Origin of the sequence: Caulobacter segnis (genome assembly GCF_031454995.1) — a bacterium.
Classification (GTDB): Bacteria; Pseudomonadota; Alphaproteobacteria; order Caulobacterales; family Caulobacteraceae; genus Caulobacter; species Caulobacter segnis_E.
Window position 1 is genome coordinate 1 of record NZ_JAVDRV010000008.1, and the last position, 54,857, is coordinate 54,857.

A 54,857-nucleotide genomic window follows, 5' to 3' on the forward strand; every position below is an offset into this window, starting at 1 on the left:
CACAAAACACCCTGACGCGGGGTGGAGCAGCCCGGTAGCTCGTCAGGCTCATAACCTGAAGGTCACAGGTTCAAATCCTGTCCCCGCACCCAAGGGTCTAGATCGATAAGAAGCCGCCTTCGGGCGGCTTTTTTCGTTTCTGAGCCTCTTCACCAGAAGGTCTTGGCGTCGATCAGGTCCTTCAAGGCCTGGCGCGCGGCGTCAAGCAGCTCTTGCTCCTCGTCGCCGAGCACCATCCGGTGGGCCGCTCGGGCGAGGTCGGAGTCGCCGTGGGCGGCGAGGTTGACGAGGCTTTCGCGCACCGAGCGGTCGTTCAGCGCCCCCAACGTATCCTGCGCCGCCTTGGCGACCTTCACGAAGCGGTCGGCGCGGTCGGCGTGCTCGGGAAACAGCGGCGCGAGGTCCTCGACGGCGTAGCGCAGGGTCTTGCCCTTCAGGCGCAGCCGATGCCGGGCCTCCGCGTCGAGGTCGTCGAAGTGTTTGGCGCGCTTCTTCACCGCCTTGCGGCGATCGTGGAGCACCTCGGCGGCGTAGGCCTTGGCGGCGCCGTCGCGGATCTCGGCGAGTTCGGGCGCGGTCGTCCAGTCGCCGGCCTCGAGCCAGGCGGCCGCCTCCAGCAGCACGGCGCGGGCGCGGGGGCTTTCGAGGGCGGCCTCCATGCGCAGATAGGCGTTGGCGTGGACGGCCTGGAGCCCGCGCTCGAAGGCGTCCTTGCCGGTGAATTCGGCGCCGGCGGCGGCGTCGCGCCAGACCTCCCCGACGAAGACGTCGAGATCACGGGCCGCGTCGAACTCGCCCGCCAGCCACGACAGCGCCTCGTCCAGGCTCCGGGCGGCCTCGTCCTTCGCCAGCGGCTTGAAAATCTTCAAAAGGGCGCGCAGCCGGCGGGTGGCGACACGGGCCTGATGCACGGCGTCGGCCTCGGGCCGCTCGCGCAGGGCCTCCAGGGCCGCGCAGAGATGGCCAAGGTCCGCGCGGCCTTGGGCCTGCAGCGCCTCGCCCACGGTCGCCTTGGGGCTCAAGCCGGCCGCGTGGCGTCGCGGCGGCGGTCCGTCCTGCCCAGCCGCGAGGTCGTAGCCGCGCTCGGCCTTGCTGACCAAGGAGAGCCGAAGCGGAACCCGCGCCGCCAGGGTGCGGGCCAGGTCGAAGAGGGCGCGGGGCGGTCCCGCCTTCAGCTCCAGCTCCAGCTCGCAGACCGGCGCGCGGCGATCGGCGGCGCTGAGCTCGCCGCGGTCCAGCGCGGCCTCGATCGCCGCCTCGCCGGCGTGGATCAGCCGCACGACGCGTTCGACGTGGGTGGTGAAGACCGGCGCCAGCGGCTGGTCCTCCAACATCGCCGCCGCCGGCGTCAGGGCCAGGGCGTCGCGATCGGGCCCCGGGCCCTCGACCACGGTCTCCCATTCGCCGCGCGAGAACACGCCGCCAGCCGAGGCCGATTTCAGGGTCTGCTTGCGCCCGCCCTCGCCGTCGCGCACCCGAAGGCCGTAGCCGGCCCGGCGCAGAGCGTGGTCGGGGGTGTCGAAATAGGTGGCGTCCAGCTGACGTACCGCGCCTTCTCCCGCCTGGACGGTTTCCAGCTCGGCCAGGGCCTGGCCCGCGGCCTCGGGCGGCAGCAGGAACTTCAGCTCGATCTCGCGATCCATGACCTGATCCACTCCCACGCGGACTTTAACGACGCCAAGCCCCGACAGCGCTATGACCGCGAACGCCAGTCTTGCCAAGACCTCGTCCAAGGTCTTGCAAACACCCTGGCGCCGGTCCAAACGTGCGCGCCATGAGCAAGATCAACGCGTTCGAGCCCCGTCACGACTGGACCCTGGCCGAGGTCGAGGCCCTTTTCGACCTCCCCTTCATGGACCTGGTCCACCGGGCCGCCAACGTCCACCGCGCGTATTTCGATCCCTCCGAAATTCAGCTCTCGCAGCTTCTGTCGGTCAAGACCGGCGGCTGCGCGGAGAACTGCGGCTATTGCAGCCAATCCGCCCACTTCAAGACCGGCCTCAAGGCCGAGAAGCTGATGGAGGCCGACGACGTCGTGGCCAAGGCCCGCGCCGCCCGCGACGGCGGCGCCCAGCGCTTCTGCATGGGCGCGGCCTGGCGCGAGCTGAAGGACCGCGATCTGCCCAAGCTGGCCACCATGATCGCCGAGGTGAAGGCCCTGGGCATGGAGACCTGCGCCACCCTGGGCATGCTGACCGCCGACCAGGCCAAGGCCCTGAAGGCCGCCGGCCTGGACTACTACAACCACAACCTCGACACCGGTCCGGACTATTACAAGGACGTGGTGACCACCCGCACCTATCAGGAGCGGCTCGACACCCTGAGCCACGTCCGCGACGCGGGCATGAGCACCTGCTGCGGCGGCATCGTCGGCATGGGCGAGACGCGCCGCGACCGCGCCGGCCTGCTGCACCAGCTGGCGACCCTGCCGGCCCATCCCGACAGCCTGCCGATCAACGGCCTGGTCCCGGTCAGCGGCACGCCGCTGGGCGACAAGGTCCTGGCCGAAGGCAAGGCGATCGACTCGATCGAGTTCGTCCGCACCATCGCCGTCGCCCGCATCGTCTGCCCGAAGTCGATGGTCCGCCTGTCGGCCGGCCGCGAGGGCATGAGCCGCGAGCTGCAGGCCCTGTGCTTCATGGCCGGCGCCAATTCGATCTTCGTCGGCGGCAAGCTTCTGACCACCCCGCTGCCCGACATGGACGAGGACAGCCGCCTGTTCCAGGACCTGGACCTGAAGCCCATGGGCTCGGTGCGGGCCGAGTTCGTCGCGGCGGAGTAGGGCGGGGCTCTACCGGCTCGCCCGGCGCTCGCGCCGCCGCATCTCGCCGACCAGGCGATCCAGCACCGGCGTTCGGCTGGGAGCGAGCATGTCGGCCCGCGCCTCGGCGAAAATGCGCCGGTTCTCGGCGCAGGTCGCTCGCATCCGCGCGAGCTCCTCGGGCGGCACGCGATCGGCCAGGGCCTCGGCCTCGCGCTCGGCCCGGTCGGTGATCCGCTCCAGACGATCGAAGAAGTCGACCAGCCCGCGCTCGTGGCTGTTCACATGGCGCGGGCGCTTGCGGCGGGGCGGCTTGGACTTGGGCATGGGGTTCTCCTTGGGCTGGGTAAGCGCTCTCCCTTCCCCTTGATGGGGAAGGGCCGGGGATGGGGTGACTGGTGAGGTGGCGGTGGCGCGCGGCGTCGACCGCCCGGCCACCCCACCCCTGCCCCTCCCCATCAAGGGGAGGGGGCGTGACTGAGCGATCTCGCGCCGTGCGGCCGCGAGTTTGCTGGGGAGGCGACGGAGCGGCCGGGCGAACCCGGAGACCGTATGGTTTGATTGCGTTTCGGCTCGAACGTCCGCTCCGCCAGGCTGTTCTTGCCCGTGAGGATGGGAGGCGTGAGCGTGTTTCAGCTCGGGTTCCCACTAGCCCCCGGACGGGCGCGGACCTGCTGGTGCGGCTACATCCGTCTCCAGCCCGACGATCCACGATAGGCGGCTTTATCGATCACCGCCCTGTCGCTCCGCTTTCGGCCTTGTTCCCGAACCGTCCCGTCACCCGCGCGCGCTCCTAAAGAGTAAGCCACGCGACCTGTCGAAACGGACGGGGACCAGAAAGCGGCCCCGCTCAACCTATCCCCATCGCCGCTTTGGGCCGGATCCAAGCGCCCTCCCCCGCGACGGGGACGGGTTTGAGTATGGGGGTGGTTCCAGAGGGGGAGGACAGATTGGCGTGTAAAATCGACAAGCGATTGATTTCGCTCGCTTCGATTTCGCTTACGCCGAGCGTTCAGCGCATCTGGACCCCTTCTCCCCTCGCGGGAGAAGAGCTTGCCCCGGACTTGATCCGGGGTGTCGGCGAAGCCGACGGATGAGGGGTTGATCGCCCGTCCGGCCGCCGTGAGACCCCTCACCCGGCCCTGACGGGACACCCTCTCCCGCGAGGAGAGAGGGGCGACGCCGTTTGACAGATCGGCAAGTCGGCTGTTCGCTTCCCCCTGGGGATACGATGGCGAACGACACACCATGTTGAAACCGGGCGATGGAAGCGTGAACTGGTCCGCCCTGATCGGCCTGCTCGTCGTGCTCGCCATGCTGGCGACCATGATCTGGCGCGCCGAGATGGGCGAGGAGGTCACGCTGAACGTCAGGGGCGCGGGCCAGGCCCCGGTGGTCGCCGAGGGGGCGTCTCGGTAGGGGGGGGCTCGGTCAGGAGGCGCTAGGGCCATGGCGCAATTGCGGAGACGAAGCTCCCGATATTTCAAAGGCTAAAGCTCTCGTCATCCCGGAAGCCTCGCAGAGGCTGTCCGGGACCCAGGGGCCGGCGCATCGCGGTCGCCCCTGGGTCCCGGCGCTCCAGCCCGCTACGCGGTCTTCCGGCCGGGATGACGAGAGAAATTGATCTCAGCGGATTGTCCTGACCGGCTATGCGCGGCCGGCCTGCTGTGTCGTCCCCCGTCCCAGCGACGGGAGCCATCCTTACATCCCGCGGCGAGACGATCGCGGGGCTGAGCGGGTTGCTCTTGGCTTGCCCTCGGGCCGGCGAAGCCGGTCCCGGGGGACGACGCACCGCGTCGCCGCGCGGCGGCCGGCCAGAGGCCGGTCCTTGACCAACCCGCTCAGCCCCGCACGCTCCAGCCTCCAAGAGATGTAAGGAGGGCGCCGACCTGGAGAGGTCGGGTGATAAATGTCCGAGCCTGGCGCGTCGTCGCCATCATCCAAGCTCGGAAACGCGCACTTGGTTCGCCAGCTGCCAACTCCGAGGCGCCATGCCCGTCGCGCGTTTGAAGGTTCTGGTCAGGTGGCTCTGATCGGCGAATCCGCAGGCCAGAGCGATGTGCGCCAACGGCAGCGAAGCGGCGAGTAGGGCCTTGGCGCGTTCGACCCGCCTCGCGATGACCCAGCCATAGGGCGTCGCTCCAGTAGAGGCTCGAAAAGCCCGCGAGAAGCGGCTGACGCCGAGCCCACAGGCTTGAGCCAGTTCAGACAAGGTCGTGCCAATTGGCAAAGTGGCTTCGATCCAGTCCTTGGCCACCCGTTCCTGCCAAGCCGCGAGACCGCCGGTGACATGGCGCTGATCCCGCAAACCGCCATACCGTCGCATCACATAGACGCCGAATGCCCACATGAAACTGTCCGCCGAGAGAGGATCGAGGACAGTCGGATCGTCAAGGTATGGACGGACGAGCGCGGCCATTCTCGGGATCACGGGGTCGGACCTGATGAAGCAGGCCTTCCCGAGCTCGATCGGACCCGAGGCATCCAGGTCTTCGGCCACCTCGTGCATGAAGGCGCAAGGAAGAAGTAGCTCCAGTGTGTGGCTGGGACTGTTTAGCTCGACGTAGTCGACGCCGGAAACATAGAGAAAGTGGGTGTGACCAGCCGGCGAACCATAGTCGAACACCTCGTTATGCACTGACGTCCGACTCTCCTCGGCGCGGTAACGCAAGCCCACAAGGTAGGTGTCCTCGAGCCGGGGGAAATTGGCATTGTCGCCTCCGCCGTGGTCGCCGTAGTCGACCTCGATGATCTGAAGCTTGGATCTCCGTAGGGACCGGGTCCGCATAGTGAGCGCGCGGCCGCCGGCGAAGTCGATGGGGACGGTATCCAGCGCGGAATGGCGAAGGGCGGCGGGCATATGTTTCTCGTCAGGACGAATATCCGCTTGCGGACGCTAGCCTCGCAAGCGGATCTTCTTGCCTATCGTGTCGGCGTCGCGGCTGGAGCGCTCCGCGCGGCCTTCTCGATCAAGGCCGCGACGGGAGCCGGGTTGGCCACATAGACGGCATGGCTGCCGGGAACTTCTTCCTTGGTCGCTCCCGCGCGCTCGGCCATGGCCCGTTGAGCGGGCGGCGGGATCATCCGGTCGTCCGTCGCCACAAGGTACCAGCTTGGCTTCTTGCGCCAGGCGGGACTCGTAACCGCGCCTTCCAGAGCGGCGACGCCCCAAGGGACCTGAGAATCCGCCATGAAGCGCGCGGCTTGCGGCGCGACATCAGCCGCGAACGCATTAGCGAACTTCGCCCTATCCAAGAACAGGTAGCCGTCCACTGGGGGGAGGATGGGCGGGACCGCCGCGCCGGGCGGCGGGTTGGCGATCAGCGAGGACACCGACTCCCCCTTATCGGGAGCGAAGGCGGCGATGTAGACGAGCGCCGTCACCTTCGGATCCGAGCCCGCTTCGGAGATGACGACCCCGCCATAGGAGTGCCCGACGAGCACGACATCGCCCGGCGCGGAAGCGATCGCGCGTTTGGTGACGGCGACATCGTCCGTCAGAGACGTCGTCGGGTTCTGAACGACCACGACGTTGTAGCCGTCCCGAACTAGAATGCGGTGAACACCCTCCCATCCCGAGCCATCGACGAAGCCGCCGTGAACAAGCACCACCGTCTTGTCCGCATGCGGCGCTTTCGGCGCGGCGGCGGCTGTGGAGGCAAGCGCTAGCGCCGCAACGCCAGCTACCGTCTTGAGTGCCCTAGCCATGAAAACTCTCCCGTTCAGCAAGCCGTCCGTGCGGCGAGCAGCGACCGTTAGAGCGTGAGGCGGAGCGAGCTATTGAACGATCTTGCAGCGGCCGCCGCAGATCGAGATCTGTCGCGCCAGGCCGACATGTCCGCTTACCGCGGGGGGCTGAAGGGCCGCTTCTGGCGCCTAGCGTCCAAGGGCGGCTTCGCCCCTACCGCTCCTCGTCGAACCGGTTCGCCACCAGCTCGCACAGCGCCTCCAGCGCGGCCTCCGCCTCCGGCCCCTCGGCGCTGATGTCGATGGTCGAGCCGATGCCGGCGGCCAGCATCATCAGGCCCATGATCGAGCGGGCGTCGACGCTGGCGCCGTCGCGGCTGACGGTCACCTCGGCGTCGAAGCTGGACGCCATCTTCACGAACTTGGCCGAGGCCCGGGCGTGCAATCCCCGCTCGTTGACGATCTCGACCGTTCTGGAATTCATTCCGCTCACTTTTCTCCGGCGAGCACGTAGGAGGCCACGGAGATGTATTTGCGTCCAGCTTCCTGGGCGTGGGCGACGCAGGCCTGCAGGCTCTCGCGCTGGCGCACGCTGGCCAGCTTGATCAGCATGGGCAGGTTCAGGCCGGCGATGACCTCGGCCTTGGTCTGCTCCATCACCGAGATGGCCAGGTTGCTGGGCGTGCCGCCGAACATGTCGGTCAGCAGGATGACGCCGTGACCGTCCTGATCGACGTCGGCGCAGGCCTTGAGGATGTCGGAGCGGCGACGCTCCATGTCGTCCTCGGGGCCGATACAGATCGCCTTCACGGCGGTCTGCGGACCGACCACATGCTCCATGGCGGAGACAAACTCTTCCGCCAGACGCCCGTGCGTCACGATCACGAGCCCGATCATGCCAGATATCTCAAACGGGATCCCCATTCCCCGCGCGCCCTCGAGAAACGCCGCGCGGGCGGCCTTGATACGCCCGTTAGAAGGGGACTCCAAGAGACTGCATGATGCGAGCGATTTTCAGCGGCGCGGCGGGTTCTCGCGGCCACAGGTCGAAGAGGGGGAGGCTTATGCCCGCGACGGTCTCGGCGCGGGGCTCGGGCAGGCGCTCGACGGCCTCGGGAGCTTCGACGCAGCGGATGAGGACGACGATCTCGCAGACGGGTAGGGGCGAGGCGGCGGCGATGACGCCCAGGCCGCGGACCTCGATCAGGCCGGCCAGGGGCTCGGGCGCCTTGCCGTGGAGACGGCCGCCGGCGGTGAAGACGATGACCCGGTCGTCGGCGACCAGGCGAAAGCCGTGCTCCAGGGCGCGCAAGGCCAGGTCGCTCTTGCCGACGCCCGACGGCCCCTCGATCAGGGCGCCGCGCCAGAAGCCGTTCTGGCGGCGGGCGATCAGGCCGGCGTGGCGGGTCGCTGGGAGGCTCACGCCCGCGCCTCCGGCAGGTCGACGACGAAGCGCGCGCCGATGACCGCGCCGGCGGCGTCGTGGCGGTTCTCGGCGTGGATGTGGCCGCCGTGGGCCTCGACGATCTGGCGGGCGATGGACAGGCCCAGGCCCGAATTGCCGCCGAACGCTCGGCCCTTGGGGCGCGAGGTGTAGAAGCGCTCGAAGATGGTCTCCAGATTGTCGGGCGGCATGCCGGGGCCGTCGTCCTCGACCGCGGCGATCAGGCGGCCGCGGGCGCGGGTCAGGCTGACCCGGACCTCGCCGTCGGCGGGGCTGAACGAGCGGGCGTTGTCGATCAGGTTACGGAACACCTGGCCGATCGGGGTCTCGCGCGCCAGGATCGAGGCCGGATGGGCCGGATCGGCGAGGGATAGGCGCACGCGCACGCTGCCGGGCGCCTCGCCGGGGCGCAGCTGGGCCTCGTAGAGGCTGGCGACCTCGGTCAGCAGGCGGTTGAGGTCCAGGGCCTTGGGCGATTCGCGCGACAGCTCGGCGTCCAGGCGCGAGGCGTTGGAGATGTCGGTGACCAGCCGGTCCAGGCGGTTGACGTCGCTTTGCAGGATGGCCAGCAGCCGGGCGCGGGCGGCCGGGTCGGTGACCAGGTCCAGGGTCTCGATGGCCGAGCGGATCGAGGTCAGGGGGTTCTTGATCTCGTGGGCCACGTCGGCGGCGAAGCGCTCGATGGCGTCCATGCGCTCGGACAGCGAATGGGTCATCTCCTCCAGCGAGCGCGACAGGTCGCCCAACTCGTCGTGCCGGCGCGACAGGTCGGGCAGGGAGATGGCCCGCGCGCCCTGCAGGCGGACGTGGTCGGCGGCGCGCGCCAGGCGCAGCACGGGCATGGCGATCAGGCGGTGCAGCAGCACGCTGGAGACCAGGATCGCGATCATGGCCACGACGATGAACGGCAGCAGGGCCTTGCGCTCGGCGGCGATGATCTGGTCGACGTCGCCGGCCTCCAGGGTCAGGACGCCGAGGATGGCGCGCACGTGCTGGATCGGGATCGACACCGACACGACCCGCTCGCCGTTCTCGGAGATGCGGGTGCCCGCGACGGTGCGGCCCTTCATGGCCTGGGCGATCTCGTCGGCCAGGGCCTTCTGGGCGCGCTGGGCCTTGGCCTCCTCGGCGGGGGTCTTGGGCGGACCCTCGGGGGTCTGGCCGGGCTTGCGGGCGGGGGGCAGGACCTTCCAGTCGACGCGGTCGGCGACCACGAACGAGTCGGCCAGCACCTTGCCCTGGGCGTCGAACAGGCGCGCCCGCTGCGAGCGCGGGATGAACAGCAGCTGGAAGATGGCGCTGGCGGTGTAGGGGTCGAGCGCCGGCTCGGGCTCGCCCACCGTCGCCGACTGGTCGATGACGTTGGCGATCAGCTCGCCCTGGGTGCTGAGGCTGTCGATCCGCGCGTTGACGAGGCCGCTGCGCAGCTCGTTCAGCACCAGCGCCCCGACCACCACGATCACCAGGGCCAGGACGTTCAGCGTGATGATCAGCCGGCCCAGCCGCGAGCCGCGCGGCCAGGCCAGGCGCCGCCTGGGCCGGGGCGGGTCGCCGCCCGCCGCCTCAGGCTTCGCGGTAACGATAGCCAACGCCGTACAGGGTCTCGATGGAGTCGAATTCTGGATCGACCTGGCGGAACTTCTTGCGCATGCGCTTGATGTGGCTGTCGATCGTGCGGTCGTCGACATAGACCTGATCGTCGTAGGCCGCGTCCATCAGGTTGTCGCGGCTCTTCACGAAGCCGGGACGCTGGGCCAGGGCCTGCAGCAGCAGGAATTCGGTGACCGTCAGGCGGACGGGCTTGCCGTCCCAGAGGCTGTCGTGGCGGGCGGGATCGAGCGTGAGCTTGCCGCGCTTCATGACCTTGGAGCCGGCCGCGTTCGGATCGGCCGGGGTCGCCTCGCCGTCGGGCCGGGCGCGGCGCAGCACCGCCTTGACCCGCTCGACCAGCAGGCGCTGGCTGAACGGCTTGTGCATGTAGTCGTCGGCGCCGAGGTTGAAGCCCAGGACCTCGTCGATCTCCTCGTCCTTGGAGGTCAGCATGATCACCGGGATCTCGGAGTGTTGGCGTAGGCGGCGCAGCACTTCCATGCCGTCCATGCGGGGCATCTTGACGTCCAGGATGACGAGGTCCGGCGGATTGGCCTCGACGCCTTCCAGCCCGGACACCCCGTCATGGAAGTGGCTCACGGTGTGGCCATGCGCCTGCAGCGTCATCGCGATCGAGGCGACGATGTTCTCGTCGTCGTCAATGAGGGTGATGGTGGCCATCGATCCGGTCTTATCCTTCGCCTTCCGCGCTCGGCCGATCCTATCGATCGAGCGTCCCAGCTTCAACGCGCGTCGCGGCAAAGCTTTCCCGGCCCTAAGTCTTCACCCATTGCGGCCCCAGCATGGCGCGATTGCGGCGCCGCCCCACGCGGGTTTCCTTCAACTTCACCTTAAGGTCTCGCAAGCCATAGTCGCGGCTCGGGAGCGATCGCTGAATGAGCCAGATCCATTACGAACTTTTTGTCCGCCGGAAGGTCGGCGCGCAGTGGACGCTCGAGATCGCCACCGAGAACCGCGCGCACGCCATCCAGACGGCCGAGGACGTCCTGGAGCAGAGCCGCGCCGTGGCCGTTCGGGTCAGCAAGGAGACGCTGAACCCCTCGACCGGCGAATACAAGTCGATCGCCATCTTCACCAAGGGCCTCGTCGACGGCGGCAAGCCGAAGAAGGAAGAGGAAGAGCGCGATCCGCTCTGCGTCCAGCCCGCCGACCTCTACACCGCCCACGCTCGCGACCGGATCGGCCGCCTGCTGGAAGGCTGGCTGACCCGCCACAAGGCCACGCCGTTCGAGCTGCTGCACCGTCCCGACCTGGTCGAGAAGCTCGAGGCGTCCGGCACCGACCTGCAGCACGCCCTGCAGAAGATCGCCATTCCCGAGGCCGAGGCGCGGGGCGTCTCGGTCCACGAAATCATCCGCCACTTCCAGGGCCTAGTCGAACGCACGATCGGCAATCTGAGCAAGGCGTTCAAGAAGGGCGCGCTGCCCGACCTCGACAAGGAAGGCTTCGCCAAGGCCGCCGAGCGCCTGGTCGCCGATCCCGATCGCGCCTTCCTGCTGGGCGCCGGCGTCGCCGCCTCGATCGCGCCCGCCGTCAACTGGTCGGAGAAGATCGCCCGCCTGCTGGACCTGGCCGACGCCGCCCCGTCCGAGCCGCGCGCCCGGGCCGCGGCCCTGAGCGCCATCGAGCAGCCCCTGGCCGAGATCATCGGCTCGCGGGCCGGCATGGCCGACCTGCTGGACACCACCAAGGGCGATCTCGGCCAGACCCTGGCCGCCATGACCCGCCTGACCGGCGGCGCGGCGGTCGAGGCCCTGATCCGCATCGAATCCAGCGTCCGCGCCTGCATGCCCGAGCTCTCCGGCACGGCCAGGCGCCTCAGCGACTGGCTGTCGGGCGACGACTTCCCGACCGTCCGCAAGGCCATCGCCGAGCGCGTGCTGACCGAACTGAACGGCGTGCGTCGCCTCAAGCCCGGCGACGCCGAGTCCGAGATCGAATATCTGCGCGCCCTGGCCATGAGCCTGACCGCCGCCGCCGGCCGCATCCTGCAGGCCGAGGACATCCAGGCCGCCTTCACCACCCGCTCGAAGACCCTGCTGAACGGCGAGTTCATCGACAGCCTGTTGGGCCGCGACCGCTCGTCCTACGAAGAGATCAAGATCCTGATCCGCCTCGCCGAGAACGTCATGGGCGCGGTCAACAAGCGCAACGCCGCCCGCTGGCTGAACGGCAATATCAGCGCCATGCGGTTCGAGAAGGAGATGCGCCAGGGACCCGACTCCCCGGTCGCCAAGCTCGGCCAACTGGCGGGCCTGCAGCGACAGCTGACCCGCTCGGGCCTGGTGCGCGAGGACTACGAGCCGCTGTGCGCCAAGCTCGGCGAAATCGGCGCCCAGATCGAGGGCGACACGCGCTTGCTGACCATGCTGGTCCGCGCCCCCGCGCCCCTGCCGCACCGCCTGACCCTGCTGGCCAAGCTGGCCATGGGCGAGTCAGGCCCCACCGGTCCGGTCGCCGACAAGGCCCGCTTCGAGGCCCTCAAGCTTGCCCGCGGTCCCGGCGCCCGCGAGGAGCTCGCGGACTCGCCCCAGACCATGGACCTGATCAAGAGCCTGGTGGGCAAGGCGGCTTAGCGGCCCGGATATCCAGCCCAGCCTCGCCATCAGCCGAACAGTCTAACGTCGGCTTTGGCTGGTTAGGGGACCCTCGTGCTGCCAAGGTCGCAGTATGCGAAAGACTTTAATCGCCCTCGCCGCCTTTCTCGGGGTGCCGTTGCTCTTTACGATACTTGGAAGCGGCGTTTGATCGCCAAGCCAAACAGGAAGAGCAATGTCAGCGAGAGGACCGACACCGCCGAACTCCATAGTCTTGAAACGATCGGCCAAGTCCTAGTTACCCGCGCAAGCCACGCAACGTCTGCGCTCATCGGCTCGACGAATTGCCGTTCGTAGCCGCTTGCCCAAACTTCGAAAGGTTTAAAGGCACCCGCGAGGCTTGCTTGTAGGGCCCGACCTAGGTCTGGATCCAGCGTAGTGCGGCCGGGCCCCGGTAGATAGGCGAGCACCTCAGCAGTGCTGCCCTTTCCCATCACCCAGTACACTGGCACCGATAGGAGTATTAGGGCGGCCCACGCCAATAGTGGCCTTATAAGGCTTTGACCAAAGCGAGAGCACGTATGATAGAGCCAAGCTAAGATACGCTCGGCCGCCCCGACACCCGGAGCCTCGGGGCGTCGATATCGCGCGACGAGCTCCAGCTCGAACAATCTATTCTCGCCAACCTTCACTGCGGCTGCTGCTAACGCCGCCCGTAGTGAGCGGAATGCGGTCTCTTGTTTTGCGTACTGCTCGTCAACAATTTTACGCGCCACCGCCCTGTCGGTGATTGGCTCGTCATCTGGGTTTGGCTCAATCCATCCCCATTGGCGGAAAACGGCCATGAGGCCCCGCGGCTCGACGGGCGCAGTGAAGCGCGCCCAGCGGCGAGCCCGTACGGCATCGAACGCGGCCAGGCTAGAGAAACCCGTTTTCAAGCGTCCACGATTATCCCAAGCGAGTGACCACCACAGCCGCTTGAGGGAAAGTGGACCGGGCCAGAGCCCTCGGTCGCTATTGGCGAATCTAGTGTATTCGATGTTGACGTCATGACGGAACGTGGCGCCGGCGAAGTTTATTGGTCCGCGCCAGATAACTTCCTCGAATATAGCTTCTTCTTGAAAGCGCCGGCCGGGAAACGAGGCTAACTTTCCGAAGACTGCTCGGGTAAAATCGATGGCGTGAAACTCTGCCGCACTTGGCGCAAAATTTCGTTCTGCGGCGATCCCACTAGCCAGACTGGAGTGCTCCATCGCGGCGAAGTAAGCGTCGCCTTTGAATACCACCCGCTGAAATTTCATAGCGCGCCCCAGTGCGGCAGCGTTGAAATTCGCGTCATCCAGGAAGCGGGCGTCGGCGAACGATCCACTGGGTTGAAAGACGGTGCCCACGAACAGCGCCACCCCCCCGAAGACGCTTCGTTCAAAGCTGCTGCAGATACCAAACCGCGCTCGGGAGAAATCGACAGGGCCTCGGACCTTCTTTGTCTCGGCCATGCCCTTGCCGTCGAAAGGGGTCCCGACGTGAGCGCCGTAGAAAGTGGAGTGCGGACCAAACTCGGCATCGGTGAAGCTGGATGATCCCGCGACATAGGCTCCTGCAAAATTGGCCACGCCCTTCACGCGTATCGCCTCGAACTTGGACGCGTTGAGGAATACCGCGCCTGCGGCGACGAAGTCTTGGCAGCGCGCCCGAGAAAAGTCCGCTCCATTGGGGAAGAATGCGTCGTTGAGGTCCGCGCTGAGATTGAAACGCGTATCGACGAAGCTAGCGCCGACCTCGAACACGGCTTCGTCGAACAATGCCGCGCCAAGAAACCAAGCCTTGGTGAAGGACGCCCCGCTGTGGAAGTAAGCTCTGTCGAAAGATACCTGGAAGAAGCGGCATTCCGCAAAGCGCGCTGTTTCATAGAAGAAGGCTGATTCGAAGTCAGTCGCCGGGCCAAAGCGAACACGTCGCTCGAAGTCGGCCTTGAGAATGAAGCTCTCGCTTAAGTTAGCGTTGATCTCACGAGCGCCCGAAAAGCTGCCTGGCCAGATCCATGTTCCCTGCAGCTGGGCGCGACTGTCGATGCCACTGATGTGAAACTGGCGCTTAAAGACGGTGGCCTCGACGCGATTGGCAGAGGCTATACGGACCTGCAGGCCCGCCACCCGACGGCGACGAATTGCCTCGCGGGTTCGCACGGGAAAGCTCTTAAGAAGCTGGTCGGAAAGATGATGAATGCAGTAATCGACACCGCCCGGCGTCGTGACTAGCTCTCGCGCCTTGCGAAGCGCTGCGTCAGATCGCAAACGGCCAGTGGTTGGATCGAGCCTCCAGTAGTCCTGCAGGGTCGTGCAGCCCGGTGGCCCGTTCCAATCCTTGGTCGCCAAACCCGCCCACGAGTAGTCTGCCGCCGTCCAGTTCGCGATCGGCTCCATTGCCGTTCGGCCGAAATGGTAGATGTCCTCTGGCGATACCGTTTGATCTTCAGCGCTCAACTTGCGGCCCCGCTTTAGCTTAAGCGGAGCCATAACATCATCGCCCTTGCCTATGGGTTGCTTTTTTGGGGTTGCCCGTGAAGGTGGAGCCTACGGCTGGACCGAGGGCGGAGCATGAGTGAGCGTACTCGCTCAACGTTGGGGAGGAGGTTGATCATCCTCGGGTGTTTTTCGCCTCATAAGACCCAGTCGTCCCTCCTTCAGCGCCTGCATCGGGAAGGAGGCGAGTGTAGATGGCGTCCAGCTCAACTGTAGCCAGGACCGATACCGTGAAGGGCGCTATGCCAAAAGCCCTGCCGATCGCGTAAGCGATCTGCTCGGCGTCGTCGACTAAGACACGCAAGTCGTCAGGCTTAAGCCCGGCCTTCTCGAAGAGATCCTTCCGCGAGATCGAGATGCCTCGATGGGCCACCGCGCCGCCGCGCACCATGGCGATCTTTCTAATCATCTCGTCCGCCTCCTTGAGGCTGCCCGAGACCCTCTCCTTGTCGAATCTGTCGCTCGCCTTCGCGGCCGCCTCAATGAGGCCAGCGAGGTTGATAGTATTGCCGTTGGTCTCGAAGAGGCACCCGAGATAGAGCAGAAAGAGTTCCCGGTGGGCGTGTTCGTCCAAACGGACGAAGTCGGGGAAATGCCGCATCGCCGGGAATAACCGGTCCAGGGAGGTTTGATCGGTGTACACCCGCCACACCTCGAAGTGGCGCAGGGCGAGACCAGCAAGTCGGATCACTTCGGTCGCCTGCTCTTTGTTATCCAGGCGTTTGCCCATCATGCCCCCCCCTGGCTTGGCCATGGCGACGCTACATTGCCCGGCTTAAATTCAGAAGGCGATGCCGTCAAAAGACGGCGGGTGCCACGGCGGCAGTGGTCGGACCTGCATAGGCGCCGAAAGCCACTAAGTTGCAGACGGCCATGAAGATGACTCACGCCGGCCGGCGGCGGTGCTCGCGTCTGCAGCCGACTGACCGCCCAGAAGCCGACCGAACTGATGTCCGCCATAGGTCGGAGTCTGACGTTCGCGTGCGCGGGGAGGCGGCGTTCGACGCGCTTGCCGAGCGCGGATCGACGTAGGAAGATCGCTTTACGGGTGAAGTGATCTTGCTGTCGCTAAGGGCGAGGTGTCGTCGATGTTTTCCGCGTTGCGCGCGTCGGGCCTCGCCCTGGCCATCACCCTACTGTCCACCCAGACCCTCGCGGCGTCGAAATGCCAGGTCATGAAGCTGGCCGAGCTTCCCATCACCATGGAAGGCCTCGCGCCGGTCATGACGGCCCAGATCAATGGGCGCGAGGCGCGCTTCATCGTCGACAGCGGCGCGTTCCACAGCACGATGTCGGCCGGCGCGGCCCAGGAGCTCGGCCTCTCGGTTGGCGGCTTGAACGGCAATCCGCGCCTGAAAGGGGTGGGGGGCGAAACCTCGCTCGGCGTGGCGACGGCCAAGGAGTTCGTGATCGCCGGACAGAAGCTGTCTCGGATCGAGTTCGCGGTCGGCGGCAGCTCCACGCGCTACGCCGGCTTCCTGGGCCAGAACATTCTCGGCTTGGCGGGCGTGGAATACGACCTGGGCCATGGCGCCGTTCGGCTCATGAAGACCAAGGACTGCGGCGATATCGGTCTGGCGTACTGGGCCGGGGACAAGCCTTTCACCACCATGCGCATCGCCTCGATGGAGGACGGCGACCGACACACGGTGGGCACGGTCGAGGTCAACGGCGTCAAGCTCAAGGCGATGTTCGACACCGGCGCGTCGAGTTCGCTCCTCACGCTGGACGCGGCCAAACGCCTGGGCGTCAACCCGCCGAAGGACGGCCTGCCCTTGGAGGGCTTCAGCTCGGGCGTCGGCCAGAAGCGCGTGCGGACCTGGAAGGCGCGGTTCGACAAGATCGATATCGGCGGAGAGGTGATCAGCAAGCCCTGGTTGCGGATCTTCGAAGGGGAGTTGGGCAGCGCCGACATGCTGATCGGCATCGACTTCTTCCTGAGCCACCGGGTCTTCGTCGACAACCAGAACCGCCGGATGTTCTTCACCTACGAAGGCGGGCCGCTGTTCGGGATCAGCCCCAAGGGCGCGGTCGATCACGCCGGCAATGCGGTGGACCTGACCGACAACGAGGCCGAGCCGACTGACGCGCCGGGCTATGCCCGGCGGGGCGCGGTGCTAGCCTCGAACGGCAAGTTCGACGCCGCCATCGCCGATTTCGACAAGGCCATCGCCCTGGCTCCGGACGACGCGGACTACTGGCTGCGGCGCGCCCGGGCGCGCCTCTCCAACCGCCAAGTGCTGCTCGGCGCGTCCGACCTGGACAAGTCCATCGCGCTGGATCCGAAGGACGCGGAGGCGCGCCTGACCCGCGCCCAACTGCGCCGCGGCTCGCGCGATCCTGTCGGGGCGCTGGCCGATCTCAAGGCCGCCGACGAGACCCTGGCGCCGTCCGCCCAGGCCCGACTGCACCTGGCCGGTCTGTATTCCGCCCTCGACGCGCCCGAGCAGTCCCTGACCAACTACGATCTGTGGCTGAAAAGTCATCCCGAGGACGTCGCGCGCGCCGAGGCGCTGAACGGCCGGTGTTGGGCGCGGGCGCTGCTAAACCGTGAACTGGACAAGGCGATGAGCGATTGCGAGGCGGCGCTACGCCTCCGCCCCGGCAATCCGGCCTTCCTGGACAGCCGCGCCCTGGTCCGCTTCCGCCGTGGCGAATTGGAGAAGGCGTTGGCCGACTACGACGCCGCCGTGAAGGCGTCGCCCCGCGCCGCCTGGTCGCTCTACGCCCGCGCCCTCGTCGAGCGCCGCCTGGGCAAGGTCGCCGAGGCCGACGCGGACAAGGCCAAGGCCCTGGCGATCAACCCCGACATCGCCGCGCGCGGCAAGCGCTACCAGCTGGATGGCTAGGGGGGCGGTACAAGACCGGCCAACGCAACCCTCGCGATCGACAGTCTGAACGGCGCCCTAGCCCAACACCTCGGCCAGCGCGTCCACCACCCGCTCGACGTCGCCGTCGGTCATGGCTGGAAAGAGCGGCAGGGTCAGGCAGCGCTTGTACCAGGCGTCGGCGCCGGGGAGGTCGGCCAGGCCCTGGCGGTTCACGTAGTAAGGCTGGCGGTGGACCGGGATGTAGTGGACCTGGGTCCCGACGCCCTTGGCTTTCAGGGCCTCGACGACGGCGCGGCGGGTTAGGCCCAGGCCCTCGAAGTCGATCAGCACGGTCAGCAGATGCAGGGCCGGGTTCGAGTGCGCCGGGCTCGCGGCCAGTCGGGCCTCGGGCGCGCGCTCGGGCAGCAGGCGGGCGTAGAGCGCGGTCAGGTCGCGGCGCCGGGCGACGAAGCGATCGAGCTTGTTCAGCTGCGACAGGCCCAGGGCGCAGAGCACGTCGGGGATGCGGTAGTTGAAGCCCAGCTCCGGCATCTCGTACCACCAGGGATCGCCGCCGGCCGGGCGGACCATGCCGTGCGAGCGCAGCCGGCGCGCGCGATCGGCCAAGCCCGCGTCGTTGGTGGTCAGCATGCCGCCCTCGCCGGTGGCCAGGGTCTTGACCGGATGGAACGAGAAGCTGGCGAAGCTGGAATAGGCGCCGTCGCCGACGGGGTGGGCGAGCCCGTCGAAAGTCCCGATCGAGCCCAGGGCGTGCGGGGCGTCCTCGACCAGCGCCGCGCCGCGCGCGTCGGCCAGGGCCTTCAGGGCCGGCAGGTCGCAGACATCGCCGCGCAGGTGGACCGGCAGGATCGCCTTCACGCGGCGGTCGGCCGCGCGGTCGAGGGCCTCCGCCAAGGTCTCCGGGGTCATCAGGCCGCTATCGGGATCGACGTCGGCGAACACCACCTCGGCGCCGACATAGCGGGCGCAGTTGGCGGTCGCCAGGAACGTGACCGACGGGGCGATGCAGGTGTCCCCCTCTCCCACGCCCAGCGCCATCATCGCCAGGTGCAGGGTCGCCGTGCCGTTGGAGACGGCCACGGCGTGGGCCGCGCCGACCTTGTTCGCGAAGGCGGTTTCGAACGCCTCGACCGTCGGGCCGGTGGTCAGGAAATCGCCGCGCAGGGCCTCCGCGACGGCCGCGATGTCGTCGTCCTCGATCGTCTGGCGGCCGTAGGGGAGGAAGGGTCCGCTCATCGCGCGGCCTTTTCCTCCAGCATGGCCAAGAGGCCCTCGGGCGAGAGCCAATCGTGGTTGTTGTCGCTGCTGTAGGAGAATTCCTCGGGGACGGGCTTGGCCCCGTCCGCGGCCGAATAGGGCTTGCGGCCGAACTCGGCGAAGTTGGGCTCGATGGCGTAGCGGTCCTCGAACTCGACGGTGGCGCGGGCGTCGTCGGCGCTGATCATGATCTCGTGCAGCTTCTCGCCGGGGCGAATGCCGACCACCTTCATGCCGGCGGTCGGCGACATGGCCTTGACCAGGTCGGGCATGGCCATCGAGGGGATCTTGGGCACGAAGATCTCGCCGCCGCGCATCATGGTCAGGGACGACAGCACGAAGTCGACGCCCTCGTTCAGGGTGATCCAGAAGCGGGTCATGCGCGGGTCGGTGACCGGCAGCTCGGTCGCGCCCTGGGCCAGCAGACGGCGGTACAGCGGCACCACGCTGCCGCGCGAACCGACCACGTTGCCGTAGCGCACGACGCAGAACCGCGTGCCGATGTCGCCCGACAGGTTGTTGGCGGCCACGAAGGTCTTGTCCGAAGCCAGCTTGGTCGCGCCGTAGAGGTTGGTCGGGTTGCAGGCCTTGTCGGTCGACAGGGCCACGACCTGCTTCACGCCGTTGTTGAGGCTGGCCCAGACCACGTTCTCGGCGCCCAGCACGTTGGTGTGGATGCACTCGGACGGATTGTACTCGGCCGCCGGGACCTGCTTCAGGGCCGCGGCGTGGATGACGATGTCGACGCCGCGCAAGGCCAGGGTCAGGCGCTCGCGGTCGCGGACGTCGCCCAGGAAGAAGCGCAGCTTGCCGAAGGTCTTCTCGTCGAACTGCTCGCGCAGCTCGATCTGCATGTCGCTCTGCTTCAGCTCGTCGCGGGAATAGATGATGACTTTCCGCGGGGCGTAACGTCGCAGCACGGTTTCGATGAAGCGTCGGCCGAACGAGCCGGTGCCGCCGGTGACCAGGATCACCTTGCCGTCCAGGTCGAGGGATTTGGGGGAGAAACGGCCCAAGTTCTGTCTCCTGAGGCGCGCGGCCTAGCGGCGGCCGCGACTCTGAATCGTGGTTAACTCCCTGTGTGCGCCCATAGACGTAAAGAGGACGTCAACTCACGTCGAGGTATCAGGGCCGCATGCGCCGCTCTCGCCCGCTTTGTCTTCTGCTCGCCGCCCTGCTGACGGCCGCGCCCCTGGCCGCGCCCGCGCCGGCGCTCGCCAACGAGGGCGGCAAGAAGAAGGAAGAGCCGGTTACCTACTTCGCCCTGGCGCCGATCAACGCGGTGATCATGCGCCGCGACGGGCGTCGCGGGGTCATCACCCTGGAGACGGGCCTGGAGGTCAAGGATCCGGAGCTGATGAAGCGGGCCCAGGCCTCGACGCCGCGCCTGCGGGCCGCCTTCGCCCAGGTGCTGATGGTCTACGCCGCGGGCCTGCGCGGCGGCGCGGCGCCGGACATGGACTATGTCGCCCGCGAGCTGCAGAAGGTCGCCGACCAGGTGCTGGGCAAGCCCGGCTCCAAGGTGCTGCTGGGCTCGGCCCTGATCAGCTGAGGCTGTTCAGCTTTTCACCTTCCGGCGCGCCCGGAAGAAGCCGCGCAGGAGCTCGGCGCTCTCCTCGGCCAGCACGCCGCCCGTGACCTCCGGCCGCCAGTGGCAGGTGGCTTGAGCGAAGAACTTGGGGCCATGGACGACGGCGCCGCCCTTCGGATCCTCGGCCCCGAACACCACCCGGCCGATCCGCGCGTGGCTGATCGCGCCGGCGCACATGGCGCAGGGCTCCAGGGTCACGACCAGGGTGAGATCGGTCAGGCGATAGTTCTCGAGCTTGGCGGCCGCGGCCCGCATGGCCGCGATCTCGGCGTGGGCGGTGGGATCGTGGGCGGCGATCGGGCCGTTGCCGGCCGCGGCGATGACCTCGCCGGTCTTGGGATCAAGGATCACCGCGCCGACCGGCGTCTCGCCCGCCTCGGCGGCCGCCCGGGCCGCGTCCAGCGCCAGGCGCATCGCGTGGTGGTCTTGATCCTCGTCCTGATCGGTGCGCATTAGCAGACCTTGAAAAAGCCCATCGTGAGATGCGCCCAGCCCAAGAAGGACGCCCAGTATGACAAAGCCACACGATCCCCTGTACGAGCCTGAACTCGACGGTCAAGACGGCGATCTTGACGGAGGCCCGGGCGAGCGGGTGGCCAAGGCCCTGGCGCGGGCGGGCGTGGCCTCGCGGCGCGAGGTCGAGCGGCTGATCGAGGCCGGCCGCGTGGCGATCAACGGCAAGGTGCTGACGACGCCGGCGATCAAGGTCAGGCCGGGCGACTTTCTGACCGTCGATGGCCAGCTGGTGGCCGAGCGCGAGCCGACACGGATCTTCCGCTACCACAAGCCCACCGGCCTGATGACCACCCACAACGACCCCAAGGGCCGGCCGACGGTGTTCCAGACCCTGCCCAAGGATCTGCCGCGCCTGATCTCGGTCGGGCGCCTGGACTTGAACTCCGAGGGCCTCCTGCTGCTGACTAACGACGGCGAGCTGTCGCGGGCGCTGGAGACCCCCAGCAACGCCTGGGTCCGCCGCTATCGCGCCCGCGCCTTCGGCGACACCACCCAGGCCAAGCTCGACACCCTGAAGGACGGCGTGACGATCGAGGGCGTCAAGTACGGCCCGATCGAGGCCAAGCTGGACAAGGCCCACGACAAGGCGGGCGGCGGCAAGAACATCTGGATCACGGTCTCGCTGTCGGAAGGCAAGAACCGCGAGGTCCGCAAGGTGCTGGAGTCGGTCGGCCTGAAGGTCAATCGCCTGATCCGCATGTCCTACGGTCCGTTCGCCCTGGCGACCCTGGCCGCCGGCCAGATCGAGGAGGTCGGGCCCCGGGTGATCCGCGAGCTCCTGGAAGGCGTCGTGCCGCCCGAGAACATGCCGACCGGCGATCGTCCGAAGTTCACGGGCATCGCCAATCCGGTGAAGGCCCCGGGCACGGACGGCGGCGGCGAGCTCCAGCGTCGGGGCGTCCCGCGCGCCGATCGCGAGCTGAAGCCCGCCACGCCGGAAAAGCCGGAGAAGCCGGTCTACAAGGCCGGCTGGGCCAAGCCCAAGAAGAAGGTCTCGCCGCACGCGCCGGCCAAGGGCGCGGCCAAGCCCAAGCGCGCGCCCAAGTCGCTCGACACCAAGTTCATCGACGACCGCAAGCCTGCCCAGCGCGGCAAGCCGGCGGCGCGTCCCGCAGGCAAGCCCGCCCCCAAGGCGGCCGACGGCGCCGCGCGCCGGGTGTCGGAGAAGTCCGGCAAGCCGATGGGGCGTCCCAGCCCTCGCCCCGCCAGCGGCCGAGGCCCGGCGCCGCGCGGTGGTCCCAAGCGCTAGAGCGCGTTCGGCCTACTTTCCGGCGGGCAGCTTGATCCCCAGCAGGACCAGCCGCTCGCCGGTGATCCCAAACCAGTGCGGAACGCCGGCGGGAACCAGGATCACGTCGCCTGGGGCCAGCGGCCGGGTCACGCCGCCGTCGATCCGGCTGCCCTCGACCAGGGTGGGGTTGCTGACCTTGGGATCGGCCATGACGCCGCCCGAGAGCAGCGTTCCCGACCCCTCCAGCACGATGGCGTACTCGGCCTGGTCGGGATGAACGGCGGGGCGTCCGGGCTTCTTCCAGATTTCGATCGCCGCCACGTTCGCGCCGTCGCGGACCAGGGGGCGCCACATGAAGCCCTGGTCGGGCCTCATCTCGGCCAGCATCTGGCGCAGCTGGGCCTGGACATCCGCGGCGCTCGCGAAACTGGTCGGGTCGGCGGGAGCGGGACTGGTCCCAGCGATCGCGCCGCCGCCAAACGGCGCGACGAGCGCCAGCGCCATCGCGCCGATCATGAGGGGTCTGGCCATGGTCTCCACCCTAGGTTTGGACCTTGTGGTCCTTGATTTCAGCCTCACGCCGCCGCCGGCGTTTGCTCGCGCGTCCAGCGGCGCAGGGCCGGCCAACGGGCCGCCAGTTCGGCGACGCCGATCAGGCCGGCCAGCATGACGAGGGCGCTGGCGATCAGGCCGGCCTTGAACTCGTGCGGCGCGTCGGGGCGCGTGGTCATCGGGCGGATCAGCAACAGGATCACGGCGTTGTTGGCCGCGTGGGCGCCGATGCCCAGCTCGATGCCGCCCAGGCGCAGCGCCATCCAGGTCAGGCCCGCCCCCATGGCGACGCGGACCAGGAAGGCGTCGATGTTGGGGTCGAAGTGGATCACGGCGAATAGCAAGCCGTTCAGCGCCATCAGCACGATCGGATCGCGGACATAGGCGGCGCTTTGCTTCAGCAGCCAGCCGCGGAACACCAGCTCCTCGGCCGCGGCGGCCAGGATTAGCAAGCCGATGGCCATCGCGGCGTAGAGCGCGCGCCCGACCAGGTTCGGCGAGACGCGCCACAACGGCGGATCGATGGTCTGGCCGGTGATGGCCGCGATGGTCACCAGACCCGTCATCGCCCCGCCGACAATTACGAGCCCGCCGACCAGCAGGCGCTTGCGGAAGCGTCCGCCGCTGTTGACGTATTCGGTGATCTTGCGGTGGTGGATCGCGCCGGCCGCGTAGACGAAGCCGACCGCCGCGCCCAGATTGACGCCGGCCAGCACCGCTAGCAGGAACAGGGACTGCCGCGCCGACGGATCGGTCAGGGTGGGGTCGCTGAAGATTCGGAACAGATCGCCGGCCGCCGGCGCGCCGTCCAGGCCGCTGACGATCAGCAGGGCCGCCAGGGTCGCGGTGATCGCGCCGAGCAGGGCGGCCACGGCGCCGGCCAGAACGCCGACCGGCACGGCGAAGATGGTTCGCCACGGGTCGCGGTCGTACGGCGTCAGGTCGCCTAGAAAGGGCGAACGCCTCGCCGCCTCCAGGATCTCGCCCATGCGCATCGTTCGATCGCCCTTCCCTTCACAGGCGACTAAGAGGGGGCGGCGGCTCACTTGTAAAGCGCGCGCTTGCCGCGGCGCGTCGACGGCGGCACACATCCCGTTACGGGTTGTAAGAGGGACACGATGAGCGATCGAGATTCGGGCAGGGGCGACGCGCACCTGCATCGGCTGGTGCTGTTCTCGGACGCGGTCTTCGCGATCGCCATCACCCTGCTGGCGATCGAGATTCATCCGCCGGAACACTGGCATGGCGCCGCGGATCTGTTCGGGCAAATGGGGCCAAAGCTGCTGTCCTACGCCGTCAGTTTCGCGGTGATCGGTGTCTGCTGGTTCAGCCACAGGCGCGTGTTCTCCAGGCTGGTTCGCGCCGATGGCGGCCTGGACTTCACGAACTTCCTGGTGCTGGGGCTGATCGGTTTGCTGCCCCTGGGCACGGAGCTGCTTTGGGAGCAGCGGGGCGGCCAGGCCTTGCCGATCTATGTCGGCCAGGTGGCGTTGATCGGCGTCGCGATGGGCGCGGTCTGGGGCTACGCCGCCTTCATCGGCAAGCTGACCGAGCCCATGCCCGCGGCTGAGGCCTGGTTCATCTGGCTGCGGGTGACCCTGCTGCCCGGCCTGATGTGCGGCCTGACCATGTTCAGCATCGTCCATCCTTGGGGATGGGCGTTGATGGCGCTTCTCGTGTTCGGCTTGTCCTGGCTGGGCCGTCGGATCGTCCGCGCCCCCGCGAAGGCCGCCTGATGCGCATCGTCTCGGGCCAATATCGCGGCAAGCCGATCGTCGCCCCGCCCGGCGGCGCCACTCGCCCCACCTCCGACCGCGCGCGCCAGGCGGTGTTCAACATCCTGGAGCACGCCGCCTGGGCGCCGGAGCTTCACGGCGCGCGGGTGATCGACGTCTTCGCCGGCTCGGGCGCGCTGGGCCTGGAAGCCCTGTCGCGCGGGGCCAGCTTCTGCCTGTTCGTCGAGACCGACGACGCCGCGCGCGGCGCGATCCGCGAGAACATCGACGCCATGACCCTGTTTGGCGTCACCCGCGTGCATCGTCGCGACGCCACCGACCTGGGGGCCCGCCCGGCCAGCGCCGGCGCGCCGTTCGATATCGCCTTTCTCGATCCGCCCTACGCCAAGGGCCTGGGCGAGAAGGCCGTGGCCGAGCTGAAGGCCCACGATTGGCTGGCGCCGGGCGCCATCCTGATGTTCGAGCGCGGCCGGGACGAGCGCGATCCCGTCCTGGAAGGCTTCGAACAGATCGACGCGCGCGACTATGGCGCCGCGCGCGTCCTGTTCTTCAAGATGACGAGCTAGAAGCTCGTCATCCCGGAAGCCTCGAAGAGGCTATCCGGGATCCAGAGGCAGGCGATGTCACCACGCCCGCGCGCCCACCCGATTGTCGAGTTGGGCGCGGAGGTTGGCCAGACCCTGTCGCGTGATGCGGTAGGGGCCGCCGTCCTGGCTGGCGATCAGACGTTTGCGCTTCAGCGACTGGAAGACCCCGACGGTGCAGTCGGCGAGGGTCCACCCGTCGCGGGTCACGCAATAGGCCGTGACGACGCGGCCCTTCTCGTCGCGTTCGAGGTCGATCCGGCCGCCTTGGGCCAGGGCGTGCAGCGTCCTTTGCTGCGGTTTGGAGATGTTCAAGGGAGTGTCCGAGAGATCGAGGCATACGATCGCGCAACCGCCTGGCGACTGCGCGGGCGGATAGCGGGCCTAGCGACTTTCGAACCGAGGTTCGGAGCCTGTTAGGCCCGGACCTCGCGCACAATCTCGGACATCAACCACACAGGATCGGGTTCACGATGAAGATAGACGGCCTTGCCCGGTCCGCAAGTCCCGACGCTCGGCCCTATTCCGTCTGACCATGGGGGGCTGGGCGCCTGTCCGACCTCCCGGACAGACAGGCTCCACGCCTAGAACCTTCAGGGGGCCTTGCCGACGTTGTTGTCCACGCCGCTGATGTTGACGCGCGGCGGACGGCTCGAGCGCCACTGGACCGTTTGGTCCGTGCCGTTGACCTCCACCATGGCGCCGGGCTTGAGGTCGATGACAACCTTGCTGCCGCTTCCCGAGAGCGTCAGGCTCGCGCAGGCGCCGGTGAAGGTCAGAACGTGGTCCACGCCGTCGACCGTCACGTCGCGTCCTTCGCAAGCGATGGAGCGCTTGTGGCCCACGCCGCTGATCTCGATGGGCGAATTGGCGGGAGGCGCGGCGGCGAGGCCAGCCGAGAGCGCGAGCACGGCGAACGAAATCATCAGGCGAACCCTTTGTTGGACCTAGGTCGCGCCAGCCAGGGCAAGGCGTGACCTTCAGCGCAAACGCCCCGACGGCGCGGAGGTTTCCGCCGGAGGCGGCCCTACTTCTTGGCCTTGGCCGGCGTGGTCTGGGACACCTTCACCGGCGCGCCCTGCTGGCGGGCGTCGCTGACCAGGCTGGCGCAGTCGGCGTCCTTGGCCTCGCCGGCGGTGAGGAAGGGCAGCAGCAGGGCGGCGGGATTGACCAGCGAGGCGAGGGCCGCGGCCACGCCGCCTTGACCAACCGCCTTCGTGGGGTCGAGGCTGATCTTCGGCGCCAGGAACGGCCCCCGGATCGTGATCGGGATGAACAGACGCACCAGGCGCGGCTTCTTGCTGTCGCCCTCGATGCGGAAATCCATCCGCTCGGTCGCCAGATTGATGGTCCCGCGCCCACGCGCCAGCACCACGCCGGTGTCGGCGACCAGGTGGTTGGTGGTCATGACGCCGTTCTTGACCGAGAAGTCGGCGACGGCGCAGCGCACGGGCGTCTCCTTGTCGCTCTTGGACAGCAGCAGGATCAGGCCCTTGGAGGCGTTGACCCCGAGCAGCTCGGCGAAGGCCTGGCGCATCTGGCCGCGGGGCGCGACCAGCGTCACCTCGCCATTGGCGGTCGAGGCGGCGCGGTGGACGCTGTTCCCAACCCCCGTCAGCTTGGCGCGGGCCATCACCGATCCCGAGATCGCGGGCTTGCCGTCGCTCTGGATGGGGATGAACTCCTCGATCCGGCCGTTGGTCAGCCGCACGTCGAGATCGGTGCGGGGCACGGCGGGACGGGCGTCCAGGCGAACCTTCCCGCGCAGGTCGCCGTGCGAGAAGGTGAAGGCCAGCGGATCGAGGGTCAGCACGCCGTCTTGGAGGACGGCGTCGACGCTGACCTTGCGCAGCGGCAGGTTCGGGGCGTTCACGGCTTCGGCGCGATAGCTGACCTTGGCGTCCATGGCGCGGACGCGCTCGACCTGCAGCGTGGCGTCGGGCAGCAGGCGCTGGGTGGCGTCGCGCTGGGCGGCTTCCACCTTCTGGCCGGCCGAGGCGGTCTCGCCGCGGCCCGTGGCCGGCGCGGCGCCGACCAGGCTGCCCAGGTCGTCGAAGTCCAGGCGCTTCGAACGCAGATCGGCTTCCAGGTAAGGCCGCTCGCGCCCGGTCAGCACGAACAGATCGCCGGCGATGTCGCTGTCGCCGATCCGGCCGGTCAGCTTCTGGAAGTCGTAGCGCTGACCTTTTCGGACCATGCGACCCGAGACGCGGTAGGGCGGCGTGTTGGGCAGGGTCAGGCCGGTCAGATCGTGCAGCCGGTTCAGGTCCGCGCCGGAGACGGTCAGGTCGGTCTCGAAGCGGCCGAGGTCGAAGGGCTTGGTGACCTGGCCGTGGGCGACGATCCGCGTTGATCCAGCGCGCACCTGGGCGTCGAACGGATAGGGGCGGCTTGGCGAGATGTTCAGCAGCGGCCCGCCGCTGATCTCGGCCGTGAAGGCGGACCGGTTGAGGGTCCCGTTGCCCTCCAGCACGAAGCGTCCGCCGCGATCGCCAGCGCGTTCCTGGGCGTTCACCGAGCCGACGAACAGCGTCCCGCGCTGGCGGTCGTCGAAGCGCAGCTTGCCGTCGTTGATCACGAAGCGCTGAACGGCGGGCAGCTTCAGAGGCTTGTCGCTCTTGCCGCCGCCGAAGGTCCAGTTGGCCTTGCCGTCCTTGTCGCGCAGCAGGCGCACGTCCGGCTTGTCCAGCGCCAGATAGGGCAGGATCACGTCGCCGCGCAGCAGTGGCAGAACCTTAACCTGCACGGCGATGCGCTGGAGCTGGACCATCTGGCCGGCCTCGCGGTCGACCGTCTTGGCCCAGGCCGGCTGACCGATGCGCACCCCATAGGCCTCGGCCTTGGGCGAGAACGACCAGGGATGGACGCGCAGGTCGCCGGTAATCGCCACCTCGCGCCCCATCTGGGCCGAGGCGAAGCGGCCGAGCGGGCCGCGCAGCCAGTTCCAGTCGAAGATCACCAGGAAGGCGATGATCGCCGCGACCAGCATCAGGGCGGATCCGATGCCGATCAGGGCGCGCCGCGACAGGCCGCGCAACGGATGGCGCGGGGGCTTCGGGGGCAAGGTGGCGTCGGCGGTCGACAGCGGTGTGGCTCCGGTTGATCCCTCCTAACGCGCGAGGCGGCCGATCGTGTTCCCGACGGAGGGCTTCCCCTGGTCGCGACGGGCGGGTAGCCTCGCCCTCAAACAATCGTTTGAGGGTGGAAGATGGCGATCGAGGCGGTGATCTGGGACTTTGGCGGCGTCTTCACGACCTCGCCGTTCGAGGCCTTCCGCCGTTACGAGACCGAACGCGGACTGCCCCGGGACTTCATCCGCACGGTCAACGCCACCGATCCGGACGCCAACGCCTGGGCTAGGTTCGAACGGGCCGAGATCGACGCGGCGGCCTTCGACGTCCTGTTCCTGGAGGAAGCCACGCGACTGGGCCACGCCGTGCGTGGGGCCGAGGTGCTGCCGCTGCTGTATGGCGATATGAGGCCGCGCGTGGCGGAGGCCCTGAAGGCGTGCAAGGCTCGCTTCAAGGTCGGCTGCATCACCAACAACGTGCCGACCGGCCACGGACCCGGCATGGCCCAGAGCGCCGAAAAGGCGCTGGCGGTCGGCGAGATCATGGCCCTGTTCGACGCGGTGATCGAAAGCTCCAAGGCCGGCGTGCGCAAGCCCGATCCGCGCATCTACCAGATGATGTGCGAGCTGTTGGGCGTCGCGCCCGAGGCTTGCGTCTACCTCGACGACCTGGGGATCAACTGCAAGCCGGCGGCGGCCTTGGGCATGACGGCCATCAAGGTCTCCAGCGAGGAGCAGTTGCTGGCGGACCTTGCCGAAGCGACCGGATTGGCGTTCTGAGGGTCCAAGAGACTCTTACGGAGGAACCATGTCCCGTCCCCGGATCGGCGCGGCCGCCGCGATCGCCCAGCTCGACGGCTGGCGGATCGCGGAAGGCCACGCGGACGCCATCGCCAAGACCTTCCGGTTCGCCGACTTCAACGAAGCATTCGGCTTCATGACCCGCGTCGCCCTGATGGCCGACAAGCTCGACCATCACCCCGAGTGGTTCAATGTCTACAACCGCGTCGAGGTGCTGCTGACCACGCATGACGCCGACGGGGTGACGGAGCTCGACGTGACGCTCGCGAAGTTCATGGACAGCGCCGCCTGAAGAATTCAAACTGACGTTTGAACAATAATCGGGAGGACGCCGCATGGCGCGGAGCACGGGCCGGGTCGCCGGCAAGAAGGCCTTCATCACCGGTGGGGCCCAGGGGCTGGGCGCGGCGGCGGGGCGTCGCCTCGCCGAAGAGGGCGCCAAGGTCGCGCTGGCCGACATCAACCTGGCGGGCGCCCAGGCGGTCGCGGACGAGATCAACGCCCGCCACGGCGCCGGGACGGCCTTCGCCTATGCGCTGGACGTGACCCAGGAAGACCAGTGGATCGAGGTCCTGGAAAAGGCGGTCGGCGACATGGGCGGCCTGTCGGTGCTGGTCAACAACGCCGGCATCGGCGGCGACGGCCCGATCGAGAGCCTGGACTTCGGGCTCTGGAAGAAGGTGATGTCGGTCAATGTCGACTCGGTGTTCCTGGGCGCCAAGCACGCCCTGACCCACATGCGGGCCCACCAGCCCGGCTCGATCATCAACCTGAGCTCGATCGCCGGCCTGATCGCCAACGGCAATTCCCCGGCCTACAACGCCTCCAAGGCGGCGGTCTGGCTGCTGAGCAAGAACATCGCGCTCTACTGCGCCAAGATGAAGCTCGACATCCGCTCGAACTCCATCCACCCGACCTTCATCGACACCCCGATCCTGGATGGCTTCTCCGCCCGGTTCGGCAAGGAAGAAGCCTTCGCCAAGCTGGCCCGTCAGGTGCCCATGGGCCGGATCGGCGAGCCCGCCGACATCGCCAACGCCGTGCTCTACCTGGCCAGCGACGAAAGCAAGTTCATGACGGGCGCCGAGATCAAGGTCGACGGCGGCATCTCGGCGATGTGAGGCGGATGAAAAATCCTCCCCCTAGCGGGGGAGGTGGTCGCGAAGCGACCGGAGGGGGAAGTTCCGCTGAACTCGCGACTTCCCTCTCCGTCGGCTTCGCCGACACCTCTCCCGCTAGGGAGAGGATTTGCGCGGCGCCTACCGCGGCGCCCTTTTCGCCAGGATCCGTTGCAGGGTCCGGCGGTGCATGTTCAGGCGCCGCGCGGTTTCCGAGACGTTGTGGCCGCACATCTCGTAGACGCGCTGGATGTGCTCCCAGCGGACGCGGTCGGCGCTCATCGGGTTTTCCGGCGGCGTCGGGGCGGCGTCCTTGGCCGCCAGCAGGGCGCGGGCGACGTCGTCGGCGTCGGCGGGCTTGGAGAGGTAGTCGACCACCCCCGCCTTCACCGCCGCCACGGCCGTGGCGATGTTGCCATAGCCGGTCAGCATGATGACCTTGGCGTCCGGCCGCGCGTCGCGCACCGCCTCGACGACCTTCAGGCCCGACCCGTCCTCCAGCCGCATGTCGAGCACGGCGTGGGCCGGGGCCTGGGCGCGTAGGATCGTCAGGGCCTCGGCCACGGAAGCGGCCAGCGTCACCTCGAACCCACGCTGTTCCAGAGCTCGTCCGAGCCGGGTCCGCAGCGGGCCGTCGTCGTCCAACAGAAGCAGCGTCTTGTCCGGCAGCGCCGAAACCAGCTCACCGATATCCGCCATGAAGTCAGCGCCTCCCCGCGCCAATACTCAACAGGCCAAATAGTATTCTATCCTTCCGCGCATCCGCGTCATAACTCAAGCCCCTGTATAGCCTGGGGCTTCCAGAGCGGCGCGCGGCCAGCGGGCGGACACCACCGCGCCGCCCCTTCGACCATTACGGAAATCCACTGTCGCCCCAGTCCGTTCCAGCAAGGTCTTGGCGATGAAGAAGCCCAGCCCCATGCCGATATGGCCGGTGCGGGAGCCTTCCGCGCCCGGACGGGTGGTCACATAGGGCTCGCCCAGCTTGGCCAGCACCTCGGGCGAGAAACCCGGGCCGTCGTCGCGGGCCTCGATGACAATATGTCGCGGGTCGAAGCGGGCGATGACGATCACCTCGCTACGGGCGAAGTCGACGGCGTTCTCCACGATCGAGGTCATGGCGTGGATGATCTCGGGCCGGCGCCAGATGTCGGGCGCGGTCTCGCCGGAGGGGCCGTTGACCACGGCCTCGACCCGGATGCCGTGGACCATGTGCGGCTCGATCACGTCCTGAACCAGCTGGACCAGGCTCATGCGCTCGTGGACGGCGTCCTGGGCCTCGGGCATTTCGGTCAGGCGCTGGAGGATCTCGCGGCAGCGCGCGGCCTGGCCGATCAGGAGTTCGGCGTCCTCGCGCACCTCCTCGCTGGTGGCGTTGCGGGCCATCTCGCGCGAGACGACCGAGATGGTGGCCAGCGGCGTGCCCAGCTCGTGCGCCGCCGCCGCCGCCAGGGCGCCCAGGGCCGAGAGCCTTTGCTCGCGGGCCAGCACCGTCTCGGTCACGTTCAGGGCCAGCTCCATCCGGGCGGACTCGCTGGCCGCCTGCCAGGCGTAGGCGGCGGTCAGGATGATGCCGGCGATGCGGGCGGAGACGACGAACCACAGATTGAACGGCGAGGAATCTGGAAGGATCGGCCTGCCGTCAATGGTGGGCAGGGGCATATGGAAAATGGCCAACAGGATCGAGGCTGCGATGGCCAGCGCCCCCAGGCCCATCGCGTAGCGCGCGGGCAGGGTGGCGGCCGCCAAGGTCACCGGCGCGATCAGCAGCAAGGCGAACGGATTGTAGGCGCCGCCGGTCAGGTAGATCAGGCCGGAAAGTTGCAAGATATCGAAGGCGATCTGCGCGGTCGCTTCGCCGTCGCGGGCCATCCGCTGGCCGTTCGACGCCAGGCCCAGGAGGACGTTCAGCCAGGCCGACAGCGCCACCAGGGTGAAGCACATCGCCCAGGGCACTTGCATCTTTAGCGCCAGGCCCGAGATCAGCAGGGCGGCCGTCTGGCCGACGACCCAGGCCCAGCGCTGGGCCAGCAGGGTGCGCAGTCGAAGGCGGCTGCGGCGCAGGCCCGGCGCCGTCCAACCCCAGGCGTCGTCTTGCGCCGGCTCGTCGCCCAGCCTATCGAGCCCGTTGCGGCGCGGATCCTCGGGCATTCCAGCGAACGAGACGTCAGCCATGGCCGCAAGATTGTCCAGAATTGCGCGCTTTGCGAGCGTAAAAGGATGGACTGAGACAAAAGGATGCGCCGCCGATGCTTCGCCAACGTCTGGTCCTGATCGCCGCCTGTCTGCTGGGTCTGCTGATCGTCGGCGGCCTGGCCTGGCGGGCGAGCACGTTGCGGAACGCGCCCGCCGCCGCGGTCGGCGGCCCCTTCCAACTGGTCGACCAGAACGGCGCGCCGACCACCGAGAAGGTGCTCAAGGGCAAGTGGAGCGCGGTGTTCTTCGGCTTCACCTACTGCCCCGACGTCTGTCCGGGCACGCTTCAAGGCCTGGCGGCGGCCACCGAGCTGCTGGGCCCCGAGGCCAAGGATCTTCAGATCGTCTTCATCTCGATCGATCCAGAGCGTGACACCGCCGCGCAGATGAAGAGCTACCTGTCGGCCGACTACGTGCCCAAGTCGACGATCGGCCTGACCGGGACCCAAGCCCAGGTCGACGCCGCGGCCAAGGCCTACAAGGTCTATTACGCCAAGGTCGGGACCGGCCCCGGCTACACCATGGATCACTCGACGGCGATCTACCTGATGGACCCCAAGGGGCGCTTCACGACGGTGATCCCCTACAACCAGCCGCCGGCCGACATCGCCGCGCGGATCAAGGCGGCGATGAACTAGGCTTTCGGGTCGCGTCAGGCCCGCGGGATCTTGTCCATCGCCTTGCCCTTGGCCAGCTCGTCGATCAGCTTGTCGAGATAGCGGATCTCCCGCATCAGCGGGTCGGCCACCTCCTCGACGCGCACGCCGCACACCACGCCGGTGATTTTGGCGCGCGCCGGGTTCGGCGCGGGCGCCTCGGCGAAGCTGGTCGCGTAGAGCCTGTGCTTGGTCATCGCGATCCCCTCGCGTCGGTTCTCGGCGACCCTAGCATCGCCGCGCGCGTGCGCTAGGAAGGCTTCCGACCAAAAGCGCGCCCCGGCGCACCGCAAGACTAGACTCTGTTAGCCTTCGGTATGCTATGCTGCGATGCAACATCGCGGGTGCGACATGCTCTACGCCCTTCACGAGGCGGCCTACTACGCCTCGACTCCGATGCGCCTCGCGGCGCTGGCTGCCCGGGACTTCTGGGGATCGCCACTGAATCCGGCCGGTGACTCGGCCCTGGGCCGGCGCATGCACGCCGGCGCGGACCTGTTCGCCAACGTCACGCGGCGCTATGGCAAGCCCAAGTGGAACATCGACAAGGTCAAGGTTGGCCAGGTCGACGTCCGCGTGCGTCCGACCGTGGTGTGGGAAAGCCCCTGGGCGCGTCTGATCCAGTTCGACCGCGACATGGCTGACATGCGCCGGGCGGGCAAGTTCTCGCTGGATCCCGCGGTGCTGATCGTCGCGCCGCTGTCGGGCCACTATGCGACCCTGCTGCGCGGCACGGTCGAGGCGTTCCTGCCCGACCACGCCGTCTTCATCGTCGACTGGATCAACGCTCGGGAGGTCTCGGTCCTGGAGGGCCGCTTCGACTTCCACGACTATATCGACCACGTCATCCAGATGCTGGAGGTGCTGGGTCCGCGTCCGAACGTGGTGGCCGTCTGCCAGCCCGGCCCGCCGGTCCTGGCCGCCGCCGCCCTGATGGCCGAACAGAACCATCCGTCGCGTCCCGCCAGCATGACCTTCATGGGCTCGCCGATCGACGCGCGCCTGTCGCCGACGGTCACGAACCAGCTGGCCGAGGAAAAGCCGTTCACCTGGTTCCAGTCGAACATGATCTACACCGTGCCGCCGCCCTACGCGGGCGCGGGGCGGCGCGTCTATCCGGGCTTTGTCCAGCTGGCCAGCTTCATGAGCATGAACGCCGATCGCCACCAGGAGGCCCACCGCCGCTACTTCAACCACCTGGTCAGCGGCGACGGCGACAGCGCCGACAAGCACCTGGAGTTCTATGACGAGTACCTGTCGGTCCTGGACCTGACGGAGGAGTTCTATCTCCAGACCATCGACATCGTCTTCCAGCAGTACCTGCTGCCCAAGGGCGAGCTGACGCATCGCGGGACGCGGGTAAAGCCCGAGGCGATCACCGACATCGGCCTGATGACGGTCGAGGGCGAGAACGACGACATCTCGGGCATCGGCCAGACCCAGGCCGCACATGGCCTGTGCCCGAACATCCCCGAGGACATGAAGCTGGACTATGTCCAGCCCAGCGTCGGCCACTACGGCGTGTTCAACGGCCGCCGGTTCCGCGAGGAGATCTATCCCCGCGTCCGCGCCTTCATCCGCAAGTGCGACCCGAATTTCGCGGAAGAAGCGTAGGGGGTTCTCCATCTCCCGTTTCTCTTCTCTCGCCTTCCTAGGCCTTGTGCCTAGGACCCACGGCGACGCCAGGCGCGGCGTTTTCCATGAGACGCCGTCGAGGTGGACGATCATCTCTCGGCTCCGCGGCTCCTGAACGATGGGTCCTAGGCACAAGGCCTAGGAAGGCGAGCTGAAATATCGCCTTCGGGGATGCGCCGCCGCCGCCGTCCGCCTTGCGACGAACCCCGACGCACACGATCTTACCGCCCATGTTCTCGCGCGCGGCTCAAAGGTTCTCCGACGGCGATCGGCTAGAGATCGGCGGCTGGCCGGTGCGGCTGCGCGTCGATGGCCGGGCGCGGCGCGTGTCGCTGCGTGTCGATCGGGCCAAGTCCGAGGTCGTCGCCTTGGCGCCCAGCCCGCGCCGCCTGAACGAGGCCGTCGCCTTCGCCCAGGAGAAGTCCGGCTGGATCGCCAAGCAGCTGGAGGCCCTGCCCCAGCGCATGGGCCTGGCGCCCGGCGGCGTGCTGCGGCTGAACGACAGGCCCTATCGCCTCGAGGTCGGTCCCGGCCGCGCCCGGTTGGAAGAGGGCCGCATCGTCGCGCCCGACGATCCCAACTGGGGCTTGAAGGTTATCCGCCTGGCCAAGCGCGAGGCGCTGACCGTGCTGACCGAACGCACCGCCATTCACGCCGCCGCCCTGGGGCGGCCGATGCCGTCGGTGGCGGTGGCCGATCCGAAGGCGCGCTGGGGCTCTTGCCGGCCCGCCACGCCGCGCGCGCCGGCGGCGATCCGCTACAGCTGGCGGCTGATCCTGGCGCCGGCGGCGGTGGCCGACTACGTCGCCGCCCACGAATGCGCCCACCTGATCGAGGCCAATCACGGGCCCAAGTTCTGGGCGTTGTGCGAGCGGCTGGCCGGCGATCCGGCGCCGCACCGGGCGTGGCTGCGGGCCCACGCAGCGGAGCTGCACGCGATCGGGGCGTGAGATGAAAATCCTCCCCCCGTGGGGGAGGCGGCCGAAGGCCGGAGGGGGGCGTGGCCGGGTCTCCGGTTTCTTCCCCCTCCGTCGGCTACGCCGACACCTCCCCCGCTAGGGGGACGATTTTGATCAGTAAGGCAGCTGCCCAGGCGGCGGAGCGGTTCCGGCCGGGGTCTCGGCCGCCGGGCCGTCGGGCGTCGGCGCCGGATTGAGCAGCTCGTCGATCGGGTCGGGCGCTTCCGGCGGCGGGGCGACACCGCCGGGGATGGGCGTGGCCTTCAGGCGCGGCAAGGCCGCCGTCATGAAATTGCGCCAGATTTCCGCCGGCGCCCCGCCGCCGGTCACGCGGCGCATCGTGGTATTGTCGTCCTTGCCGGTCCAGACGGCGGTCACGAAGCCGCCCGTGTAGCCGACGAACCAGGCGTCGCGGTAATCGCTGGTGGTGCCGGTCTTGCCGGCGATGTCGTAGCCGCCGACGCGGGCGCGCGTCCCGGTGCCCGAGCTCACGACCTCGCGCATCATCTGGTTCATGTACTGCAGGGCCGGCGAGCCGATCACGGCGGCGCGGGCCTGCTTGTCGACATTGTGGTCGTACAGGACCTTGCCCTTGGCCGTGCGGATGCGCTCGATGCCGTAGCCCTTGGCCAGGAAGCCGCCGTTGGCGAACGGGGCGTAGGCCTGGGCCATCTCCATCGGCGACACCTCGACGGCGCCCAGGGCCATCGACGGGTCCAGCTGGATCTTGCTGGTGATCCCCAGGCGGCGGGCTGTATTGGCGACATTGCTGGTGCCGACCTCGCTGGCCAGGCGCGCGGCGACCGTATTGATCGACTGGGCCAGGGCCGTCTGCATCGTGATCGCGCCGAGGTATTTGCCGGTGTAGTTGCGCGGCTCCCAGTTGCCGATCTTCACCGGCTCGTCGACCACCACCACGTCGGGCGTGCGGCCCTGCTCCATGGCGGTGAGGTAGACGAACGGCTTGAAGGCCGAGCCGGCCTGGCGGCGGGCGGTGGTGGCGCGGTCGAACTGGCTTTCGGCGTAGTCGGCGCCGCCGACATAGGCCCGGATGCGGCCCTCGCCGTCGATGGCGACCAGCGCCGACTGCTGGACGCCCTGCTTTTCATAGCTCTCGACGCCCTGTTTCACGGCGCGCTCGGCCGCGACCTGGATCGGCAGGTCCAGCGTCGTCTCCACCACCAGGTCCTCGGTCGGCTCGCCGACCAGCGAGCGGACCTGGGCGTCGATATAGTCGGTGAAGTACTGGGCGCGCTGGTTGGCCAGGGTGGCCGAGACCTGCACCGGGGTGCTGAAGGCCTGGTCGCGCTGCTCGGGCGTGATGGCCTTGATGCGCACCATCTCGTCCAGAACGATGGTGGCGCGGCGGGCGGCGCGCTCCTTGGCCGAGACCGGCGAATAGCGGGCTGGGCCCTTCATCATGCCGGCCAGCAGGGCGGCCTCGCCGACCGACAGCTCCCGGGCGGGCTTGTTGAAATAGCGCTGCGAGGCGGCCTCGATGCCATAGGCGCCGGCGCCGAAATAGACCCGGTTCATATAGAGGGCCAGGATCTGCTTCTTGGAGAACTTCATCTCCAGCCAGACGGCCAGGATCAGCTCCTGGGCCTTGCGGCGATAGTTCTGGGCCGGGCTCAGGAACAGGTTGCGGGCCAGCTGCTGGGTGATGGTCGAGCCGCCGCGTTGGGGACCGTCATGGGTGGCGTTCCAGATCGCCGAGCGGATGATGCCCCAGGGGTTGAAGCCGAAGTGGTGGTAGAACTGGCGGTCCTCGATCGCCACGAAGGCGGCCGGCACGTATTCGGGCAAGGCGTCGATGTCGACCGGCGGCGCGTACTGGCTGCCGCGCACGGCCAAGAGCGCGCCCGAGCGGTCCAGATAGTTGATCGAGGGCTGGCGCTTGACGTCATACAGGGTCGAGGTGTCGGGCAGGTCGCGGGCGAACACCGCGAAAAAGGCCACGACGAAGATCAGGCCCCAGACGCCGAGCACGGTTCCCCAATAGACCAGGGCCTGAAGCGGGGTGCGTTGCGGCTTCGCCGGCTTGTTTCCGCCGAAGGGTCCGTTCGCCATGTTGGTATCGTTCCTGCGCGCGCCGGGGGTCTTTGAGCGCGTTCCGTTTAGCCGAACCCCACAAAACGCGCGACAAGATTGACGAGATATGAACGCGGCGGTTTTCAGGCGCTCTTGGGCTCGGAGCACGTTTGAGCGGTTTAAGCGCCCACGCCTGAACCTAACGCGCTCTGGAGAAACGCCGGCGCCCGCGATCCAGCCTTGGCGCGACGCGGGCGGACCGCCATAACCACGCCCGTGTACGTTCCTCCCGAATCCCCAGAGCTCGATCAGGCGCGCGACGTCCTGCGCCGCACCTTCGGCCACGCCGATTTCCGCGGCATGCAGGCCGGCGTGGTCAATGAGATCCTGGCCGGGCGCAGCGCCATGGCCGTGCTGCCGACCGGCGGCGGCAAGAGCCTGTGCTACCAGATCCCGTCGCTGATCCGGCCGGGCGTCGGTCTGGTCGTCTCGCCGCTGATCGCGCTGATGGCCGACCAGGTGCAGGGTCTACGCCAGGCCGGCGTAGCGGCCGAGCGGCTGGACAGCAACATCTCGCTGGACGAGCGGTCGGATATCTGGCGACGCATTGACGCCGGCGAGGTCGACCTGCTCTACCTCTCGCCCGAGGGGCTGATGCAGCCGTGGATGCTGGAGCGTCTGTCGCGCACGCCGCTGGCCTTGGTTGCCGTCGACGAGGCGCACTGCGTCAGCCAGTGGGGCCACGACTTCCGGCCCGAGTACCGGATGCTGGGCCGGCTGGCCGAGCTCTTCCCCAACGTGCCGCGCCTGGCGGTCACCGCCACCGCCGACGCCCGGACCCGCGACGACATCCGCGCCGAGCTGCGCCTGGACGGCGCGGCCGAGTTCGTCGACAGCTTCGCGCGGCCGGAACTGGCCCTGAACGCCGAACGCAAGCGCGGCAAGGGGCATGACCGGGTTGTTGAGCTCGTCCTGGAGCGTCGCGGACGCTCGGGCGTGGTCTACGCCGGCTCGCGCGACGCCACCGAAAAGCTGGCCGAGAAGCTGAACGCCGAGGGCGTGCCGGCCCTGGCCTATCACGCCGGCCTCGACAAGGCCGTCCGCGCCCGCCGGTTGGAGGACTTCCTGGAGGCCGACGCGGCGGTGATGGTGGCGACGATCGCGTTCGGCATGGGCGTGGACAAGCCCGACGTCCGCTTCGTGATCCACGCCGACCCGCCGGCCGCCATCGAGGCCTATTGGCAGGAGGTCGGCCGCGCCGGCCGCGACCGTCAGCCGGCCGAGGGCATCACCCTGTACGGCTCGGCCGACATGGCCTGGGCGGCGCGTCGCATCGAGACCCGCGAGGCCCCCGACGAGGTCAAGCAGGTGCAGTCGCGCAAGCTGCGCCAGTTCTACGCCATGCTCGAAGGCGTCACCTGCCGCGCGGCGGCCGTGCGCCGCTATTTCGGCGAGGAGGGCGTCGCCCGCTGCGGGGTCTGTGACATCTGCGTCTCGCCGCCGGCCGCCGTGGACGCCACCGAGGCCGCGCAAAAGGCCCTGTCGGCCGTCCACCGGCTGGGCGGTCGCCTTGGGCGCGGGCGGGTGATCGAACACCTGCTGGGCAAGACCAAGGACGTCACGCCCAGCGAGGCCCAACTGCCGACCTTCGGCATCGGCCGCGAGATGAGCCAGCCGGCCTGGCGAGACCTCTTCGACACCCTGATCTTCGAGGGCCTGCTGCGCGAGGACCCCAATGACGGCCGGCCGTTGATTGGCCTCGGCGACGTCGAGGGCGTGCGGCAGGTCTATCGCGGCGAGCGACGGGTGGCCCTGCGCCAGATGGTGGACGCGCCCGAAGGCGGTGGTCGCGGCGGGGGAAGCCCGCGCAAGCGCCGGGAGGGCAGGGCCCTCAGCATCCCGGCCGACAACCAGGTGCTGTTCGAGGCGCTGCGCGCCTGGCGCAAGGAGGCCGCGCAACTGCAGCACGTGCCGCCCTATGTCATCTTCCACGACGCCACCCTGGCCGAGATCGCGGCCGCGCGACCGGCGACTCTGGCCGCTCTGGGCAAGGCTGGCGGCGTGGGTCAGGGCAAGCTCGATCGCTACGGCGAGGCGGTTTTGAAGGTGGTGCGAGAGAACTAAACGGGGGCGGACGTGTTAGTGTGGCTCAAGCCGAGGAGCCTCCCCCATGACCGACGTCACCAGCTTCACCCCCAACACCGCTTCCGCCGCCGCCCTGGACAACGCCGGAAAGGCCGCGAGCGAAAAGACCAAGCGCGCCAAGGAAGCCGTCAGCAAGGCGGTTAAGTCCGCGCGCGAGACGGCCAGCGAGGTCGCTCAGCAGACCCGCGCCTTCGCCGCCGACAAGGCCAAGGTCGGCGCGACCTGGACGCGCGAAAAGGCGGAAGTGGCCCATCACGTCGCCGAAGAGCACCCGATCGGCGTGGCCCTGGGCGCCTTCGCCATCGGCCTGGGCGTCGGCTTCCTGATCGCCCGCAATCTCGACTAGCTAGAGACTTAGGCGCTCGGCGTTCACGCCCGCCGCCCGCAAGGCGGCGAGGCGGGCGAACGCCAGCGTCAGGGCCTTGCGACGCGCCGGCGCCAGAGGGGTGAGCGGCGCCTCGCGCACGACCGCCCCGCCAAAGCCGTCGGCGACCAGCAGGCCCGGCTCGTCCGGCAGCACGCCTTCGGGAAAGTTCGGCGCGACGGCGAAGTAGAAGGCGTCGCAGAACGGCGCATACTCGCCCCACTTGCGGTCGACCCGGAAGTCGTCCAGCCCCGACTTCACCTCGACGATCAGCAGATCGCCCTTGGGGCCGATCCCCATCAGGTCCGCCCGGCGGCCGTTTGGCAGGGTCACCTCGGCCAGAGGCGCATAGCCCAGGTCCACGAGCAGCCTAGCCGCGCCGCGCGTGACGGCGAGGGTGGTTTCGGGGCGGCTTCGCAGCTGGATGATCACGTCCATCGCCCATGATCATGTTCCAGCTTTGTTCGCGGATCAAGAGCGCCGGCCCGCGATAAGGCCGGTTGGCGGACGCGGTCCTGGGTGACCTCCGATGAGGCCCGCGATGGTCGGAGCGATCCGTCCGCGCCCACAGAAAAATTATCGCGATATGTTTTATTGCGATTTTGCGCTATATGAGCGACAGGAGATCGCCATGACCGACACACCCCCGCCCCCGCTGGACGACCAGCTCTGCTACGCCATCTATTCCGCCGGGATCGCGATCCAGCGGACCTACAAGCCGCTGCTCGACGCGTTGGGCCTGACCTATCCGCAATATCTGGTGCTGAACCTGCTGTGGGCCGAGGACGCCCAGCCCGTCGGGCGCCTGGCCGACCAGCTCGCGCTCGAATCCAGCACGCTGACGCCGCTGCTCAAGCGGCTGGAGGCGGCCGGCATGGTGCGGCGCGCGCGCAATCCCGACAACGAGCGCCAGGTGATCATCACCCTGACTCCGGCCGGGAGGGCGTTGCATCAGAAGGCCGGCTGTCTCGGGGCGGCCTTGCTGGAGGCGTCCGGCCACCCGCTTGACGACCTGAACGACCTCAACCGGCGGGTTCGCGGGCTGCGCAACGACATCTATCGCGGCATGGGCGGCTGGCGGTCCGAGGCGGACGAGGCCTGAGGCTCGTCCGGTCAGCGTGGCGTCAGGCGCCTCTCGGCTCGTAGACGACCCGGCACTCGCCATCGATCGTCGTGTAGCGATGGCTGGCCGCGTCCACGAAGGAGATGCGGCCCTCGTCATACTCGACCTTGCCGGTCGATCGCCCCTTGAAGGTCTCGGTCCCGTAGCTCCAGCAGACGATGTCCGCCGGACGGTCGGTCCAGGTCGCGTCGTTGCGGGCGCGCTTGCTGTCGGTGCAGGCGGTGGTCGCCAGGAGGCCGGCGGCGGCGAGAAGGATCAGGGCGGTTCTCATGCCGCCACTCTTTCACGAGCGCTTGGAGACCGAAAGCCCCGCGGGCTCAGGGTGACGGCTGCTTCGTCTGGCGCAGCATGCCGACGTCGTAGCCCAGCGCCTTGGCCCGCGCGGCCAGGGCCTCGCGATCGGCCGGGGTGGGCAGGCGACGCGACAGCAGCCAGAGATACTTTCCCGAGCCTTCGCCGACGATCGCCCAGCTGTAGTCGTCGGCGCGATCCAGCACCCAGTAGTCGCCGAAGAACGGGCCGAAGAAGCTGACCTTCAGCTTGGCGTTGGTCGTGGTGTCGACGACCTTGGCCTTGCCCTCGGCGGTCTTGACCGGACCGTCCAACCCGCCCTTGCGGCAGGTGTTGAGCACGCGGATCAAACCGTCGGTGCGCTTGGAATATTCGGCGGTGACGCCCTCGCAGCCCTTCTCGAACCGCATGTCATAGCGCGCGACCTCGTACCACTTGCCCAGATAGCGATCGAGTTCGACGGACTTGGCGGGTTGGGGCGGGGTCGGATTGCCGCTGGGGCCGGAGACGCAGGCGCTCAGCGACAGGACGAGCGGCAGGGCGAGGAGGGCGGCGCGCATGAAAGCTCCGGGGTGGGACGGCTCCGTTTCCAAGCCGCCATCACGGATACGATCGGGCGCGCTCGGCGGACGAAGCGGGCCCCTGAAACGACGACCGCCCCGCCGGGGTTCCGGCGGGGCGGCGCTGCGCCGGCGGGGTGGTGGGAAGCCCTACTCGGCGGCGATGCTGACCGCCGAGACTGGACGGTCCTTGAAGTTGATCGCCTGCAGGTGGCGGATGCCTTCCTCGGCGATGTCGTCGCCCACCATGCGCTCGCCTTCGCCCTTCAGCTCGTCGAGATCGACGTACATGGCGTAGAAGGCCTTGGTCCGGTCGGTGATGATGCCGGCGTTGAGCAGCGTCTTGACCAGCACCCGGAAGATGTTGGTCTGCTCCTTCATGTTCTCCCGACGCACGTCGTCGGTCATGATTTTCCCGTACTCCTCGACCACCTTGTCGGGATCCAGGCCGAACTCGGCGTAGAGATCCAGCTGCTGGTGCGGCGAAACGAGGTTGAACAGCAGGGTCTGGAAGCAGTGCGCCGCCCAGTCCTCGATGATCGCGTGCTCTTCGGCCGAGAGCTTTGGCACCGTGCGATCGGCCCAGATCTTCCCGAACTTGTGGTGGAAGGCCTCGTCGGTCATGACCAACTGGAGCAGGCGCTTACCGACCGGGTCGTGGATGTTGTTGTAGAAGGTGGCGAAGGCGCCCATCGCCAGGCCCTCGACCAGCATCTGCATGCCGATGATCTTCTTGTAGACCTCCGGCGCGCCGATGATCTCGACCAGCAGGGTCTTCAGGGCCGGGCCGCACTCGACCGGCTTGCCCCAGCGGGCCTTGATGTACTTGGCGAAGGCCGTGACGTGGCGGGCTTCCTCGCGCGTCTGGTTGGCCGCATATTCCTGGGCGCCTTGGTCCTTCAGCACGTGGCACAGGCTGGCCGACAGGTTCAGCGCGCCCTGCTCGCCGTGCAGGATCGACGAGAAGTTCCGCAAGACCGACTGGTTGATGAAGCGGATGCGCTGCTTGGGGTCGGACAGGTGGTTGGAGACGTAGTCGGTCGACAGGGCGATGACCATGTCCTCGGGAACCAGCGCCTGGTTCTCCATGTCGAACGGCTCGTCGAAGTCGATATAGGCCTTGTCCAGCGGGTCCCAGAAGTGGTCGTGGGTCGCGGAGATGATCTTGTCGAACGCGGTCGAGCGGTTGCCGTAGCGGTCGAGCTCGAGCATCGCCTCGAAGTCGTCCGGCGCCACCGCGTCGTACATGGCGTCCTTGGTGATGTTCTTGTCCGTCATGGCGTGGCTCCCTAATCGCCGCGTGACATGGCTTTTGACGGGACCGTCTTGCGCGGGCCTTGGTCGATCTGAACACTGTCAACTCAACGCTTGACGTGGGTCAAATGAAAAATGACGGAGGCGTCAGGTTTGTTGACCAAGAGAGGCCAGGAGGCGGAATGCGAATCTTCGTGCTGACCGGGGCGGGCGTCTCCGCCGAGAGCGGCCTGGGCACTTTCCGCGACAAGGACGGGGTCTGGACCAAGTACGACCTGCGGGACGTCGCCACGCCCGAGGGCTTCGCGCGCGATCCGGCCTTGGTCAGGGCCTTCTACAACGCCCGCCGCGCCAACCTGGAGGAGGCCTCGCCCAACGCCGCCCACCACGCCCTGGCGCGGCTGGAGGCCGAGCTCACGGCGCGCGGCGGCGAGCTCTTTCTCTGCACCCAGAACGTCGACGACCTGCACGAGAAGGCGGGATCGTCCCGCGTCGTCCACATGCATGGGGAGCTGGCGGTCACCCGCTGCGATCACTGCCAGGCGCTGAAGCCCGACATGACGCCCCTGACCGCCGAGGCGATCTGCGAGGGCTGCGGCCGCGCCAATGGCGCGCGCCCGCATGTCGTCTGGTTCGGGGAAATGCCGCTGTTCCTCGACGAGATCGACGAGGCCCTCTCCCGCGCCGACCTCTTCGTCTCGATCGGCACCTGGGGCTCGGTCTATCCGGCCGCGGGCTTCGTGGCCGAGGCGCGGGCCATGGGCGTGGCGACCTGCGAGATCAATCTGGAACCCTCGGCCAACGCCTACATGTTCGACGAGAAGCTGTATGGGCCCGCCAGCGAGGTCGTGCCGGGCTGGGTGGAGCGGGTTTTGTCATAGCCCCCTTCCCCCTTGATGGGGGAAGGGTTGGGGATGGGGGTGAATACTGGGCCAGCGGCCATGCTCGGCATTTTCGGTCGCATCACCCCACCCCTTACCCCTCCCCATCAAGGGGAGGGGATCCTGACATCTGCTGGCGCCGACCAGGCTAGGATAGGCGACACACGGAGACGCGCCATGCCCAAGGCCCTGAAACCGCCCGCCGAGGAAGCCGAAGGGGTCTGCGCCTGCGGCGCGGTCCGGCTGGCCATCGGCGTGCCGGCGCGGTGGGCGTTCCACGACCACTCCGCCGCCAGCCGTCGCGCCCAGGGCTGCGCCTATGTCACCTATGTGGCCAGCTACCGAAGCCGCTTCCGTTGGCTGGAAGGGGAGGGGCTGGTCACCCGCCACGAGCATGAGGGGACCACGCGCGGCTTCTGCGCTCGGTGCGGGACACCCCTGTTCATGGCGCGCCAACGGTCGCCAACCATGATCAACCTGCCGCGCGCGCTGTTCGAGACCCGCACCGGCCGCGAGCCGCGCTACCACACGTCCCTCGATCAGGCGGCGGACTGGGCCTATGGCGGCGGCAAGCTGGTCCCGCTGAAGGGCTATCCCGGCGTGATGTGGGAGCGGCCGAAGGCGCGAACGAGGCGCAAGCCCATCGACGACTTCCTCTAGAGGGAAAGATCGTCCCCGGCTTGCCGCGCCCGTCGCCAGGCGCCGGGGGGGATGCCCGTGGCCCGTCGGAAAGCGTTGGTGAAGTGGGCCTGGTCGGCGAAGCCGCACTCCAGGGCGATCTCGCTCAGGCTGGCTTGGCTTTCCAGCATCAGGCGCTTGGCCTGGCGGATGCGTTGCAGGCCGATCCAGACGCGCGGGCTTGCTCCAAAACGCGCCTTGAAGTTCCGCGAAAAGCGCCCCGCGCTCAGGCGCAGCTCTCGGGCCAGCTCCTGGACGGTGATGGGGAAGGCGATCCGCGCCGCCACGTGAGCCTCGATGCGTTTGACCTGCCAGGCGGACAGGCCCGGCCCGGCGTCCCGCCACGCGCGCGTCGTGATGGTGCGCTCCAGCGAGCCGACCAGAACCTGGGCTTCGCCGACCGCCAGGCCAAGGTCCTCGGCCAACGCCGTCTCCATGGCGTCGAACAGCGTCAGAATCCGATTGGGTAGGACGAAGGACGGCGCGCCCGGCGATGCGGATAGGTCTTGCAACACGGCGTCACGTCCCCCTGCCAAAACGAATGCGGACGCCAATCTAGGAGCGGAGCGTGGGTTCGGCTTTGTCCGGTCTTGCGCAGGGCTGTGCCGGATTTGCTCAAATCGGTCGCCGGTGATTGATTTCGCCCAGGAATGTTTGCTTCGCCCCAGGGCAGGGGTGTTAATCAAGCTGGACGGCGCCGAGCGCGGGCGCGGAGAGCGACGATGCGTGACGAGGTGGCGGCGTTCACGGGGCATGGGGAGTGGAAGTTCCCCGACGCTGGCCTGTTGGCCACGTCGGCGGGGCGCGGCTGGTCGGGCATCGCGGCCGAGATGCGCAACCATCCGGCTGGCGAGATTCCGGACATCGTCTCCGAGCATCTGGAGATCACCCTCGCCCTGGCCGGCGACGGTTCGGCGACGGTGACGCGGCGGGGGGACGGCGAACGCCAGGAGGCGCGCGTGAGAACCGGAGCGCTCTGGCTCTGCCCGCCTTCGGTGCGCGAGGACTCGATCCGCATCAGCGGCGATCTTTCGCGGATCCTGCACATCTATCTGCCCGCCGACCGGTTCGGCGACCTGGGCGGGCGCTTGGCCAGCCGGCGCGTGGCGGCCAGCTCGATCCGCTATGCGTCGGACGTCGACGACCAGGTGCTGCTTGGCCTGGGAATGGCGCTATCGGCCGAGCTCGCGGAGGAGACCTCCGGCGGGCGCTTGCTGACCGACTGTCTTTCCCTGGCCCTGACCGCGCGGCTGGCGAGCGTCCACGCCGGCGATGTGTCCGCATGGGCCGACGCGGCGCCGGGCGGGCTCGATCCACGCCGCCTCCAGCGCGTGCTGGATTTCATTGAGGACAATATAGAGGCGGCGCTGGGGGTGGAGGACCTCGCGGCGATCGCCTGTCTCAGTCCTTTCCACTTCGCGCGCGCCTTCAAGGCGGCCATGGGCGTTCCGCCCCATCGCTACGTCGCGGGCCGGCGGATGAGCCGCGCCAAGTCGCTGCTGGCGGGAGGCGCGGTCCCGGTGGCCGAGATCGCCTATCGCTGCGGCTTTTCGTCGGTGTCCAGCTTCGGCCGCGCCTTCAAGCGCGCCAGCGGCGTCAGCCCGGCCGCCTACGCCGCGCTGAACTAGCCGCGCCCCTCCAGCGCCGCCAGCACCGCGGGCTGCAGGCGGGCCAGTTCCGCGAGGCGTTCGATCAGGGCCTCCTTGCTGTCCACGGCCAGGCCGTCGCGCAGCCGGGCCATGCGGTCGCGGACCTTGGACAGGTCGGCGGCGTTGGCGGCGGCGACCACGGCCGCCTGGTGCTTGCAAGCGCCGAACTTCTCGAAGCCGGGGCAGGTGCAGGTTCCCTCGCCGGCCGGCGCCCAAAGCTGCACGACATAGAGGTCGCCGACGCTGCCGGTGACATGGGCGGTGACCCTCTCGTCGTCGATCGAAACCAGGTCGACATCGCCCTTCTCGGCCATGACCACGCCGGTGTCGAACCAGCGCTCGTCCATGCGCTCGCGCCAGGCTTCCACATCAAAAAGGGGGGTGTCGAAGAGACTCATGCCTCGTCCTCGATGCGGTGGATGTCGTCGTCCGACAGGCCGAAGTGGTGGCCAATTTCATGGACCAGAACGTGGGTGATCAGGTCGCCCAGGCTGACGTCGCCGCGCTCGGCCCATTCGTCCAGGATAGGCCGGCGGTACAGGAACACCCGCGACGGCTGGGCCGCGAAGTCCAGCACCGAGCGCTGGGACAGGTCGACGCCCTGGTAGAGGCCAGTCAGCTCGAACGGGTCCTGGATGCCCAGGGCGTCCAGGACCTCCTCGTCGGGGAAGTCGTCGACGCGGATCACCACCTCGCCGGCCAGCGCGCGGAAGCCGTCGGGCAGGGCGTCGAAGGCCGCCTTGCCCAGGGCGGCGAAGTCGTCCAGCGACGGGGCGAGGCGATCGGTCCAGGTCATGGACTTCCAAATAGAGCGATTGGCGGGCGGCGCCAGCGCCCCTTTCGGCGAAATCGCGGCGGTCCTCCACGGGCGGCCTTGATCGCGCTCTGGTCATGACCCGACTAATCTGGGATTCTGATTCGAAGACCCGCTGGGGCAGCGACCCGTTTTGATGACTTCGTATGACCTGATCCTCGCGGCGACGGCCGGGGCGGTTTGCCTCGCGCTTTGCGTCGCCCTGTGGGCGTTTGGCCAGCGGCGGGGCTTCGAGGCGCGGATCGCGGCCCTGAAGACGCGGCTGGCCCTGCAAGGCGCCGACGCCGAGGCGCCGGCCTGGATCGAAGCCTTCGACTCCGCCGTCATCGCCGTCGAGGGCGGCCGCGCCAGCCTGATGGCCGGGAGCGAGGGCCTCGCGGCCTGCGCCCAGGTGCTGGGCGTATCCGCCGACGCGTCGGCGGTGGTCGCCGCGCTGGGAAGCGCCGATCCCGATCACGCGCACAAGCTGTCCGCCCTGCTCGAGCGCGGCCAGTCCTGCGCCTTCGACGCGCGCGGGCGCGGCGGCTGGGTGTCGGTCGAGGGCCGCGCGGCCGGGGCCATGGCCTGGCTGCGCCTGGCGCCGGTCAGCGGTCACGACGCGGGCCTTCCGTCGGCGACGCGCTTCGCGGCCTTTGTCGACAGCGTGGTCGAGCCCGCCTGGATCGCCGGGGCCGACGGCCAGGCCGTCTGGGGCAACACCGCCTTCGTTCGCGCCGTCGGAGCCAGCGCCGCCTCGGCCCCGGCCCTGCTGGGCAAGAGCTTCGACCGCGCCGTCGACGCCATGGTCATAGAGGCCGCCGAGAAGGGCGAGCGTCGCGAGGCGATCCGCTGGGTCAACCTCGAGGGCCGCCGCCGCGCCTTCCGTCTTTCCGCCCAGCCGCTGGAAGGCGGCGGGGTGGGCGTGTTCTGCGCCGACGTCACCGAGATCGAGGACGTTCGCGACGCCTTCAAGAAGCACGTCGAGGCCCATGACGAGACCCTGAACCACATCGCCGAGGCCGTGGCGATCTTCAGCGCCACGCGCCGCCTGTCGTTCCACAACACCGCCTTCGCCGAACTGTGGGGGCTGGAGCCGGCTTGGCTGGCCGACCGTCCGACCCACGGCGAGATCCTCGATCGCCTGCGCCAGCGCCGCCGCCTGCCCGAGACCATCGACTACGCCGTCTGGAAGGCCGCCGAGCTAGCGCGATACGAGAGCCTGGGGCCCCAGGCCGACGACCTCTGGCACCTGCCCGACGGCCGGACGCTGAAGGTCGTGCGCCAGCCGCACCCGCTGGGCGGCATGCTGCTGATCTATTCCGACATCACCGGCGAGCTGCGCCTGAAGGCCCAGTACAACGCCCTGATCCAGGTGCAGCAGGCGACTCTGGACAAGCTGAACGACGCCGTGGCCGTGTTCGGCTCGGACGGCCGCCTGCGCCTGCACAACGAGGCGTTCGAGACCTTCTGGAACGTCACGCCGCATGCCCTCGAGGCGGCCGGTGACTTCGAGGGCGTGGTCGAGCTGTGCGTGCCGCGTCTGCACGACCTGGCCTTCTGGCGCGAGCTGAAGGGCCGGGTGGCCGATCCCGATCCGCAGATGCGCGCGCCGACCTCGGGCGAGGTGCGAACCTCGGACGACCGCATCGTCGTCTACCAGAGCCGTCCGCTGCCGGACGGCGCGACCCTGATCGCCTTCGCCGACGTCACCGACACCCGCGACCTGCAGAGCGCGCTCGCGGACCGCTCGGCGGCCCTGGACGAGGCCGAGCGGCTGAAGCGCGACTTCGTCGGCAACGTCTCCTACGAACTGCGCACGCCGCTGACGACGATCATCGGCTATTCCGAGCTGCTGGAGCGGGCCGATGGCCTTTCGGAGCGCGGCCGCAACCATGTGGCCGCCGTCCGCGCCGCCGCCACCCAGCTGGCCCGCTCGATCGACGATGTCTTGGACATGGCCCAGATCGACGCCGGCGAGATGGCGCTGGAGATCCAGGACATCCGCGTCTCGGACCTCTTGATGAACGCCCAGGAGCGCGCGTTGAAGGACGCCCAGCTGGGCGCGGTGACCCTGGCGGTCGAGTGCGAGGAGGACGTCGGCCTGATCCGAGGCGACGCCAAGCGCCTGGCCCAGACCCTGGACCACCTGGTCGAGAACGCCCTGCGCCAGACGCCCCCGGGCGGCCGCGTGACCCTATCGGCCCGCCGGGCCCTGGGCGAGGTGCGGCTCGACGTCTCGGACACGGGCCGGGGCGTTCCCTTCCACGTCCAGGCCCACATCTTCGATCGCTTCGTCGGCCGCGATCGCGGCGGCCCGGGCCTGGGCCTCGCCCTCGTCAAGGCGCTGGTCGAGCTGCACGGCGGCTGGGTGGCGCTGGAGAGCGAGCCCGGCAATGGTTCGACCTTCACCTGCCACCTGCCCGAGAAGCAGCAGCCGGGCGCGGCGCAGCCGGAGCTGGGGTTCTAGGGCTCTGGACGCATAAGGATATCTTTATGCGTTAATTGCTCGGAAGGGCTGGGCGGGGTATAAGCCCCGCCAAGATCCCATCCCGCAGGAGCCGCACGTGGCCGACTATATCGTCAAGGACATCTCGCTCGCCGATTACGGCCGCAAGGAAATCGCCATCGCCGAGACCGAGATGCCGGGCCTGATGGCCACGCGCGCCGAGTACGGTCCCCAGCAAATCCTGAAGGGCGCCCGCATCGCCGGCAGCCTGCACATGACCATCCAGACCGCCGTTCTCATCGAGACGCTGACGGCCCTGGGCGCCGAGGTCCGCTGGGCCTCGTGCAACATCTTCTCGACCCAGGACCACGCCGCTGCCGCCATCGCCGCCTCGGGCGTGCCGGTCTTCGCCTTCAAGGGCGAGAACCTGGTCGAGTACTGGGAATACGCCCACAAGATCTTCGAGTGGGGCGACGGCGGCTATCCGAACCTGATCCTCGACGACGGCGGCGACGCCACCCTGCTCTGCGTGCTGGGCCCGAAGGCCGAGAAGGATCCCTCGATCCTCGACAACCCGCAGAACGAAGAGGAAGAAGCTCTCTACGCCGTGATGAAGAAGTACCTGGCCGAGAAGCCGGGCTTCTACTCGGCCATCCGCTCGGCCATTGGCGGCGTCTCGGAAGAGACCACCACGGGCGTCCACCGCCTGTACCACATGGCCCAGAAGGGCGAGCTGCCGTTCCCGGCCATCAACGTCAACGACAGCGTCACCAAGAGCAAGTTCGACAACCTGTACGGCTGCCGTGAAAGCCTGGTCGACGCGATCCGTCGCGGCACCGACGTCATGCTGTCGGGCAAGGTGGCGGTGGTCTGCGGCTATGGCGACGTGGGCAAGGGCTCGGCCGCCTCGCTGCGCCAAGGCGGCGCCCGCGTGATCGTCACCGAAGTCGACCCGATCTGCGCCCTGCAGGCGGCCATGGAAGGCTACGAGGTCCAGACCCTGGCCGACGTCGCCGACAAGGCCGACATCTTCGTGACGGCGACCGGCAACAAGGACGTCATCACGTTGGACGACATGCGGAAGATGAAAAACAACGCCATCGTCTGCAACATCGGCCACTTCGACTCGGAAATTCAGATCGCGGCCCTGCGCAACTACAAGTGGGACGAGATCAAGCCGCAGGTCCACCACGTGGAATTCCCGGACGGCAAGAAGCTGATCGTGCTGTCGGAAGGCCGCCTGGTGAACCTGGGCAACGCCACCGGCCACCCCAGCTTCGTGATGTCGGCCAGCTTCACCAACCAGACCCTGGCCCAGATCGAGCTGTGGACCAACAAGGCCAAGTACGACAACCAAGTCTACACCCTGCCCAAGCACCTGGACGAGAAGGTCGCCTTCCTGCACCTGGAAAAGCTGGGCGCGAAGCTGACCAAGCTGCGCAAGGACCAGGCCGACTATATCGGCGTGCCGGAAGCCGGTCCGTTCAAGCCGGACCACTACCGCTACTAAGCCGATTATCGTCTCGGCTTTCGGAGGGCTCGTCGCGCAAGCGGCGGGCCCTTCCGCTTTTTCCGGGCTCTCGACGCCTGTTCAAGCCAGCGGGCCTCGGCTAAGCGCTAGGACATGCCGCTCGCCCTGATCCTCTCCAGCCACGTCGCCGGCAGCCAGGTCGGCGCGACCGCTCAGGCCGCCGCCCTCGCGCCGTTCGCGATCGACGCCATGGTCGTCCCCACGGTGCTGTTCGGCCGCCATCCCGGCTGGGGCCCGCCCGGCGGCGCGGCGACGCCGATCGAGATCTTCGAGGGCATGCTGGACGGCGTCGCCGCCAACGGCCTCTTCGGCCTGACCGACCTCGTCATCACCGGCTATTTCGCCAGCCCCGCCCAGGTCGAGGCCGCGGCGCGCGCCATCGACGCCGTCCGCGCCGCGCCGCGCCACGGCGCCTTCGCGCCCGCGCCGACCGTGATCGTCGATCCGACCATGGGCGACGAGGGGAAGGGGCTGTATGTCGCCGCCGAGACCGCCAAGGCGATCGCCGAAACCCTGGTTCCGCGCGCCGACCTCGTCGCCTGCAACGCCTGGGAGCTGCGGTGGCTGACGGGCGTGGACGCTCATGAGCCGACGGCCGCCCTGCGCGCCGCGCGCCAGTTGAGCAAGCCAGTCCTGGTCTCCTCGGTCCGACGGGGCGATGAGATCGGCGCGCTTCTGGTGACCGATGACGAGGCCTGGCTGGCCCTGCACGCCGAGATCGACACGGCGCCCAACGGAACCGGCGACCTTCTGACCGCGCTCTACGCGGCGGCGGTGGTCGAGGGCCAGACGCGCTCGCACGCCTTGGCCCGCGCCGTCGGCGGCGTGGCCGAGACCGTCGCGGCGGCCAAGTTGTGGAACGCGCCCGAGCTGCCGATCGTGGCCATGGGCGCGCGCCTCAAGCAAACCTCTCCCTCTGTCCGCATCGAACGGCTGGCTTAAGACATGACGAAGATCACCGGCCTCTGCCCCGAGCGCTTCGCGCGTGTCCGAGACGCCTTCGAAGCCAACTTCCAGGATGGCGGCGAACTGGGCGCGCGCTTTTCCTTCGCCATCGACGGCGAGATTGTGGTCGACCTGATGGGCGGCTTCGCCGACCGCAAGCGCGAGGTCGCGTTCGGTCCCGACACCCTGACGGCGCTGTTCTCGACCACCAAGGCTGTCGCCGCCCTGATGGTCGCGCGTCTCGTCGACGAAGGGCGCCTGGCCTACGACCAGCGCGTCGCCGACGTCTGGCCGGAGTTCGCGCAAGCCGGCAAGCAGGACGTCACGGTCGAGCAGGCCCTGTCGCACCAGGCCGGACTCTCGGGCTTCCCGGACGAGACCGATCCGGCCATCTGGTTCGACTGGGACGCCACTTGCGCCAAGCTCGCCGCCATGGCCCCGTTGTTCCCGATCGGCTCGGCCAGCGGCTACCACCCGGTGACCTACGGCTACCTCGCCGGCGAGATCTTCCGCCGCGTCGACGGCCGCACCATGGGGACGGCCCTGCGCGAGGACATCTGCCAGCCGCTGGGCCTCGACATCTGGATCGGCCTGCCCGACAGCGAGCACGACCGTGTCGCCGACCTGATGCGTCCCACAGCCATGCCCAAGTTCGGCGAGATCAACGCCGCGGTGACCGCCGCCTTCCTCAAGCCCTGGTCGTCGCCGGGCGGCAAGGGCGCGGCCGAGTGGCGGCGGGTCGAGATTCCGTCGGCCAATGGCCACGCCACCGCCCCGGCCCTGGCCCGTCTGATGGGCGCGCTCGCCAGCGGCGGAACCCTGGACGGCCGCTCGCTGATCACGCCGGCGGGGATCAAGGCCGCCAGCGCCGAGCGCATCCGCGGCCAGGACCTGGTCCTGCCCTACGAGATCAGCTGGGGCGCGGGCTTCATGCGCAACGAGCCCAACTTCTTCTATGGGCCCACGGCCGAGGCGTTCGGCCATTCGGGGTGGGGCGGCTCGTGCGCGTTCGCGGATCCGACGCGCGGCGTGTCGGGGGCCTATGTGATGAACAAGCAAGGCTCGGCCCTGATCGGCGACCCGCGCGCCGTGCGCCTGATCGAGGCGGCCTACGCCTCGCTTTAGGGCGGCGTTGAGGCTTTGGGCCTAGGCGTCTCCCCGAAGGAGACGCGCATGGTCCGCACCACCCCGATCGTTCTGGCCATCCTGGCGCTGGCCGGCGCCGCGTCGGCGCGAGAGCGCGACTTCTGCGGCGATCGTCCGGGCAAGGGCTCGCCGCCCTGTGTGCTCGACAAGGGACGTTTCCAGGTCGAGGTCAGCGCGGCGGACGCGCTCTTCACCCGGGGCGGCGGGATCTCGGTGGATGACGTGTCCTACGGGGCGTTGGAACTCCGGCTAGGGCTTACGAACGCCGTCGAAGGTCAGCTGACCGTGACCCCGCGCCAGTGGGTGAGGACCAAGAACCATGGCGTGGCCTCGACCGTCTCGGGCGCGGGCGACCTTGGTCTGGCGTTGCGGTGGTCGCCGAGGAACCCCGACGGCGAGGGTCTGTCCATCGCCCTCCAGCCATTCGTCGTGGCGCCCACGGGGGCGAAGGGGATCAGCGGCGAGGTCTGGCAAGGCGGGCTGATCGCGCCGATCTCCATGCCCCTCTCCGAGGTCTGGTCGCTGAGCTTGGCGCCTCGGCTCGACGCGCGGGCGAACGCGGCGGGCGAGGGACGACACGGGGCCTTCGCCCTGGCCGGCGGCGTCGGACGGGCGGTAGGGGCGGTGAACCTGGGCGCCGAGCTTTGGGTCGATGTCGACGACGACCCGGCCGCGCGGGTGACTAAGGCCAGCTTCGACCTGACCGCCGCCTGGACCCCCAAGGCCCTGAAGGACGTCCAGCTGGACGCCTCGGCCTATGTCGGACTGAACCGGAAGACGCCCGACCTGGAGCTGGTGGTCGGGCTCGCTCGCCGGTTTTAGGCCGCCGCCAGCACGCGCGTCTTCTTCCAGGCGCCGTAAGCGAACACCGCCACGCCCAGCCAGATGAACGCGAACGAGAGCGCGCGCAGCGGGGTGAAAGGCTCGCCCAGCGACACCCCGACCACGAACTGCAGGGTGGGGGCGATGAACTGCAGGAAGCCCATGGCGCTCAGGGGCATCCGGCGCGCCGACCAGGCGAACAGCGCCAGCGGCACGACGGTGGCGGGCCCCGCCAGCAGCAGCAGGGTCGTGACGCCCATGCCCGCGCCCAGGTGGCCCGCGCCGGTCGACTGCAGGTGCAGGACGTAGATAAGGCCCGGGACCGCCAGATAGGCGCATTCGATAAAGAGGCCTGTCTGGGCGTCGGCCTTCACCTGTTTGCGCAGGATGGCGTAGCAGCAGAAGCTGAGCGCCACCCCCAGCGAGATCACCGGCAGGTGCCCCAGGGCGGCGGTCTGGATGGCCACGCCGACGGCGGCCAGACCGATGGCGATGGCGCCCTCGCGGCTGATCCGCTCGCGGAACAGCAGGGCGCCCGCCGCCATGTTCATCAGCGGATTGATGTAATAGCCCAGGCTGGTCTCGATCACGCGCCCCGCGTTCACCGCGAAGACGTAGATCGACCAGTTGACGAAGATGGCCACGGTCGACAGCGCCAGGATCAGCAGCGTCTTGGGCTGGCGCAGCACCGCGGCGACCTGGCCGGCCTGGCGGGCCAGCAGCACGATCAGCAACGCCCAAGGCGCGGCCCACAGGGTGCGATGAGCGATCATCTCCCACGAGCCCACGCCCAGGTTGGACAGCAGGTGGAAGTACAGCGGCAGGAAGCCCCAGAGGGTGTAACAGCCGACGCCCGCGATCAGCGCCGCGCGTCCTTCGTCTCGGGTCTGGTTCACGCTCGGC

Annotated in this window: 56 protein-coding genes and 1 tRNA gene (1 of these 57 running past the window's edge); 26 read left to right on the forward strand and 31 right to left on the reverse strand. The window is 68.5% G+C overall.

The genetic code is table 11. The features are described 5' to 3' along the window. Positions 1-15: 15 nt before the first annotated feature. Positions 16-92, forward strand: a tRNA-Met gene (locus J2728_RS20000). Between the two features lie 57 nt (positions 93-149). Here the strand turns inward: J2728_RS20000 and J2728_RS20005 are convergent. Then, positions 150-1,643 (reverse strand): CYTH and CHAD domain-containing protein, encoded by a 1,494-nt coding sequence (locus tag J2728_RS20005; RefSeq protein ID WP_310001918.1) that lies wholly within the window; start codon positions 1,641-1,643, stop codon positions 150-152. A 131-nt stretch (positions 1,644-1,774) separates the two neighbouring features. Here J2728_RS20005 and bioB point away from each other — a divergent pair, with 131 nt between their 5' ends. Next, positions 1,775-2,782: a biotin synthase BioB gene (gene bioB, locus J2728_RS20010; protein WP_310001919.1), complete on the forward strand. Its 1,008-nt coding sequence runs from the start codon at positions 1,775-1,777 to the stop codon at positions 2,780-2,782. 9 nt (positions 2,783-2,791) lie between these two features. Here bioB and J2728_RS20015 read toward each other — a convergent pair whose 3' ends face one another. Beyond that, entirely contained in the window at positions 2,792-3,088 is a 297-nt protein-coding gene (locus J2728_RS20015; protein WP_310001920.1) for a hypothetical protein, read from the reverse strand. Positions 3,089-4,033: 945 nt separating this feature from the next. On the opposite strand from J2728_RS20015, the gene J2728_RS20020 reads away from it, so the two are divergent. Further along, entirely contained in the window at positions 4,034-4,180 is a 147-nt protein-coding gene (locus tag J2728_RS20020) for a hypothetical protein (RefSeq protein ID WP_310001921.1), read from the forward strand. Positions 4,181-4,697: 517 nt separating this feature from the next. Here J2728_RS20020 and J2728_RS20025 read toward each other — a convergent pair. The 7 genes from J2728_RS20025 to J2728_RS20055 form a co-directional block, all read right to left on the reverse strand. Next, on the reverse strand, positions 4,698-5,621 hold the full coding sequence (locus tag J2728_RS20025) for a helix-turn-helix domain-containing protein (RefSeq protein WP_310001922.1): 924 nt from the start codon (positions 5,619-5,621) through the stop codon (positions 4,698-4,700). 62 nt (positions 5,622-5,683) lie between these two features. After that, positions 5,684-6,469: an alpha/beta fold hydrolase gene (locus J2728_RS20030; RefSeq protein ID WP_310001923.1), complete on the reverse strand. Its 786-nt coding sequence runs from the start codon at positions 6,467-6,469 to the stop codon at positions 5,684-5,686. Between the two features lie 193 nt (positions 6,470-6,662). Then, positions 6,663-6,941, reverse strand: a complete 279-nt coding sequence (locus J2728_RS20035) for an HPr family phosphocarrier protein (protein ID WP_310001924.1) — start codon at positions 6,939-6,941, stop codon at positions 6,663-6,665. Continuing rightward, positions 6,938-7,345: a PTS sugar transporter subunit IIA gene (locus J2728_RS20040; RefSeq protein WP_099537668.1), complete on the reverse strand. Its 408-nt coding sequence runs from the start codon at positions 7,343-7,345 to the stop codon at positions 6,938-6,940. The genes J2728_RS20035 and J2728_RS20040 overlap by 4 nt, the downstream gene beginning before the upstream one ends. Before the next feature lie 76 nt (positions 7,346-7,421). Beyond that, complete coding sequence (locus tag J2728_RS20045; protein WP_310001925.1) at positions 7,422-7,871, reverse strand: HPr kinase/phosphorylase; 450 nt, start codon at positions 7,869-7,871, stop codon at positions 7,422-7,424. Next, positions 7,868-9,481, reverse strand: a complete 1,614-nt coding sequence (locus tag J2728_RS20050) for an ATP-binding protein (RefSeq protein WP_310001926.1) — start codon at positions 9,479-9,481, stop codon at positions 7,868-7,870. Before J2728_RS20050 ends, J2728_RS20045 begins: the two co-directional genes overlap by 4 nt. Beyond that, positions 9,456-10,163 carry a response regulator transcription factor gene (locus J2728_RS20055; RefSeq protein ID WP_310001927.1) on the reverse strand — a complete coding sequence of 236 codons (708 nt, stop codon included), beginning with the start codon at positions 10,161-10,163 and terminating at the stop codon, positions 9,456-9,458. Before J2728_RS20055 ends, J2728_RS20050 begins: the two co-directional genes overlap by 26 nt. Positions 10,164-10,378: 215 nt before the next feature. On the opposite strand from J2728_RS20055, the gene J2728_RS20060 reads away from it, so the two are divergent. Beyond that, positions 10,379-12,079 (forward strand): hypothetical protein, encoded by a 1,701-nt coding sequence (locus J2728_RS20060; RefSeq protein WP_310001928.1) that lies wholly within the window; start codon positions 10,379-10,381, stop codon positions 12,077-12,079. A 146-nt stretch (positions 12,080-12,225) separates the two neighbouring features. On the opposite strand, the gene J2728_RS20065 is transcribed toward J2728_RS20060, so the two are convergent. Both J2728_RS20065 and J2728_RS20070 read right to left on the reverse strand, forming a co-directional pair. Continuing rightward, positions 12,226-14,523, reverse strand: coding sequence for a pentapeptide repeat-containing protein (locus tag J2728_RS20065; RefSeq protein ID WP_310001929.1), 2,298 nt, complete (start codon positions 14,521-14,523; stop codon positions 12,226-12,228). A gap of 154 nt (positions 14,524-14,677) precedes the next feature. Beyond that, on the reverse strand, positions 14,678-15,295 hold the full coding sequence (locus J2728_RS20070) for an AbiU2 domain-containing protein (RefSeq protein WP_310001930.1): 618 nt from the start codon (positions 15,293-15,295) through the stop codon (positions 14,678-14,680). A gap of 355 nt (positions 15,296-15,650) precedes the next feature. On the opposite strand from J2728_RS20070, the gene J2728_RS20075 reads away from it, so the two are divergent. Beyond that, a complete protein-coding gene (locus J2728_RS20075) occupies positions 15,651-17,411 on the forward strand; it encodes an aspartyl protease family protein (protein WP_310001931.1) in 1,761 nt (586 codons plus the stop codon). Positions 17,412-17,468: 57 nt separating this feature from the next. Here J2728_RS20075 and pseC read toward each other — a convergent pair whose 3' ends face one another. Both pseC and pseB read right to left on the reverse strand, forming a co-directional pair. After that, entirely contained in the window at positions 17,469-18,629 is a 1,161-nt protein-coding gene (gene pseC / locus J2728_RS20080) for a UDP-4-amino-4,6-dideoxy-N-acetyl-beta-L-altrosamine transaminase (protein WP_310001932.1), read from the reverse strand. Then, positions 18,626-19,666 carry a UDP-N-acetylglucosamine 4,6-dehydratase (inverting) gene (gene pseB / locus J2728_RS20085; protein WP_310001933.1) on the reverse strand — a complete coding sequence of 347 codons (1,041 nt, stop codon included), beginning with the start codon at positions 19,664-19,666 and terminating at the stop codon, positions 18,626-18,628. The genes pseC and pseB overlap by 4 nt, the downstream gene beginning before the upstream one ends. Before the next feature lie 119 nt (positions 19,667-19,785). Here pseB and J2728_RS20090 point away from each other — a divergent pair, with 119 nt between their 5' ends. Next, entirely contained in the window at positions 19,786-20,202 is a 417-nt protein-coding gene (locus tag J2728_RS20090; RefSeq protein ID WP_310001934.1) for a hypothetical protein, read from the forward strand. 6 nt (positions 20,203-20,208) lie between these two features. On the opposite strand, the gene tadA is transcribed toward J2728_RS20090, so the two are convergent. Then, positions 20,209-20,694 carry a tRNA adenosine(34) deaminase TadA gene (gene tadA / locus J2728_RS20095; RefSeq protein ID WP_310001935.1) on the reverse strand — a complete coding sequence of 162 codons (486 nt, stop codon included), beginning with the start codon at positions 20,692-20,694 and terminating at the stop codon, positions 20,209-20,211. A 58-nt stretch (positions 20,695-20,752) separates the two neighbouring features. Between tadA and J2728_RS20100 the strand changes: the two genes are divergently transcribed. Further along, positions 20,753-22,006 (forward strand): pseudouridine synthase, encoded by a 1,254-nt coding sequence (locus tag J2728_RS20100; protein ID WP_310001936.1) that lies wholly within the window; start codon positions 20,753-20,755, stop codon positions 22,004-22,006. A 12-nt stretch (positions 22,007-22,018) separates the two neighbouring features. On the opposite strand, the gene J2728_RS20105 is transcribed toward J2728_RS20100, so the two are convergent. Further along, positions 22,019-22,519: a cupin domain-containing protein gene (locus tag J2728_RS20105; RefSeq protein ID WP_310001937.1), complete on the reverse strand. Its 501-nt coding sequence runs from the start codon at positions 22,517-22,519 to the stop codon at positions 22,019-22,021. Positions 22,520-22,563: 44 nt separating this feature from the next. Beyond that, entirely contained in the window at positions 22,564-23,529 is a 966-nt protein-coding gene (locus tag J2728_RS20110) for a CPBP family intramembrane glutamic endopeptidase (protein WP_310001938.1), read from the reverse strand. A gap of 129 nt (positions 23,530-23,658) precedes the next feature. Here J2728_RS20110 and J2728_RS20115 point away from each other — a divergent pair, with 129 nt between their 5' ends. Both J2728_RS20115 and rsmD read left to right on the forward strand, forming a co-directional pair. After that, positions 23,659-24,276: a TMEM175 family protein gene (locus J2728_RS20115; protein WP_310001939.1), complete on the forward strand. Its 618-nt coding sequence runs from the start codon at positions 23,659-23,661 to the stop codon at positions 24,274-24,276. After that, positions 24,276-24,842 carry a 16S rRNA (guanine(966)-N(2))-methyltransferase RsmD gene (gene rsmD, locus J2728_RS20120; protein WP_310001940.1) on the forward strand — a complete coding sequence of 189 codons (567 nt, stop codon included), beginning with the start codon at positions 24,276-24,278 and terminating at the stop codon, positions 24,840-24,842. Before J2728_RS20115 ends, rsmD begins: the two co-directional genes overlap by 1 nt. A gap of 57 nt (positions 24,843-24,899) precedes the next feature. Here rsmD and J2728_RS20125 read toward each other — a convergent pair whose 3' ends face one another. The 3 genes from J2728_RS20125 to J2728_RS20135 all read right to left on the reverse strand — a co-directional run bounded on the left by J2728_RS20125 (position 24,900) and on the right by J2728_RS20135 (position 27,924). Then, on the reverse strand, positions 24,900-25,175 hold the full coding sequence (locus J2728_RS20125) for a YjhX family toxin (protein ID WP_310001941.1): 276 nt from the start codon (positions 25,173-25,175) through the stop codon (positions 24,900-24,902). Positions 25,176-25,453: 278 nt separating this feature from the next. After that, positions 25,454-25,786, reverse strand: coding sequence for a DUF3060 domain-containing protein (locus J2728_RS20130; RefSeq protein WP_310001942.1), 333 nt, complete (start codon positions 25,784-25,786; stop codon positions 25,454-25,456). Between the two features lie 101 nt (positions 25,787-25,887). Further along, a complete protein-coding gene (locus J2728_RS20135) occupies positions 25,888-27,924 on the reverse strand; it encodes an AsmA family protein (RefSeq protein ID WP_310001943.1) in 2,037 nt (678 codons plus the stop codon). 144 nt (positions 27,925-28,068) lie between these two features. Here J2728_RS20135 and J2728_RS20140 point away from each other — a divergent pair, with 144 nt between their 5' ends. The 3 genes from J2728_RS20140 to J2728_RS20150 are packed head-to-tail and all read left to right on the forward strand — an operon-like array spanning position 28,069 to position 29,852. After that, entirely contained in the window at positions 28,069-28,710 is a 642-nt protein-coding gene (locus tag J2728_RS20140) for an HAD-IA family hydrolase (RefSeq protein ID WP_310001944.1), read from the forward strand. Positions 28,711-28,738: 28 nt separating this feature from the next. Next, positions 28,739-29,023, forward strand: coding sequence for a 4a-hydroxytetrahydrobiopterin dehydratase (locus tag J2728_RS20145; RefSeq protein ID WP_310001945.1), 285 nt, complete (start codon positions 28,739-28,741; stop codon positions 29,021-29,023). 43 nt (positions 29,024-29,066) lie between these two features. Beyond that, entirely contained in the window at positions 29,067-29,852 is a 786-nt protein-coding gene (locus J2728_RS20150) for an SDR family oxidoreductase (RefSeq protein WP_310001946.1), read from the forward strand. Positions 29,853-29,990: 138 nt separating this feature from the next. On the opposite strand, the gene spdR is transcribed toward J2728_RS20150, so the two are convergent. Together spdR and J2728_RS20160 are read right to left on the reverse strand one after the other, a co-directional pair. Further along, positions 29,991-30,548, reverse strand: a complete 558-nt coding sequence (gene spdR / locus J2728_RS20155; protein ID WP_013077392.1) for a stationary phase response regulator transcription factor SpdR — start codon at positions 30,546-30,548, stop codon at positions 29,991-29,993. Between the two features lie 75 nt (positions 30,549-30,623). Then, the gene (locus J2728_RS20160; protein ID WP_310001947.1) at positions 30,624-32,024 is read right to left on the reverse strand and encodes an ActS/PrrB/RegB family redox-sensitive histidine kinase; all 1,401 of its coding nucleotides are present in this window, start codon (positions 32,022-32,024) and stop codon (positions 30,624-30,626) included. Positions 32,025-32,098: 74 nt separating this feature from the next. Between J2728_RS20160 and J2728_RS20165 the strand changes: the two genes are divergently transcribed. Beyond that, entirely contained in the window at positions 32,099-32,683 is a 585-nt protein-coding gene (locus J2728_RS20165) for an SCO family protein (RefSeq protein WP_310001948.1), read from the forward strand. Positions 32,684-32,697: 14 nt separating this feature from the next. On the opposite strand, the gene J2728_RS20170 is transcribed toward J2728_RS20165, so the two are convergent. Continuing rightward, on the reverse strand, positions 32,698-32,898 hold the full coding sequence (locus tag J2728_RS20170; protein ID WP_310001949.1) for a DUF2200 family protein: 201 nt from the start codon (positions 32,896-32,898) through the stop codon (positions 32,698-32,700). A gap of 154 nt (positions 32,899-33,052) precedes the next feature. On the opposite strand from J2728_RS20170, the gene J2728_RS20175 reads away from it, so the two are divergent. Both J2728_RS20175 and J2728_RS20180 read left to right on the forward strand, forming a co-directional pair. Next, positions 33,053-34,315, forward strand: coding sequence for a polyhydroxyalkanoate depolymerase (locus J2728_RS20175; protein WP_310001951.1), 1,263 nt, complete (start codon positions 33,053-33,055; stop codon positions 34,313-34,315). Between the two features lie 251 nt (positions 34,316-34,566). Continuing rightward, a complete protein-coding gene (locus tag J2728_RS20180; RefSeq protein WP_310001952.1) occupies positions 34,567-35,286 on the forward strand; it encodes a M48 family metallopeptidase in 720 nt (239 codons plus the stop codon). Between the two features lie 123 nt (positions 35,287-35,409). On the opposite strand, the gene J2728_RS20190 is transcribed toward J2728_RS20180, so the two are convergent. Continuing rightward, positions 35,410-37,365, reverse strand: a complete 1,956-nt coding sequence (locus J2728_RS20190) for a transglycosylase domain-containing protein (protein ID WP_310001953.1) — start codon at positions 37,363-37,365, stop codon at positions 35,410-35,412. A gap of 237 nt (positions 37,366-37,602) precedes the next feature. Here J2728_RS20190 and recQ point away from each other — a divergent pair, with 237 nt between their 5' ends. Together recQ and J2728_RS20200 are read left to right on the forward strand one after the other, a co-directional pair. Then, positions 37,603-39,450, forward strand: a complete 1,848-nt coding sequence (gene recQ / locus J2728_RS20195) for a DNA helicase RecQ (RefSeq protein ID WP_310001954.1) — start codon at positions 37,603-37,605, stop codon at positions 39,448-39,450. 46 nt (positions 39,451-39,496) lie between these two features. Next, positions 39,497-39,817, forward strand: a complete 321-nt coding sequence (locus J2728_RS20200) for a hypothetical protein (protein ID WP_310001955.1) — start codon at positions 39,497-39,499, stop codon at positions 39,815-39,817. On the opposite strand, the gene mmcB is transcribed toward J2728_RS20200, so the two are convergent. Then, complete coding sequence (gene mmcB, locus J2728_RS20205; RefSeq protein WP_310001956.1) at positions 39,818-40,273, reverse strand: DNA repair putative endonuclease MmcB; 456 nt, start codon at positions 40,271-40,273, stop codon at positions 39,818-39,820. It abuts the gene before it with no gap. Between the two features lie 193 nt (positions 40,274-40,466). Between mmcB and J2728_RS20210 the strand changes: the two genes are divergently transcribed. After that, a complete protein-coding gene (locus J2728_RS20210; RefSeq protein ID WP_310001957.1) occupies positions 40,467-40,937 on the forward strand; it encodes a MarR family winged helix-turn-helix transcriptional regulator in 471 nt (156 codons plus the stop codon). A 22-nt stretch (positions 40,938-40,959) separates the two neighbouring features. Here the strand turns inward: J2728_RS20210 and J2728_RS20215 are convergent, their stop codons facing one another. From J2728_RS20215 to J2728_RS20225, 3 genes are all read right to left on the reverse strand, one after another. Further along, positions 40,960-41,229 carry a hypothetical protein gene (locus tag J2728_RS20215; RefSeq protein ID WP_310001958.1) on the reverse strand — a complete coding sequence of 90 codons (270 nt, stop codon included), beginning with the start codon at positions 41,227-41,229 and terminating at the stop codon, positions 40,960-40,962. 46 nt (positions 41,230-41,275) lie between these two features. After that, positions 41,276-41,809, reverse strand: a complete 534-nt coding sequence (locus J2728_RS20220; RefSeq protein ID WP_310001959.1) for a lipocalin family protein — start codon at positions 41,807-41,809, stop codon at positions 41,276-41,278. 150 nt (positions 41,810-41,959) lie between these two features. Next, the gene (locus tag J2728_RS20225; protein ID WP_310001960.1) at positions 41,960-43,087 is read right to left on the reverse strand and encodes a ferritin-like domain-containing protein; all 1,128 of its coding nucleotides are present in this window, start codon (positions 43,085-43,087) and stop codon (positions 41,960-41,962) included. A 104-nt stretch (positions 43,088-43,191) separates the two neighbouring features. Here J2728_RS20225 and J2728_RS20230 point away from each other — a divergent pair, with 104 nt between their 5' ends. Continuing rightward, positions 43,192-43,944: an SIR2 family NAD-dependent protein deacylase gene (locus J2728_RS20230; protein ID WP_404979811.1), complete on the forward strand. Its 753-nt coding sequence runs from the start codon at positions 43,192-43,194 to the stop codon at positions 43,942-43,944. Positions 43,945-44,121: 177 nt separating this feature from the next. After that, positions 44,122-44,604 carry a GFA family protein gene (locus J2728_RS20235; RefSeq protein ID WP_310001962.1) on the forward strand — a complete coding sequence of 161 codons (483 nt, stop codon included), beginning with the start codon at positions 44,122-44,124 and terminating at the stop codon, positions 44,602-44,604. Here J2728_RS20235 and J2728_RS20240 read toward each other — a convergent pair. After that, a complete protein-coding gene (locus J2728_RS20240; RefSeq protein WP_310001963.1) occupies positions 44,601-45,137 on the reverse strand; it encodes a helix-turn-helix domain-containing protein in 537 nt (178 codons plus the stop codon). The two genes, J2728_RS20235 and J2728_RS20240, sit on opposite strands and share 4 nt — an antisense overlap. A 207-nt stretch (positions 45,138-45,344) precedes the next feature. Here J2728_RS20240 and J2728_RS20245 point away from each other — a divergent pair, with 207 nt between their 5' ends. Next, positions 45,345-46,250, forward strand: coding sequence for a helix-turn-helix domain-containing protein (locus J2728_RS20245; protein WP_310001965.1), 906 nt, complete (start codon positions 45,345-45,347; stop codon positions 46,248-46,250). On the opposite strand, the gene J2728_RS20250 is transcribed toward J2728_RS20245, so the two are convergent. Both J2728_RS20250 and J2728_RS20255 read right to left on the reverse strand, forming a co-directional pair. Beyond that, positions 46,247-46,669: an SWIM zinc finger family protein gene (locus J2728_RS20250; protein WP_310001966.1), complete on the reverse strand. Its 423-nt coding sequence runs from the start codon at positions 46,667-46,669 to the stop codon at positions 46,247-46,249. The genes J2728_RS20245 and J2728_RS20250 overlap by 4 nt on opposite strands. Beyond that, positions 46,666-47,067, reverse strand: coding sequence for a metallopeptidase family protein (locus J2728_RS20255; protein ID WP_310001967.1), 402 nt, complete (start codon positions 47,065-47,067; stop codon positions 46,666-46,668). The genes J2728_RS20250 and J2728_RS20255 overlap by 4 nt, the downstream gene beginning before the upstream one ends. 154 nt (positions 47,068-47,221) lie before the next feature. On the opposite strand from J2728_RS20255, the gene divL reads away from it, so the two are divergent. From divL to J2728_RS20280, 5 genes are all read left to right on the forward strand, one after another. Then, positions 47,222-49,531, forward strand: coding sequence for a cell cycle protein kinase DivL (gene divL / locus J2728_RS20260; RefSeq protein ID WP_310001968.1), 2,310 nt, complete (start codon positions 47,222-47,224; stop codon positions 49,529-49,531). 97 nt (positions 49,532-49,628) lie between these two features. After that, entirely contained in the window at positions 49,629-51,020 is a 1,392-nt protein-coding gene (gene ahcY, locus J2728_RS20265) for an adenosylhomocysteinase (RefSeq protein ID WP_310001969.1), read from the forward strand. A gap of 114 nt (positions 51,021-51,134) precedes the next feature. Continuing rightward, positions 51,135-51,983: a pyridoxal kinase gene (locus J2728_RS20270; RefSeq protein ID WP_310001970.1), complete on the forward strand. Its 849-nt coding sequence runs from the start codon at positions 51,135-51,137 to the stop codon at positions 51,981-51,983. 3 nt (positions 51,984-51,986) lie between these two features. Next, positions 51,987-53,111 carry a serine hydrolase domain-containing protein gene (locus J2728_RS20275; protein ID WP_310001971.1) on the forward strand — a complete coding sequence of 375 codons (1,125 nt, stop codon included), beginning with the start codon at positions 51,987-51,989 and terminating at the stop codon, positions 53,109-53,111. A gap of 48 nt (positions 53,112-53,159) precedes the next feature. Beyond that, the gene (locus J2728_RS20280) at positions 53,160-53,954 is read left to right on the forward strand and encodes a transporter (RefSeq protein ID WP_310001972.1); all 795 of its coding nucleotides are present in this window, start codon (positions 53,160-53,162) and stop codon (positions 53,952-53,954) included. Here the strand turns inward: J2728_RS20280 and rarD are convergent. Beyond that, a protein-coding gene (gene rarD / locus J2728_RS20285; RefSeq protein ID WP_310001974.1) for an EamA family transporter RarD crosses the window boundary here: on the reverse strand, positions 53,951-54,857 show its 3' portion. Its footprint extends 5 nt past the window's final position; only the last 907 of its 912 coding nucleotides appear in the window; the start codon falls outside the window, past its right edge; the stop codon is at positions 53,951-53,953. The genes J2728_RS20280 and rarD overlap by 4 nt on opposite strands.

Coding starts and splice junctions, on each gene's coding strand:
- J2728_RS20005 (WP_310001918.1), bottom strand. CDS start 1,643: ATGGATCGCGAGATCGAGCTGAAGTTCCTGCTGCCGCCCGAGGCCGCG.
- bioB (WP_310001919.1), top strand. CDS start 1,775: ATGAGCAAGATCAACGCGTTCGAGCCCCGTCACGACTGGACCCTGGCC.
- J2728_RS20015 (WP_310001920.1), bottom strand. CDS start 3,088: ATGCCCAAGTCCAAGCCGCCCCGCCGCAAGCGCCCGCGCCATGTGAAC.
- J2728_RS20025 (WP_310001922.1), bottom strand. CDS start 5,621: ATGCCCGCCGCCCTTCGCCATTCCGCGCTGGATACCGTCCCCATCGAC.
- J2728_RS20030 (WP_310001923.1), bottom strand. CDS start 6,469: ATGGCTAGGGCACTCAAGACGGTAGCTGGCGTTGCGGCGCTAGCGCTT.
- J2728_RS20040 (WP_099537668.1), bottom strand. CDS start 7,345: ATGATCGGGCTCGTGATCGTGACGCACGGGCGTCTGGCGGAAGAGTTT.
- J2728_RS20055 (WP_310001927.1), bottom strand. CDS start 10,163: ATGGCCACCATCACCCTCATTGACGACGACGAGAACATCGTCGCCTCG.
- J2728_RS20060 (WP_310001928.1), top strand. CDS start 10,379: ATGAGCCAGATCCATTACGAACTTTTTGTCCGCCGGAAGGTCGGCGCG.
- J2728_RS20070 (WP_310001930.1), bottom strand. CDS start 15,295: ATGATGGGCAAACGCCTGGATAACAAAGAGCAGGCGACCGAAGTGATC.
- J2728_RS20075 (WP_310001931.1), top strand. CDS start 15,651: ATGTTTTCCGCGTTGCGCGCGTCGGGCCTCGCCCTGGCCATCACCCTA.
- pseC (WP_310001932.1), bottom strand. CDS start 18,629: ATGAGCGGACCCTTCCTCCCCTACGGCCGCCAGACGATCGAGGACGAC.
- J2728_RS20090 (WP_310001934.1), top strand. CDS start 19,786: ATGCGCCGCTCTCGCCCGCTTTGTCTTCTGCTCGCCGCCCTGCTGACG.
- tadA (WP_310001935.1), bottom strand. CDS start 20,694: ATGCGCACCGATCAGGACGAGGATCAAGACCACCACGCGATGCGCCTG.
- J2728_RS20100 (WP_310001936.1), top strand. CDS start 20,753: ATGACAAAGCCACACGATCCCCTGTACGAGCCTGAACTCGACGGTCAA.
- J2728_RS20105 (WP_310001937.1), bottom strand. CDS start 22,519: ATGGCCAGACCCCTCATGATCGGCGCGATGGCGCTGGCGCTCGTCGCG.
- J2728_RS20110 (WP_310001938.1), bottom strand. CDS start 23,529: ATGGGCGAGATCCTGGAGGCGGCGAGGCGTTCGCCCTTTCTAGGCGAC.
- J2728_RS20115 (WP_310001939.1), top strand. CDS start 23,659: ATGAGCGATCGAGATTCGGGCAGGGGCGACGCGCACCTGCATCGGCTG.
- rsmD (WP_310001940.1), top strand. CDS start 24,276: ATGCGCATCGTCTCGGGCCAATATCGCGGCAAGCCGATCGTCGCCCCG.
- J2728_RS20130 (WP_310001942.1), bottom strand. CDS start 25,786: ATGATTTCGTTCGCCGTGCTCGCGCTCTCGGCTGGCCTCGCCGCCGCG.
- J2728_RS20140 (WP_310001944.1), top strand. CDS start 28,069: ATGGCGATCGAGGCGGTGATCTGGGACTTTGGCGGCGTCTTCACGACC.
- J2728_RS20145 (WP_310001945.1), top strand. CDS start 28,739: ATGTCCCGTCCCCGGATCGGCGCGGCCGCCGCGATCGCCCAGCTCGAC.
- J2728_RS20150 (WP_310001946.1), top strand. CDS start 29,067: ATGGCGCGGAGCACGGGCCGGGTCGCCGGCAAGAAGGCCTTCATCACC.
- spdR (WP_013077392.1), bottom strand. CDS start 30,548: ATGGCGGATATCGGTGAGCTGGTTTCGGCGCTGCCGGACAAGACGCTG.
- J2728_RS20160 (WP_310001947.1), bottom strand. CDS start 32,024: ATGGCTGACGTCTCGTTCGCTGGAATGCCCGAGGATCCGCGCCGCAAC.
- J2728_RS20165 (WP_310001948.1), top strand. CDS start 32,099: ATGCTTCGCCAACGTCTGGTCCTGATCGCCGCCTGTCTGCTGGGTCTG.
- J2728_RS20170 (WP_310001949.1), bottom strand. CDS start 32,898: ATGACCAAGCACAGGCTCTACGCGACCAGCTTCGCCGAGGCGCCCGCG.
- J2728_RS20175 (WP_310001951.1), top strand. CDS start 33,053: ATGCTCTACGCCCTTCACGAGGCGGCCTACTACGCCTCGACTCCGATG.
- J2728_RS20180 (WP_310001952.1), top strand. CDS start 34,567: ATGTTCTCGCGCGCGGCTCAAAGGTTCTCCGACGGCGATCGGCTAGAG.
- J2728_RS20190 (WP_310001953.1), bottom strand. CDS start 37,365: ATGGCGAACGGACCCTTCGGCGGAAACAAGCCGGCGAAGCCGCAACGC.
- J2728_RS20200 (WP_310001955.1), top strand. CDS start 39,497: ATGACCGACGTCACCAGCTTCACCCCCAACACCGCTTCCGCCGCCGCC.
- mmcB (WP_310001956.1), bottom strand. CDS start 40,273: ATGGACGTGATCATCCAGCTGCGAAGCCGCCCCGAAACCACCCTCGCC.
- J2728_RS20210 (WP_310001957.1), top strand. CDS start 40,467: ATGACCGACACACCCCCGCCCCCGCTGGACGACCAGCTCTGCTACGCC.
- J2728_RS20215 (WP_310001958.1), bottom strand. CDS start 41,229: ATGAGAACCGCCCTGATCCTTCTCGCCGCCGCCGGCCTCCTGGCGACC.
- J2728_RS20220 (WP_310001959.1), bottom strand. CDS start 41,809: ATGCGCGCCGCCCTCCTCGCCCTGCCGCTCGTCCTGTCGCTGAGCGCC.
- J2728_RS20225 (WP_310001960.1), bottom strand. CDS start 43,087: ATGACGGACAAGAACATCACCAAGGACGCCATGTACGACGCGGTGGCG.
- J2728_RS20230 (WP_404979811.1), top strand. CDS start 43,192: ATGAAAAATGACGGAGGCGTCAGGTTTGTTGACCAAGAGAGGCCAGGA.
- J2728_RS20235 (WP_310001962.1), top strand. CDS start 44,122: ATGCCCAAGGCCCTGAAACCGCCCGCCGAGGAAGCCGAAGGGGTCTGC.
- J2728_RS20245 (WP_310001965.1), top strand. CDS start 45,345: ATGCGTGACGAGGTGGCGGCGTTCACGGGGCATGGGGAGTGGAAGTTC.
- J2728_RS20250 (WP_310001966.1), bottom strand. CDS start 46,669: ATGAGTCTCTTCGACACCCCCCTTTTTGATGTGGAAGCCTGGCGCGAG.
- J2728_RS20255 (WP_310001967.1), bottom strand. CDS start 47,067: ATGACCTGGACCGATCGCCTCGCCCCGTCGCTGGACGACTTCGCCGCC.
- divL (WP_310001968.1), top strand. CDS start 47,222: ATGACTTCGTATGACCTGATCCTCGCGGCGACGGCCGGGGCGGTTTGC.
- J2728_RS20270 (WP_310001970.1), top strand. CDS start 51,135: ATGCCGCTCGCCCTGATCCTCTCCAGCCACGTCGCCGGCAGCCAGGTC.
- J2728_RS20275 (WP_310001971.1), top strand. CDS start 51,987: ATGACGAAGATCACCGGCCTCTGCCCCGAGCGCTTCGCGCGTGTCCGA.
- J2728_RS20280 (WP_310001972.1), top strand. CDS start 53,160: ATGGTCCGCACCACCCCGATCGTTCTGGCCATCCTGGCGCTGGCCGGC.